51 protein-coding genes (1 of these 51 cut by a window edge) are annotated in these 47,611 nt (G+C 61.3%); 33 read left to right on the plus strand and 18 right to left on the minus strand.

The window, feature by feature from the left end; translation table 11 throughout:
- Positions 1-199: the final stretch of a winged helix-turn-helix domain-containing protein gene (locus GOX53_RS17060; RefSeq protein ID WP_171178420.1), read on the plus strand. 968 nt of this gene lie to the left of the window's left edge; 199 of the gene's 1,167 nt are visible here — the last part of the coding sequence; its start codon lies off the left edge, out of view; the stop codon is at positions 197-199.
- A 292-nt stretch (positions 200-491) separates the two neighbouring features.
- Here the strand turns inward: GOX53_RS17060 and GOX53_RS17065 are convergent, their stop codons facing one another.
- On the minus strand, positions 492-938 hold the full coding sequence (locus GOX53_RS17065) for a MarR family winged helix-turn-helix transcriptional regulator (protein ID WP_171178422.1): 447 nt from the start codon (positions 936-938) through the stop codon (positions 492-494).
- A 151-nt stretch (positions 939-1,089) separates the two neighbouring features.
- Between GOX53_RS17065 and GOX53_RS17070 the strand changes: the two genes are divergently transcribed.
- The 9 genes from GOX53_RS17070 to GOX53_RS17110 all read left to right on the plus strand — a co-directional run bounded on the left by GOX53_RS17070 (position 1,090) and on the right by GOX53_RS17110 (position 12,787).
- Complete coding sequence (locus GOX53_RS17070; protein WP_171178424.1) at positions 1,090-1,575, plus strand: signal transduction protein; 486 nt, start codon at positions 1,090-1,092, stop codon at positions 1,573-1,575.
- 30 nt (positions 1,576-1,605) lie between these two features.
- The gene (locus GOX53_RS17075) at positions 1,606-2,865 is read left to right on the plus strand and encodes a ferric reductase-like transmembrane domain-containing protein (RefSeq protein WP_171178426.1); all 1,260 of its coding nucleotides are present in this window, start codon (positions 1,606-1,608) and stop codon (positions 2,863-2,865) included.
- A 68-nt stretch (positions 2,866-2,933) separates the two neighbouring features.
- Entirely contained in the window at positions 2,934-3,383 is a 450-nt protein-coding gene (locus tag GOX53_RS17080; protein WP_254446597.1) for an enoyl-CoA hydratase, read from the plus strand.
- A gap of 74 nt (positions 3,384-3,457) precedes the next feature.
- Positions 3,458-4,804, plus strand: a complete 1,347-nt coding sequence (locus tag GOX53_RS17085) for an efflux RND transporter periplasmic adaptor subunit (RefSeq protein WP_171178430.1) — start codon at positions 3,458-3,460, stop codon at positions 4,802-4,804.
- On the plus strand, positions 4,801-7,926 hold the full coding sequence (locus tag GOX53_RS17090) for an efflux RND transporter permease subunit (protein WP_171178432.1): 3,126 nt from the start codon (positions 4,801-4,803) through the stop codon (positions 7,924-7,926). The genes GOX53_RS17085 and GOX53_RS17090 overlap by 4 nt, the downstream gene beginning before the upstream one ends.
- Positions 7,863-8,279, plus strand: coding sequence for a potassium channel family protein (locus tag GOX53_RS29560; RefSeq protein WP_217351813.1), 417 nt, complete (start codon positions 7,863-7,865; stop codon positions 8,277-8,279). Before GOX53_RS17090 ends, GOX53_RS29560 begins: the two co-directional genes overlap by 64 nt.
- Positions 8,280-8,482: 203 nt before the next feature.
- Positions 8,483-10,267: an aminopeptidase P family protein gene (locus GOX53_RS17100; protein ID WP_171178434.1), complete on the plus strand. Its 1,785-nt coding sequence runs from the start codon at positions 8,483-8,485 to the stop codon at positions 10,265-10,267.
- Positions 10,268-10,345: 78 nt separating this feature from the next.
- On the plus strand, positions 10,346-10,690 hold the full coding sequence (locus tag GOX53_RS17105; protein ID WP_171178436.1) for a DUF427 domain-containing protein: 345 nt from the start codon (positions 10,346-10,348) through the stop codon (positions 10,688-10,690).
- Positions 10,691-10,924: 234 nt separating this feature from the next.
- Positions 10,925-12,787, plus strand: coding sequence for an adenylate/guanylate cyclase domain-containing protein (locus GOX53_RS17110; RefSeq protein WP_171178438.1), 1,863 nt, complete (start codon positions 10,925-10,927; stop codon positions 12,785-12,787).
- A 254-nt stretch (positions 12,788-13,041) separates the two neighbouring features.
- On the opposite strand, the gene GOX53_RS17115 is transcribed toward GOX53_RS17110, so the two are convergent.
- Together GOX53_RS17115 and GOX53_RS17120 are read right to left on the minus strand one after the other, a co-directional pair.
- Complete coding sequence (locus GOX53_RS17115) at positions 13,042-13,488, minus strand: phasin family protein (RefSeq protein ID WP_171178440.1); 447 nt, start codon at positions 13,486-13,488, stop codon at positions 13,042-13,044.
- Between the two features lie 131 nt (positions 13,489-13,619).
- Positions 13,620-15,422: an alpha/beta hydrolase gene (locus GOX53_RS17120; protein ID WP_171178442.1), complete on the minus strand. Its 1,803-nt coding sequence runs from the start codon at positions 15,420-15,422 to the stop codon at positions 13,620-13,622.
- A gap of 111 nt (positions 15,423-15,533) precedes the next feature.
- On the opposite strand from GOX53_RS17120, the gene phaZ reads away from it, so the two are divergent.
- Both phaZ and GOX53_RS17130 read left to right on the plus strand, forming a co-directional pair.
- Positions 15,534-16,811: a polyhydroxyalkanoate depolymerase gene (gene phaZ, locus GOX53_RS17125; RefSeq protein ID WP_171178445.1), complete on the plus strand. Its 1,278-nt coding sequence runs from the start codon at positions 15,534-15,536 to the stop codon at positions 16,809-16,811.
- Between the two features lie 3 nt (positions 16,812-16,814).
- Positions 16,815-17,396: a DUF6151 family protein gene (locus tag GOX53_RS17130; protein WP_171178447.1), complete on the plus strand. Its 582-nt coding sequence runs from the start codon at positions 16,815-16,817 to the stop codon at positions 17,394-17,396.
- Here GOX53_RS17130 and GOX53_RS17135 read toward each other — a convergent pair.
- The 6 genes from GOX53_RS17135 to GOX53_RS17160 all read right to left on the minus strand — a co-directional run bounded on the left by GOX53_RS17135 (position 17,393) and on the right by GOX53_RS17160 (position 21,868).
- Positions 17,393-18,094 (minus strand): alpha/beta fold hydrolase, encoded by a 702-nt coding sequence (locus GOX53_RS17135; RefSeq protein ID WP_171178449.1) that lies wholly within the window; start codon positions 18,092-18,094, stop codon positions 17,393-17,395. The two genes, GOX53_RS17130 and GOX53_RS17135, sit on opposite strands and share 4 nt — an antisense overlap.
- A 70-nt stretch (positions 18,095-18,164) precedes the next feature.
- On the minus strand, positions 18,165-18,779 hold the full coding sequence (locus GOX53_RS17140) for a hypothetical protein (protein WP_171178516.1): 615 nt from the start codon (positions 18,777-18,779) through the stop codon (positions 18,165-18,167).
- 17 nt (positions 18,780-18,796) lie between these two features.
- On the minus strand, positions 18,797-19,702 hold the full coding sequence (locus GOX53_RS17145; RefSeq protein WP_171178451.1) for a hypothetical protein: 906 nt from the start codon (positions 19,700-19,702) through the stop codon (positions 18,797-18,799).
- A complete protein-coding gene (locus GOX53_RS17150) occupies positions 19,702-20,127 on the minus strand; it encodes a VOC family protein (protein WP_171178518.1) in 426 nt (141 codons plus the stop codon). The genes GOX53_RS17145 and GOX53_RS17150 overlap by 1 nt, the downstream gene beginning before the upstream one ends.
- Positions 20,127-21,119: a carboxylesterase gene (locus tag GOX53_RS17155; protein ID WP_171178453.1), complete on the minus strand. Its 993-nt coding sequence runs from the start codon at positions 21,117-21,119 to the stop codon at positions 20,127-20,129. The genes GOX53_RS17150 and GOX53_RS17155 overlap by 1 nt, the downstream gene beginning before the upstream one ends.
- Positions 21,119-21,868, minus strand: a complete 750-nt coding sequence (locus GOX53_RS17160; RefSeq protein ID WP_171178456.1) for a carboxylesterase — start codon at positions 21,866-21,868, stop codon at positions 21,119-21,121. Before GOX53_RS17160 ends, GOX53_RS17155 begins: the two co-directional genes overlap by 1 nt.
- Before the next feature lie 216 nt (positions 21,869-22,084).
- Between GOX53_RS17160 and thrS the strand changes: the two genes are divergently transcribed.
- From thrS to GOX53_RS17185, 5 genes are all read left to right on the plus strand, one after another.
- Positions 22,085-24,055, plus strand: a complete 1,971-nt coding sequence (thrS, locus tag GOX53_RS17165) for a threonine--tRNA ligase (protein ID WP_171178457.1) — start codon at positions 22,085-22,087, stop codon at positions 24,053-24,055.
- Positions 24,056-24,276: 221 nt separating this feature from the next.
- A complete protein-coding gene (locus tag GOX53_RS17170; protein WP_171178459.1) occupies positions 24,277-24,579 on the plus strand; it encodes a DUF2282 domain-containing protein in 303 nt (100 codons plus the stop codon).
- Positions 24,580-24,654: 75 nt separating this feature from the next.
- Positions 24,655-25,512: a DUF692 family multinuclear iron-containing protein gene (locus tag GOX53_RS17175; protein ID WP_171178462.1), complete on the plus strand. Its 858-nt coding sequence runs from the start codon at positions 24,655-24,657 to the stop codon at positions 25,510-25,512.
- Positions 25,509-26,264 (plus strand): DNA-binding domain-containing protein, encoded by a 756-nt coding sequence (locus tag GOX53_RS17180; protein ID WP_171178464.1) that lies wholly within the window; start codon positions 25,509-25,511, stop codon positions 26,262-26,264. The genes GOX53_RS17175 and GOX53_RS17180 overlap by 4 nt, the downstream gene beginning before the upstream one ends.
- Positions 26,265-26,268: 4 nt before the next feature.
- Complete coding sequence (locus tag GOX53_RS17185) at positions 26,269-26,832, plus strand: DoxX family protein (RefSeq protein WP_171178466.1); 564 nt, start codon at positions 26,269-26,271, stop codon at positions 26,830-26,832.
- Positions 26,833-26,886: 54 nt separating this feature from the next.
- On the opposite strand, the gene GOX53_RS17190 is transcribed toward GOX53_RS17185, so the two are convergent.
- Entirely contained in the window at positions 26,887-27,255 is a 369-nt protein-coding gene (locus tag GOX53_RS17190; protein ID WP_171178468.1) for a hypothetical protein, read from the minus strand.
- A gap of 41 nt (positions 27,256-27,296) precedes the next feature.
- The gene (locus tag GOX53_RS17195; protein WP_171178470.1) at positions 27,297-27,614 is read right to left on the minus strand and encodes an ArsC/Spx/MgsR family protein; all 318 of its coding nucleotides are present in this window, start codon (positions 27,612-27,614) and stop codon (positions 27,297-27,299) included.
- Between the two features lie 218 nt (positions 27,615-27,832).
- Here GOX53_RS17195 and GOX53_RS17200 point away from each other — a divergent pair, with 218 nt between their 5' ends.
- Complete coding sequence (locus GOX53_RS17200) at positions 27,833-28,039, plus strand: cold-shock protein (protein WP_171178471.1); 207 nt, start codon at positions 27,833-27,835, stop codon at positions 28,037-28,039.
- A gap of 120 nt (positions 28,040-28,159) precedes the next feature.
- Here GOX53_RS17200 and thyX read toward each other — a convergent pair whose 3' ends face one another.
- Entirely contained in the window at positions 28,160-29,071 is a 912-nt protein-coding gene (gene thyX, locus GOX53_RS17205) for an FAD-dependent thymidylate synthase (protein ID WP_171178473.1), read from the minus strand.
- A 195-nt stretch (positions 29,072-29,266) separates the two neighbouring features.
- On the opposite strand from thyX, the gene GOX53_RS17210 reads away from it, so the two are divergent.
- Genes GOX53_RS17210 through GOX53_RS17220 form a run of 3 tightly spaced genes read left to right on the plus strand, consistent with a single transcriptional unit; the run spans position 29,267 to position 31,118 of the window.
- Positions 29,267-29,695: a VOC family protein gene (locus GOX53_RS17210; RefSeq protein WP_171178474.1), complete on the plus strand. Its 429-nt coding sequence runs from the start codon at positions 29,267-29,269 to the stop codon at positions 29,693-29,695.
- On the plus strand, positions 29,689-30,393 hold the full coding sequence (locus tag GOX53_RS17215) for a DUF1194 domain-containing protein (RefSeq protein WP_217351822.1): 705 nt from the start codon (positions 29,689-29,691) through the stop codon (positions 30,391-30,393). The genes GOX53_RS17210 and GOX53_RS17215 overlap by 7 nt, the downstream gene beginning before the upstream one ends.
- Positions 30,390-31,118 carry a DUF1194 domain-containing protein gene (locus GOX53_RS17220; RefSeq protein ID WP_171178478.1) on the plus strand — a complete coding sequence of 243 codons (729 nt, stop codon included), beginning with the start codon at positions 30,390-30,392 and terminating at the stop codon, positions 31,116-31,118. Before GOX53_RS17215 ends, GOX53_RS17220 begins: the two co-directional genes overlap by 4 nt.
- Here GOX53_RS17220 and GOX53_RS17225 read toward each other — a convergent pair.
- From GOX53_RS17225 to GOX53_RS17235, 3 genes are all read right to left on the minus strand, one after another.
- On the minus strand, positions 31,112-31,606 hold the full coding sequence (locus tag GOX53_RS17225; protein ID WP_171178480.1) for a MarR family winged helix-turn-helix transcriptional regulator: 495 nt from the start codon (positions 31,604-31,606) through the stop codon (positions 31,112-31,114). The genes GOX53_RS17220 and GOX53_RS17225 overlap by 7 nt on opposite strands.
- Before the next feature lie 77 nt (positions 31,607-31,683).
- Positions 31,684-31,941 (minus strand): succinate dehydrogenase assembly factor 2, encoded by a 258-nt coding sequence (locus tag GOX53_RS17230; RefSeq protein WP_171178482.1) that lies wholly within the window; start codon positions 31,939-31,941, stop codon positions 31,684-31,686.
- On the minus strand, positions 31,938-32,330 hold the full coding sequence (locus GOX53_RS17235; RefSeq protein ID WP_171178519.1) for a helix-turn-helix transcriptional regulator: 393 nt from the start codon (positions 32,328-32,330) through the stop codon (positions 31,938-31,940). Before GOX53_RS17235 ends, GOX53_RS17230 begins: the two co-directional genes overlap by 4 nt.
- 92 nt (positions 32,331-32,422) lie before the next feature.
- On the opposite strand from GOX53_RS17235, the gene GOX53_RS17240 reads away from it, so the two are divergent.
- The 3 genes from GOX53_RS17240 to GOX53_RS17250 all read left to right on the plus strand — a co-directional run bounded on the left by GOX53_RS17240 (position 32,423) and on the right by GOX53_RS17250 (position 35,505).
- Positions 32,423-33,625 (plus strand): pyridoxal phosphate-dependent aminotransferase, encoded by a 1,203-nt coding sequence (locus tag GOX53_RS17240; RefSeq protein WP_171178484.1) that lies wholly within the window; start codon positions 32,423-32,425, stop codon positions 33,623-33,625.
- Between the two features lie 12 nt (positions 33,626-33,637).
- The gene (locus GOX53_RS17245; protein WP_171178486.1) at positions 33,638-34,051 is read left to right on the plus strand and encodes a hypothetical protein; all 414 of its coding nucleotides are present in this window, start codon (positions 33,638-33,640) and stop codon (positions 34,049-34,051) included.
- A gap of 80 nt (positions 34,052-34,131) precedes the next feature.
- Positions 34,132-35,505, plus strand: a complete 1,374-nt coding sequence (locus tag GOX53_RS17250) for a dipeptidase (protein WP_171178488.1) — start codon at positions 34,132-34,134, stop codon at positions 35,503-35,505.
- 1 nt (position 35,506) lies between these two features.
- Here GOX53_RS17250 and GOX53_RS17255 read toward each other — a convergent pair whose 3' ends face one another.
- Complete coding sequence (locus tag GOX53_RS17255) at positions 35,507-36,871, minus strand: MATE family efflux transporter (protein WP_171178490.1); 1,365 nt, start codon at positions 36,869-36,871, stop codon at positions 35,507-35,509.
- Positions 36,872-36,975: 104 nt separating this feature from the next.
- On the opposite strand from GOX53_RS17255, the gene GOX53_RS17260 reads away from it, so the two are divergent.
- From GOX53_RS17260 to GOX53_RS17270, 3 genes are all read left to right on the plus strand, one after another.
- Positions 36,976-37,614 carry a TIGR02453 family protein gene (locus GOX53_RS17260; RefSeq protein WP_171178492.1) on the plus strand — a complete coding sequence of 213 codons (639 nt, stop codon included), beginning with the start codon at positions 36,976-36,978 and terminating at the stop codon, positions 37,612-37,614.
- A gap of 164 nt (positions 37,615-37,778) precedes the next feature.
- Positions 37,779-38,168: a hypothetical protein gene (locus GOX53_RS17265; protein ID WP_171178494.1), complete on the plus strand. Its 390-nt coding sequence runs from the start codon at positions 37,779-37,781 to the stop codon at positions 38,166-38,168.
- Positions 38,169-38,198: 30 nt separating this feature from the next.
- The gene (locus tag GOX53_RS17270) at positions 38,199-38,603 is read left to right on the plus strand and encodes a VOC family protein (protein WP_171178496.1); all 405 of its coding nucleotides are present in this window, start codon (positions 38,199-38,201) and stop codon (positions 38,601-38,603) included.
- A 75-nt stretch (positions 38,604-38,678) separates the two neighbouring features.
- Here the strand turns inward: GOX53_RS17270 and ppk2 are convergent, their stop codons facing one another.
- Positions 38,679-39,608 (minus strand): polyphosphate kinase 2, encoded by a 930-nt coding sequence (gene ppk2, locus GOX53_RS17275; RefSeq protein ID WP_171178498.1) that lies wholly within the window; start codon positions 39,606-39,608, stop codon positions 38,679-38,681.
- A gap of 169 nt (positions 39,609-39,777) precedes the next feature.
- Here ppk2 and GOX53_RS17280 point away from each other — a divergent pair, with 169 nt between their 5' ends.
- Positions 39,778-40,656 (plus strand): alpha/beta fold hydrolase, encoded by an 879-nt coding sequence (locus GOX53_RS17280; protein WP_171178500.1) that lies wholly within the window; start codon positions 39,778-39,780, stop codon positions 40,654-40,656.
- A 92-nt stretch (positions 40,657-40,748) separates the two neighbouring features.
- Here GOX53_RS17280 and GOX53_RS17285 read toward each other — a convergent pair whose 3' ends face one another.
- A complete protein-coding gene (locus GOX53_RS17285; protein WP_171178501.1) occupies positions 40,749-41,357 on the minus strand; it encodes a carboxymuconolactone decarboxylase family protein in 609 nt (202 codons plus the stop codon).
- A 260-nt stretch (positions 41,358-41,617) separates the two neighbouring features.
- On the opposite strand from GOX53_RS17285, the gene GOX53_RS17290 reads away from it, so the two are divergent.
- The 5 genes from GOX53_RS17290 (at position 41,618) to GOX53_RS17310 (ending at position 47,559) form a co-directional block, all read left to right on the plus strand.
- Complete coding sequence (locus GOX53_RS17290; RefSeq protein WP_171178503.1) at positions 41,618-42,505, plus strand: sulfotransferase domain-containing protein; 888 nt, start codon at positions 41,618-41,620, stop codon at positions 42,503-42,505.
- Between the two features lie 103 nt (positions 42,506-42,608).
- The gene (gene parE / locus GOX53_RS17295) at positions 42,609-44,567 is read left to right on the plus strand and encodes a DNA topoisomerase IV subunit B (RefSeq protein ID WP_171178505.1); all 1,959 of its coding nucleotides are present in this window, start codon (positions 42,609-42,611) and stop codon (positions 44,565-44,567) included.
- A 36-nt stretch (positions 44,568-44,603) separates the two neighbouring features.
- Positions 44,604-45,335 (plus strand): hypothetical protein, encoded by a 732-nt coding sequence (locus GOX53_RS17300; protein WP_171178507.1) that lies wholly within the window; start codon positions 44,604-44,606, stop codon positions 45,333-45,335.
- A 600-nt stretch (positions 45,336-45,935) separates the two neighbouring features.
- The gene (locus GOX53_RS17305; protein WP_171178508.1) at positions 45,936-46,748 is read left to right on the plus strand and encodes a hypothetical protein; all 813 of its coding nucleotides are present in this window, start codon (positions 45,936-45,938) and stop codon (positions 46,746-46,748) included.
- Between the two features lie 76 nt (positions 46,749-46,824).
- Positions 46,825-47,559 (plus strand): folate-binding protein YgfZ, encoded by a 735-nt coding sequence (locus GOX53_RS17310; RefSeq protein ID WP_171178509.1) that lies wholly within the window; start codon positions 46,825-46,827, stop codon positions 47,557-47,559.
- Positions 47,560-47,611 lie beyond the last annotated feature (52 nt).

Below are 47,611 nucleotides of genomic sequence, written 5' to 3' on the forward strand. Positions count from 1 at the left end.
GGTGCAATGCCCGACCCTGGTTCTGCACGGGCGCAACAGTGCGGTGCATCCGCTGTCCGAGGCGCGGAAGCTGGCGGCGGGCATTCCCGACGCCTCGCTGGTCATTCTGGAAACCGCAAACCACATCCCGCTGCCGGGCAACGACGTCTATGACACCTATATCGAGACCCTGCAGGAGTTCCTTGGGGGTGGGGAGTAGCTTGATGCCTGGATTGTGGACTGTTGACCGTCGCGCCTACGAGCCGACGAAGCTGGGTTCTGGATACAGCTACGCCGGGTCGTCAGGCATGCTTGCCCCAAACTTCGAGCATTTCTGACCCAATGACCCCTGTCGGGACCATTTGCAAACTGCAGGCGAATGTCCGGTTCTTTGCGTCTATCTATCTGGCCGGTGCCATCAAGGTGCTGCCAACCAAGTAACATGATCCACCATGTGTTCCGCTTGAACCCTCATGTCGCGATTCACATGATCGCCCTGGAGTTTCGATGCCCTACTCAGGTCTGATACCGGCGGCCTTTTGGAGCAGTTTCACAACCCTCTGCCGCTCTGCCGTCGTAAGATCGGCTAGCACGTCATCGTTCACCCGTTTGACGATCCTGGGAAGCTCAGAAGCTTTTTGCCGCCCCGCCTCGGTCAGGTAAATCAGAAACGACCGGCGGCTGTTGGGATCAGGTCGTCGCTCGGCAAAACCGGCCTCTACCAGCGCATCGACATTTCGGCTGGTGAAGTACTCAGGAAAATTCAGCTTCTCCCCCAGGGACCGTTGGTTGATGCCATCTTCATCCGCCAACAGCATCAAGTTGGCGAAAATCTTGACGTCGACGTCCACTTCTTTCAGCGCCAACTTCATCTTTGCATCGATGTCGCGGGCAAGCGTCTGGATGAGGAACCCGAAGCTTCCCTCACGAATGTGCTTTGTACTTTTGATCTGCGTCATCAGGAATGCACTCCTGATCATGGCATTAACCCCAATGCTTGCAACGAACAAGTGTTGCAATAGATTTTGCATTTACAATTCTTGTAGATGCAAGTATTGCGAAAACAAGTCAAGCACACCTTTGAGTCGGACCATTCGAAAGGCACTGTTCATGAAAAAGAAGATCATCTCCCTGTCCCTAGGCGTATTGCTGGTTGCGCCAACGATACTTGCCGCAGATGAGAATGAGGGGCGCAGGCTGGCAGAACTGGCCTTTGCATCCGTCGACAGCGCGGAGCGCGGATTCATCGACATGGGCGAATTCACGACTTTCGGGACGGATGTGTTTGCCTCGATGGACGGCGATGAAAACGGAAAGATCTCGCTCGACGAGTATATGGGATGGGATTACGGCATGGTTTCGGTCGCCGAAGAGCGGGATCGGATGGATGCCTACGAGACCGCGCTACGGGTCGTCTTTGCCTTCCGCGATCGTGACGGAGACGGCGAGATCAACAAAACCGAGCATCGCCAATCGATGAACTTCGATTTCCAGCGAGCGGATCTGAATGGGGATGCGGTCCTGACAGAGCGTGAGTTCCTAAATGGGTTCCCCGTCATGGTGGCGTTGAGGGCCGCCCTGGACCCCGATCTTTGATGTGTCGATCAAACAAGAGGAAATGGAGCGATGCTGAGAAGGCAAGGTATTTTTGCAATCATTGGCCTGATTGCACTATTCACGGTTTTGCATCTGGGCTTTGCCCCCGAAACCCATGACCCACGTACGACGGGCACGACCCTTTTGGGCGGGATCGCGTTTCTGCTGATGACATGTGCCATCATCCTGTCCACCCGGGCCGCCATATTTGAGGACTGGCTTGGAGGCCTGGATCGAATGTACCAGGTGCACCGTGTCATCGGCGTTCTGGCGGCCTTGTTTGCACTGGTTCATTTCTTTGGCGTGCCGAAGGCGTTGCCGGCCGGTGCCGATCCGGCGCTCAATGCCATGGTTCCATCAGCACCGTTGGGCATGCTGGGGCTGATCTTTCTGGTGATTGGGCTGTTCATCGCCCTGAACCGAAAAATCCGCTATTCCTTTTGGCGCCCGACGCACAAGATCATGGGGCTGGTCTACCTGCTGATCTTTGGCCATTTCTTCACAGCTCCCCCCGTTTTTGTCCTACAGTTCAGCCCCTCGGGCCTGTTGCTACTGGCTGCTGCAATCATGGGTATCGTTTGCCTGTTCTACTCGGTGTTTGGAATGAACCGACGTACAGCCATTCCGTTCACCATCGAAGCCGTAAACGCTTTGGAACGGGCGACTGAGGTTGTTTTGAAGCCCTCCGGTCGCACGCTGGACTTCAAACCGGGGCAGTTTGCCTTTGTTGAGATATCCGAGAAAGGCTGGAACGAACCGCACCCGTTCACCATTTCCAGCGCGCCGGGAGATGACCGGCTGAAGTTCACCATGAAGGTGCTGGGCGACTGGACCCGCAAGGTACGTGAAGAGTTGCAGCCCGGCGGAGAGGTCATGGTGCGCGGCCCCTATGGGCGCTTCGACGCCGAAGGCGCTGGTCAGAAGCAGATCTGGCTGGCCGGTGGGATCGGTTTGACCCCGTTTTTGTCCAAGCTTCGGGCGATGCAACCCGGTGACAAGCGGCAGATTCATCTGGTCTACGCCGCGCGCGAGGAACAAGACGCCATCTTTCTGGATGAGTTGAGGAACCGCGCAGCCCAGCTTGGCAATGTCACCCTGGTGCCTCTCTTTTCGGACGAAGGCAACTTTGCGCGTGTCGACATGATGAAGCAGAAGCTGCCCGATCCGCTGAACAGCTACGAGTATTTCATGTGCGGCCCCAAGCCGATGGTTGATGGTCTCATGAAAGACCTGAAGGCCGAGGGCGTACCATGTCGCAAGATCCACACCGAAGCTTTTGAGTTCCGGTAAGCTCCTACAATACAAGTAGAAATCACATGAAAAAGCTGCTCTCCTTTGTCGCAGAAATCGGAACCATCATGTATGTGGGCGGTATTCTGTCCCACATCGTGATCGGCGCAATCAATCCGCATCCGGCACCGGAAACCGCGGAATTCATCTACAACTACAAACTGCAAAGTGCCTACATCCTGATCCTGCCGGGGCTGGGCCTGAAGATCTTGATCGATCTGATCCTGTTCTTTGGGTTCGGTGAGCGCGCATGGTGGATGCGTATCAAGCTGGCGATGACCGCCTTTTTGACCGTCAACGCGTTTGTCTTTCTGGTGCCGATGATGCCGCAGCTTCTTGAGCTGGCCCAAGCCTCGATTCCCGATGGGAAACTGAGCGATGCATTTCATGCCTTGGAAAACAAAGAAAAAATGGTCGGCATGTCAAACATTGCGCCGCTGATAACCGAGATGGTTATGGGAGCATTCAAGCCCGGCATTACAAAGGCCGAACGTGCTGGATCCACGAGCACAACCTGACAAGGCGCGTCTCATGAACTCAAGGCTCCGGCAGTTGTAGAACCACGTCTGGCTGACACGAGGAAAGGTATGACATGAACCTCCGCCCGCTGCTTTTTCTCCCCCCATTGGCGCTTGGGATCGGCGGTTACATGTGGCTGACCGCGCCCGATCCCGCGGAGCAGGCAACACCTGATGAATCCGCCACGGTCGTGCGCACGTTGACCGTTGCGCCGTCAAAGGCAGTGCCCTCTGCGTCGGGATATGGCCGCGTTGTGGCGCAAGATACCTGGCTGGCCATTTCCCAGGTGCAGGGTCGGGCGGTTTTTGTGGATGAAGATCTGACTGTGGGCAGCGTCCTTTCCAGTGGCACCGAAATTGTCCGGATCGACCCGCGGGATTACGAGATCGCTTTGGCCCGTACCACGGCCTCGCGCGATAGCGCACAGGCCGAGTTGGACGAGCTGGAAGCGACGGAGAAAAACACGAAAGCAACGATTGAGTTGGAAACCCGGATCGAGGATGTCCGTCGCGCGGAACTGGAGCGGCAGGAAACCCTGTTGGAGCGGGGAAGCGTCGCGCAAGCGGTCGTGGATACGGCCATCCGAGATCTTCTGTCTCAGGAAAAGATGGTTCTCAACCTCGAAAACGCGCTGCGCCTGCTTCCCGCGCAACGCGCATCGCTTCAGGCCACGATTGATACCCGCATCGTGGAGATCGAAGAAGCGGAGCGCGCATTGGCGAACACGTCCATAAAAACTCCCCTGATCGGACGTGTGATCGCCAAATCGGTGTCACCGGGGCAATTCATCCGCGTCGGTGACACCCTTGCCACTATCGAAAGCACCAGCGCCTCTGAGGTTACGGCCGAGTTCCAGACCCGAGTGCTGGGCAATCTGTTTACCGTCATCGACGGCATCCGCCCTTTGGATGCAACGCCCGATCTCGGCATGGTGGATGCCTTCGATTTGCTTGAGAGGTTCGATCTGCAGACCGAAGTGACCATGTCTGCCGGCGGTCAATCCCATGTCTGGCCCGCTGAGCTTGTCCGCTTTGATGGCAGCGCGGATCCGACCACCGGAACCGTCGGGCTGGTTATTCGGATCGAAAATCCGGGCGCCCCTGATCCGAAACGGCGCGGTCCCCCTTTGACGAACGGCATGTTTGTCGAGGTCCGTCTTTTTGCACCCGAGCCGGTCGAGGCGCTGCGCATCCCGCGCGCAGCCATACATTCTGAGGGAGCGGACAGCTTTGTCTATGTGGTCGATGATCAATCTCGTTTGGCCCGTCGAAACATCGATGTCGGATCGGTCCAGGGCGATCAGGTCGTGGTTCTCGGTGGCCTTTCGGAAAACGACCGCCTGGTGTTGTCCGACCCACGCCCTGCCGTTATCGGAATGTTGCTGGAGCCGCTTGAAATCACTCTGGGCCAAGGCTCATGATTTCGTATTTTGCACGTCACCCGGTCGCGGCAAACCTCGTTCTGTTGGCGGTCTGTTTCATTGGCGTGTCCGCCCTGCTGAATATGGAGCGGGAAAGCTTTCCGGAGTTCACGGCTAGCGAAGTTTCGGTTTCGGTCGAATATCCGGGCGCGTCGGCAAGCGATGTGGATGAACAGGTCTGTCTTGTTCTCGACGACGCGCTTGGTGCGGTGAACGACCTGGAAGACTTTGAATGCCTGTCGGTGGAAAACGCAGCCACCGCGACACTGACCATGGCTGAAAGCGGCGACATCGGCCAGCTCTACAATGATATTTCGTCCGAAGTATCGAGCATCAACGACCTGCCGGACGAGGCAGAATTGCCGTCTGTCACGATCCTGGGGCAAACCGAAACCATTGCGTCGATTGCGGTTTCAGGGATCGATACGCAAGGCGCGTTGATCCAATACGCAGATGAATTCGCCGACGAACTTGGTGCACTGCCGATGATTGCGACCGCCGAAGTCACCGGCATCTCTGATGCGGAATACCGCATCTCATTCGATCAACTCGCACTGCGCCGCTTCGGGATCAGCCCACAGGATGTGGCTGACGCGGTCGAAGCGCGCAGCCTTCGCGCTCCACTTGGCACTGTCGTCACCACCGGGCGTGAAGTGACCCTAAGGTATTTCGATGCGCGCCGCTCCGTGAGCGACCTGGAAAACCTTGTGCTTTTGGAAAACCCCGACGGGGGTGTCGTACGCTTGGTCGACGTTGCGCAGGTTTACCTGACGGAATTATCCCCTGAACAGCAGTCCTATATCGACGGAGATCGCGCCGCGATCATTCAAGTCAGCAAAACCAAAAGCGATGACGCGATCAAGGCCTTTGCTCAAGTGGCCGAGAGGATCGCCGAGGAAGAAAACCGGTTTCCAGATCCGTTTCGCATATCGGTTGTGAACAATCTGACGGAAACCGTTGAAACGCGGATCAACCTGGTTTTGAGCAATGCCGGACAAAGCCTTCTGTTGGTCGTGCTGGTCATGTGCCTGTTCTTCTCCACGTCCGAGGCTATCTGGATTTCCTTTTCTCTTCCGTTTTCGTTTCTGGGTGGCATATTCCTCATGGGGGCCGCGGGGGTCACCATCAACACGATCTCTCTGATCGGTCTTTTGATGGCGATTGGCCTTATCATGGACGACAGCATCGTCATCGCCGACAACATAGCAAAATGGCGACGCAAGCTTGGTCCGAAAGAGGCCGCAATAATGGGCGCGACCGAGGTAATGCCCGGTGTGATCTCGTCTTTTCTGACCACGGCCTGCGTTTTCGGACCGCTGATGTTTCTGTCCGGTGAGACGGGCAAGGTTCTGCAAGTCATTCCGATCGTGCTGCTTCTCACCATGATCACCAGCCTGGTCGAGGCGTTTTTGATCCTGCCGAACCACATGAACCATACGCATGCAGATCCGGAGAAAAACGCCGGGAGAATAGTGCCCAGGCTACTCGATCAGGCCAGAGACAAGATCATCATTCCCATCGCGGCCGCGCTATTGCGATGGCGTTACGCGACGCTGGGCTCGGTCTTTGCAATCCTGATCCTCAGCGTCGGATTTCTGGCATCCGGTTTGGTCAAGGTCGTGGGGTTTCCCGAAACAGAGGGCGACACGGTCGAGGTGCGTTTTGCGTTGGCATCCGGACTGTCCATCGAACACACTCAATCCGCCGTGGCGCAGATCCTGGACGGGCTTGAGCAGGTCGATACCGAATTGACGAAAGACACCGAAGGTGCCCGGCCCCTGATCGAGCGCGTGCTGGTCCAGTACTCCGCCAATCAGGATGTGAAAGACAACAGCGCGTATACCGCGACCGTTACGGCGGATCTCTTGGAAAGCGATCTGCGAAACATCGCTGCCAACGATGTGCTGGCACACTGGAAACAAGCCACGGGCCCCCTGCCCGACCTTGTCCAGATCAATTTCACTCAGATCGCGGCCGGCCCCGGTGGCGATGATCTGGATGTCGAACTCGCCTCGCGAGATCTGGATGAACTGGAAGCCGCAACCAACGCCCTGCTTGAAAGGCTGATCCTGCGTGACGACGTCACCGAGGCTTATCAGGACTTTTCCAAAGGACGCGCTGAGATACGCCTTTCGCTGAACGAGTTCGGCTATGTGATCGGGTTGACGCCGCAGGCAATCAGCAGACAGCTTCGCGCCGCCTTTTCCGGAACCGAGACCGACAGCTTTCGCCAGCAATTGTCGGATGTCAGCATTCGTGTCGAACTGGGTGACACCGTTCCGGCACTGACTGATCTGGAGCAGTTCCCGCTGACGGTCGCCGGCGGTGAACAGGTTGCATTGGGCACTGTTGCCAATATCGAGTTGACGAACGCTTATGCACAAATCACCCGAAAGAACGGAAAAGCCATCTCGCGGATCGTGGGCAAGATTGATCGAAAGGCGACAACCTCAACTGCAATCTCGGCCTTGATCACCGATAATCTGGCACCAGAGCTACGTCAGCAGTTTCCCAATGTCAGCATCGGGATTGGCGGCGCAACCGAAGAGCAGCAGAAAACCCAGGCCTCGATTTCCAACGCCTTGCTGATGGGGCTCGTGGGTGTCTACCTGATCCTCGCGTTTCAGTTCCACAGCTACACTTTGCCTTTCATGGTGATGCTCAGCATCCCTTTTGCCCTGATCGGTACGATACTTGGTCACTACGCACTGGATCTCGACATTTCCATGCCGAGCTTCATCGGCTTCGCCTCGCTGGCGGGGATCGTCGTGAACAATGCCATCCTGTTTCTGACGTTCTTCGAGGCAGAGATTGAGGCAGACGATTATATGACTGCCGCTGTCGAGGCTGTCAGGCACCGATTTCGGCCGGTCATTCTGTCCTTTGCCACAACCTTCGCAGGACTGTTGCCGATGCTGTTTGAAACCAGCCCCCAGGCGCAGGTTCTCGTCCCCTTGGTCGCCGCCGTGGCCTTTGGGCTTTTGGCGTCGACGCTTCTGGTGATCTTTGTGTTCCCGAGTGTGCTGGCGATCTATTTCGATGTCGCCGATATCAAAAAATGGAAGGAAAACAGACAAAAGCACTTGGCGGATACCCCGGCGCAGCATGCGGCGTCAGCCTGAAGAACCGGCGGGTTTGCGTAGTGGGCAATCTTCTTCTCAACTATTTCAACCTGTTTCGAGCTTTGGCAAAGGCATTGGTTGATGGCAGGTCCCTACACCTGCTTGCCATGTCCGCGTCGCTGGTGGTGGTCAGCACTACATTCTATGTGCTTGTGGAGGGGTGGAGCATTCTGGACGCCGCCTATTTCTCGGTTATCACCATGTCGACGGTTGGATATGGCGACATTGCTCCGGAAACCCCTGGTGGGAAGATATTCACAATGATCTTCACGATTGGTGGGATCGGGATATTCGTCACGACAATTTCGACAATCGCCGCGATTTTTGTCAGCAGTTTCAAAGTTCGAAAGTAGAAACCCAGGCAACTCGCAAAGCGGCCGTTCATGCTTGCGCTATTGTCCGGTAGTCTGCGCTCAGTTCCGGCGATTTGCCACAACCGCAGGACATCTCGCCGGATCAGTCTCCGACCAAAGGTCGATGTCTTCTGACGTTCTACATGGACATTTGCCGCCGCAGGCCACAGGTTTCGCCGTAGCAAGACAAGAATGAGGCCGTCATGTTCCAGTCCTTCGAAGTAACCGCACGCCCGGAACAAGGGCCGCCCCGGCTGGCCGCTTTGCGCGAGGAGATGGCGCGCGAGGGGCTGGACGGGTTTTTGATCCCGCGGGCGGATGCGCATCAGGGCGAATATGTGGCGCCGCGGGATGAGCGGCTGGCCTGGCTGACCGGGTTTACCGGCTCTGCGGGGTTCTGTGTGGCGCTGAAGGATGTGGCAGGGGTGTTCATCGACGGGCGCTATCGCACTCAGGTCAAGGCGCAGGTGGCCGATGTCTATACGCCGGTGCCGTGGCCGGATGTGAGCCTGTCCCAATGGCTCAAGGAGCAATTGCCCGAGGGTGGTCGCGTGGGGTTCGATCCGTGGCTGCATGCGGCAGGGCAGATCAAGGCGGCTCGGAAAGAGCTTGAGGGCTCGGGCATCGAGTTGGTGCGCTGTGACAATCTGGTGGACCGGGTCTGGGAGGATCAGCCTGCCCCGCCGATGAACCCGGCCAAGGCGCATCCGCTGGAATTTGCGGGCGAAAGTGCGGGCGACAAGATCGCCCGGCTGGCGCAGGAACTAAGCGAAGCGGGACATGCGGCGGCGGTGATCACACTGCCGGATTCGATCATGTGGCTGTTGAACATTCGGGGCTCGGATATCCCCCGCAACCCGGTGGCGCATGGCTTTGCCATTCTGCACGGCGATGGCCGGGTGGACCTGTTCATGGCGGTTGAGAAGCTTGCGGGGCTGGACCTCGGGGATGGTGTCACGCCGCACGCGCCGGAGGCGTTTCTGGACGCCGTGGCGGCGCTGGAGGGGACGGTGCGGGTGGATCTGGGCTCGGTCCCGCAGATCGTGGCGGACCGGCTGGGTGACCGGCTGGTCGATGGCGGTGATCCCTGCGCCCTGCCCAAGGCGCGCAAGAACGCCGCCGAGATCAGTGGCACCGCCGAGGCGCATCTGCGCGATGCGGCGGCGGTGGTCGAACTGCTGAGCTGGCTCGATGCGCGGCCTGCGGGCAGCCTGACCGAGACGCAGGTGGTCACACAGCTGGAAGCCTGCCGCTGCAAGGATAACGCGCTGCGGGATATCTCGTTCGAGACCATCTCGGGCACCGGCCCCAATGGTGCGATCATGCATTACCGGGTGACCGAAGAGACCGACAGCCGGTTGCAGGACGGGCATCTGCTGGTGCTCGACAGCGGTGGGCAGTATCTGGACGGCACCACCGACATCACCCGCACTATCCCGATCGGCGAGGTGGGGGACGAGGAGAAGGCCTGTTTCACCCGCGTGCTGAAGGGCATGATCGCCATGTCCATGCTGCGCTGGCCGGTGGGGCTGGCCGGGCGTGACATCGAATGCGTGGCGCGGCTGCCCCTGTGGCTGGCGGGACAGGATTTCAACCACGGGGTCGGCCATGGTGTCGGCGCCTATCTGAGCGTGCATGAGGGCCCGCAGCGGCTGGCGCGCACCAGCCATGTGCCGCTGGAACCGGGCATGATCCTGTCGAACGAGCCGGGATATTACCGCGAGGGCGCCTTTGGCATCCGCATCGAAAATCTGGTGGTGGTGGAAGAGGCCCCCGCCCTGTCCGGCGGCGATGCCGAGCGGGCGATGCTGTGCTGGCGCACGCTGACCTATGTTCCGATTGACCGGCGGCTGATTGTGACCGATATGTTGACGCCTGAAGAACGCGCCTGGCTGAACGCCTACCACCGCGACGTTGTGGAAAAGGTGCGGCCAAGGGTGGGCCCCGACGCACGGGTGTGGTTGGATGCCGCAACTGCGCCGGTCTGACACCGGGCTGTTACTTTAACAAGTCAGGGGAGACGTTCGGCCCAGGACGAAGGGCCAGGACGAAGGGAAGGAGAAGGAATGACCGATCACATCAGGATTCGCAAAGCGCCCGGAAAATGGAGCGTCCGCTCGGGCGGCGCCATTCTGGGCGAGACCACCAATGCGCTGGAACTCAGCGAGGGTGATCTGGACCCGGTGATCTACTTTCCCCGCGCGGACATCGCGATGGCCTTTCTGGACCGCACCGACAAGGTGACCCACTGCCCGCACAAGGGAGATGCGAATTACTACTCGATCGTCAACATGTCCACGGTGACCGAAAACGCGGTCTGGACCTACGAGAACCCGATTGAGGCGGTGGCGGAGATCAAGGAGTATCTGGCCTTCGAGAAACTGGACTCGGTCAAGGTCGAGCGGTTGTGAGATAGCGCTGGTTTGGGGATGAAGGGCCTCCGGTTTCGGGGGCCTTTTCTTATGTGGACACCCGTCAAGCAAACCGAGGTATGCTGCGGAGTGCTCAATCCATCCTTGAATGGCGGGATGGGTCCGAAGCAGGCATCGGTCTTCCGTCCGGCTATCCAGTCCCTCGTCCTTTTCGCAGTCTCCTCGACGCAGCGCTCCTCCTTGCGCTAGGCTGGTCCACAGGAGGCCAATGTGATGGAGCCAGACCATCAGGAACGCAGATTGACAACGATCCTTTCGGCGGATGTCGAGGGTTATTCCAACCTCATGCGGCAAGATGAGGGCGGCACCCTAGCGGCACTGAAGGCACTCCGGAGCAGCGAAATCGACCCTCGGATCGAACGGCACCATGGCCGGACCGTCAAACTCATGGGCGATGGAAGCCTTGTCGAGTTTGCCAGCGTGATCGATGCCGTCAGCTTTGCGGTCGACGTCCAGCACGCCATCGCAGCGGCTCAGGGAGAGCTCCCAGAAGACGACCGGATCCAGTTTCGCATCGGCATCAATGTGGGCGATGTCATCGTCGATGGTGATGATATTTATGGCGACGGGGTGAATGTCGCCGCCCGGATCGAAGGGCTAGCGGAGCCGGGGGGGATCTGCATTTCGCGCAGCACTTTTGATCAGGTGAACGAAAAACTCGACCTCACCTTTGCTCCGATGGGGCCACGGATTGTCAAGAACATCCCCGGGCCGGTGGAGGTCTATCGGATCGAGCTCGACGACCGCTCACAGGCGCTGGCCATGGAAGCTCCACCACCCATAGCCGAACCACAGGACGCGCCACCGCGTCGCGGGATTCTGCAGTTTGCCATTGCCGCGGGACTCGTCATTCTGGCTCTTGTGGCCGGGGCGTATTACTTCCGATCAGAACCCATCAAACCGCCCGTGATCGCGGTACTGCCATTCGAAGACCTAAGCCCCAAGGAACTTAAAGGCATACTGAACGACACGATAGGCGATGGTATCATCACGTCGCTGGCGCGCTACAAGGAATTCACCGTTATTTCGCGTCGCTCTAGTTTCAAATTCCGTAACTCCGAAGAAGGTATCTCCGAGATTGCCGATCAACTCGGGGCGGACTTCGTTCTGGAAGGTTCCCAACAATACGACGGGGAGCGGCTGAGAGTGACGGCACAGTTGATTGATGCGGATACGGAAACCCATATCTGGGCCGACGAGATCGACGTGCCGCTGGAGGCACTACTGAAAACAAATAGCGAGATCAGTCGGAAAGTCGCCAATGCCGTGGGTGCCAAAGTGGTCGCCACTGCCGAAGCACGTATGACCGAAGGCGATGTCAGCGCCTTGTTGATTGCCAATGCCGCACAAAGCCGGATCATGCGGAATTTCAGCCGCGAGAGCCTGTTGAAAAACATCGAAGAACAGGAGCAGTCCCTCAAAGACTACCCTGATTCCGCGTGGGGCCATCTTGGACAGGCATTGTCGCTTCGCATCGGGCTGCGCTATGGCTGGATTGAAGGCGATGAAAAGGCACTTCGTAAAAGGATGATTGATCTCGCCCGCCGGGGTGTTGAGCTCGACCCCAACAACTTCCTAGCCTACCACGCTTTGGGACGCGCCCTGATGTTTAGCCGCGATCTCGAGGCGGCCGCCGTCGCTTTTCGTCGTGCAATCGAACTGAATCCATCGTCTTCTTTCGCACGCAGCGCATTGACACTCGCATTAACCCGGCTCGGAAAAACGGACGAGGCTCTTGCAGAAATCGAGGTGACAGCGCGCATTGATCCATTCTACGGACACAGCTTGTATTGGGACAAAGCACTGATCCAGTGGCAGATTGGCGAATGCGAACAGGCGCTGGCAACCTTTAAATCGACGCCCTCGATGCCGGTGGCCGCCAATAAAGTTCTTGCGGCGATTTACCAGTGCCTGAGTGAACGGGAGAAGGCGGCCAAAGCGATGGCTGATTTCGTTGCCGAAAACCCCGAATGGTCCGTATCGCGGGAGCGGGATGTCCTGACTGGCATGTGGAGCGCTCCGGGTGCCCTGGACCGATGGCTTGAAGCCATGGAGGCTTCCGGGATGCCGTTGTAACGCTCCGTTCACCGATCATGCTTGGAAAGCGGGTCTGCATTCCCTTTGCTGTTCCGACTTACAAACAATGTAGGCGGCCGGCAGACATGTTCACGCCGCAATCCAGAAACTGGCCGCGCCATTCAGCATCACAACAAGGATTCGAGTGTCCCCCACAGACAACAATACACCCCCAAAAGAAAAAGGGCAGGTCTGGCGACCTGCCCTTCGCGATTGCACCTGGTTGGGAGGAGAGGGGTGCAAATACGCGGGTCTTACTTGGCTGCCGAAGCTTTCTTGGCAGCGGCGGTCACCTCGTTGGTGGCCTTTTTGACGGCGGCGGTGGCATCTTCGGTGATGTCTTTGCCAGCAGCCATCAGCAGCTCGACGGTGTCCATCTGAACCTTCTTTGCGATCTCGGCGAAAGCGGCCATGTTCTCGGCTGCAACCTCGGCCGATGCCGACGCGAAGTCGGTGGCGGCTTTGGCGTAATCGGCGGGCTCAGCTTTTGCTTTCGACATGTCCGACAGTTTGGCCAGGGTATCCTTGGTCCATTTGTTGGAGATCTCGGCCGATTTCTCGGCAGCTTCCAGAGCAACGCCCGACAGCTTTTCGTTCAGAGCTGCGGTCGATTTGAAGGCACCTTCCATGGCGGTGGTGTCAACGGGGAATGCGCCCATCATGTCTTTCATGATCGCGGTAAAGTCTTGGGTCTTTGCCATTGTCCTAATCCTTTTGTGCTGTCCGGGCCCACCCCGGGTTTCATCAGCTTGAGAGGAATATGCTTTCTGCATCGCAGCATTTCAAGTTTTTTGTTGCTGCAACGCAGAAAAAATCTGGTTTCACTTTGAAATCAGCGGCTTGCCTTGACCGTCACATAGTCGCCCGGGGCCGGGGCCAGGCGCGGGTGATCCGAATCGCCGGTATCGCGGGCGGGAACCTGCTTGCCCGAGCGCTTTTTCAGCCAGGCTTCCCACATCGGCCACCACGAGCCTTCGTGGAAATCGGCCTCGTTCAGCCAGGTGTCGGCATCCCCTTTCAGGTCGGGATTGGTGTAGTGGCCGTATTTCTTCTTGCTGGGCGGGTTGACGATGCCGGCGATATGGCCGGATTCCGAGACCACGAAGGTCTTGGAGCGCGAGCCCATCTGCTGCACGCCGCGATAGCAGTCCTTCCAGGCGGCGATGTGGTCGGTCTCGCAGGTGATCGCCATCAGCGGCACGTCCACGTCGCGTATGTGCAGGGTGTGGCCCATCAGTTCGAACCCGTCGGTGACGAAGTCGTTGCCCTGGCACAATCCGCGCAGATATTGCATCGCCATCCGGCCCGGCAGGTTGGCCCCGTCCCCGTTCCAATAGAGCAGATCGAAGGCGGGCGGGGTTTCGCCCAGCATGTAGCTGCGGATCGCGGGCGAATAGATCAGGTCGTTCGAGCGCAGGAAGGACATGGTGCGCCCGATGATCCACGCCTTGAGAACACCGTCTTTGTTCACCTGATCCTCGATCCCGTTGACGAAATCATCCTGCAGGAAGGGGGTGAATTCCCCCTGCTCGCCAAAATCCGTCAGCGTGGTGAAGAACGTGGCCGATTTGACCGATTTGTCGCCGCGTTGCTTCAGGAGCGACAGGGTCAGGCTGAGCGTCGTGCCCGCGATGCAATAACCCACGGCGTTGACCTGCTTGACCTTGCAGATTTTCTTGGCCTCTTCGATGGCGGTCAGGAACCCGTCCTGAATGTAATCCTCCATCCCGATATCCGCATGCGAGGTGTCCGCATTGACCCAACTGACGACAAACAGGGTATAGCCCTGCTCGGTCACCCATTTGATCAGGCTGTTCTGCGCCTTCAGGTCGAGGATGTAGTATTTGTTGATCCAGGGCGGAAACAGCACGATGGGCGTTTCATGCACCGTTTCGGTCGCGGGCTTGTACTGGATCAGTTCCATCATCCGGTTGCGATAGACCACATCCCCGGGCGTCGTCGCGATATTCCCCCCGACCTCAAAAGCCGTTTCATCGGCCAGCCGCACCACCAGTTCGCCATCATTGGCCTCAAGATCGGCGACCAGGTTTTCCAGCCCCTTGATCAGCGATTGCCCCTCGGTCTCGACCGCCTTTTCCAGCGCGTCCGGGTTGGTGGCCAGAAAGTTGGTGGGCGCCATCATATCGATGATCTGTTGCGAGAAATAGGTCAGGCGGCGGCGGTCCTTGTCATCGATATCTTCGACCGAGGCCACCGCCTGCGAGATGGCCTTGGCGTTGGTCTGGTACTGCTGCCGGATGAAGTTGAAATAGGGGTTGGTGTCCCACATCGGGTTGGCAAAGCGGCGGTCCTTTGGCGCGCTTTCATCCGTCTCGATCTCGCCCTTGGCCATCGCCTGCTGCGCCTCGGCGAAGTTCAGGACGGACTTGCCCCAATATTCGATCTGGTGTTCCAAGATCTTGGCGGGATTCTGCCACGCCTCGGCAAAATAAGCCGTTGCTGCCTTTGCGAAAAGCTCTTGATTCGGGCCGTCGAGCGCGGGGGTGTGCGGCGTTTTCCCGGCCATGACGTCGACGAGACGTTTGGAGAGCGCTTCGACTTTTTCCATATTTTCCTTAAGCCGCTCAATATGTTCGTCGGTCACCTGAGGTGTGTTGCCGTCACTAGTTGTCATTTTAAGGAATCCCCCCTAACCTCGCTGCTATGCAGAATAACGTCGTGGGCAGGGTGGAGCAAAGCGACGAATGGTCCGAACTCTCAGGCTGATACTCAGGAGGCCCATTTCATGCGCTACATGATGACCTACGACCTGATGGAAACCATGCGCAACACCAACCAGTGGTTGGGCGCGACGGCGAATTCCATGGCATCCTACCCGCTGTTTTCGATGGTGCCGAACCCGGCTTTCAGCTGGATGGCGGCCTGGGGCGAGGTCACCGAGCGCACGTTCCAGCGCATGGTGGTCAAGCCCGACTGGGGCATCCGCACCTTCACCTGCGAAGACGGCAAGGACCATCTGGTTGAGATCGCCACGGTGGTCGAGCGGCCCTTTGGCGATCTGGTGCATTTCAAGGTGCACGGGCGCGAGGAGCAGCCGCGCAAGGTGCTGCTGGTTGCGCCGATGTCGGGGCACTACGCGACGCTGCTGCGCTCGACCGTCAAGAGCCTGCTCGTCAATTGCGAGGTCTACATCACCGACTGGCACAATGCGCGCGACATTCCGGTGTCGGCGGGCAAATTCGATGTCGAGGACTATACGCTCTATCTGGTTGATTTCATGCGCGAACTGGGGCCCGACACCCATGTGATCGCGGTCTGCCAGCCTGCCCCGCTGACCCTGGCGGCCACCGCCTATCTGGCCGAGCTGGACCCCAAGGCGCAGCCCAGCACCCTGACCCTGATCGGCGGCCCGGTGGACCCGGATGCGACGCCGACCGAAGTGACCGATTTCGGCCGCCGCGTGACCATGGGCCAGCTGGAAGAGACGATGATCCAGCGCGTCGGCTTCAAGTATAAGGGCGTCGGGCGCATGGTCTATCCGGGCCTGCTGCAGCTGGCCTCGTTCATGTCGATGAATGCCGAACGCCATTCCAAGGCGTTTTCCGAGCAGATCCAGCGGGTGATGCGGGACGAGGCCTCGGACCACGATGCCCATAACAGGTTCTACGACGAATATCTGGCGGTGATGGACATGACCGCCGAGTTCTACCTGTCGACGGTCGAGCGGGTGTTCAAGAAGCGCGAGATTGCCCGCAACGAGTTCATCGTGGCCGGGCACAAGGTGGATATCGGCAAGATCACCGATGTGGCCGTGAAATCGGTCGAAGGCGCTAATGACGATATCTCGGCCCCCGGCCAGTGCATCGCGGCGCTGGATCTGTGCACCGGCCTGCCCGACAGCAAGAAGGCCAGCCATGTCGAGCCCGGCGCCGGTCACTACGGCATTTTCGCGGGCCGCAGCTGGCGCGACAACATCCGCCCGCTGGTCATCGACTTCATGAACACCAACTCGCGGCGCCCGGCGCGCAAGCGCAAGCCCGCGAACAAGAACGCGGCGGCCTGATCCATGGCCCGGGGCGCGCAGGGTCCGGTTGCGTTCGCCTGTGACTGCGGCAGCCTGAGCGGCCACATCACCGCAAAGGGCGTCAAAAGCGGCACGCATGTTGTGTGCTATTGCCCCGATTGCCGAGCCGGAGAGCTGTATTTCGATCAGCCCGATCCGGCGCCGGGGCCGGTGGACATCTTTCAAATGAGCCCCGACGCGGTGGTTATCGAAAAAGGCGCCGAGCATCTGGCCCTGATGCGGCTGAGCCCCAAGGGGTTGTTCCGATGGTACGCCAAATGCTGCAACGCGCCGATTGCCACCACCATGCGCTCGGTCAAGCTGCCGTTTGCGGGCTTCAACGTCCGGCGGATTGCCGAGCCCGAGCGTCTGGGCCCGGTTGTCGCGAAGGGGTTCATCCAGACCGAGAGCGGCCACAAGCACGAGAATTTCGGGCGCGCGGCCTTTGCGCTGCTGGGCCGTTTGATCTCGACCCGCATCTCGGGCCGCTGGCGCAACACGCCGTTTTTCAATGCCGAGACCGGTGAGCCGGTGGCCGAGGCCACGATCCTGACCAAGGACGAACGGGCGGCGCTTTATCGTTAGGCGGGCATTGCCAGCCAGTGCTGCAGCGCACCGGTGACCGCCTCGGGGGTTTCCAGCGTGGGCAGGTGGCCGGCATCTTCGATGATCCGTAGCTCGGCATTCGGGATCAGTTCCGCCATGAACGTGTGCCGTTTGACCGGCGTCAGCCCGTCATGCGCGCCGCACAGGATCATCGTCGGCACCTTGATCTTGCGCAGCGTGCCCTGCTGGTCGGGGCGGCGCTGCAGGGCGCGCGACTGCCGCACGAACAGCTCGGGCCCCAGATCGCGCGCCATGGCGTAGACCTGTTCCAGCACCGCCATCCGGCCCGGCCCCGGGGCCAGAACGTCGGCAGGGATCGCCTGCTGCATCACCTCGTCCAGCCGCCCGGCTTTGGCGCCGACGATCATCGGCTCGCGCGCGGCGGCGATTTGCGGCGTATCGGCCAGCGCATCCGTCCCCATCAGGCACAGGCGCGAGACACGCTCGGGCGCGCGGCGGACGATCTCCATCGCGATGATGCCGCCCATGGAGAGCCCGGCCAGCGCAAACCGGTGCGGCAGTTGGTCGAGCAGGCCCGAGGCGATCTCTTCGACCCGTTCGCCCACCGTGATCGGCGCCACCATCACCGCGCGGTCGCGCGACAGGTGCTGGATCTGGTGCTGATACGCCCGCGCATCGCACATCATCCCCGGCAGCAGAACCAATGGCTCGATCATGACAGCCCCCCTCGCCCGGCCCGGAAAGCCCGGGCTTTTCGCGCGCAGAATGAAGGTTTTGCGCCCGGCGTCAAGGATATCGGATGCCCCGGAACGGCGGAAAATCGGCATAGCGTCTGGCCCGCGCGGAAAGTGGCTCGGACGGCTCGGTTCCCGCCGCCAGAAGCCGCCCGCGCGGGGCGATATAGCTGTCGATCCGGCGCAGCGGCGTGGGCCGCCAGACCAGATTGAAGGCGCAGAGTTTCGGAAAGAACCAGATCTCGGAGTAGTCCAGATGATCGTGCATCCACCACGCCAGATCGCGCCAGTCGCGCCCTTCGGCATAGCGGTCGGCAAACCACGGGATCACCACCGAGGCGCCCGCGATCCGCGCATCCCCCTCGCCCCGGTCCCAGATGTGGCATTCCAGCGGGTGATCGTTGCGGGCACAGTTGAGCTTGTTCTCGTTGCCGAACCGGTTGAGCGAAGGTGAGCGGTAGCCCGAGCGCACCGCGATACGGCCAAAGGTTTCCTCAAGCGGGTCCATCAGGGTTTCGCAAAAAGCCCGCCCCGTCTCGATGGCCAGATCGGGGTTTTCGGGGATGTTCTGTTTCTCGTGAAAATTGCCGATCTCGGAATAGAGGAAATCGCGCATGAAGAAATGGCGCGACAGGCGCACACGGCCAAGGGTTTCAAGGCTCCACATGCTGCCCGGTTTGCGCATCAGCCGAGCCTCTCGCGCACCGCCTGCCCCATCTGCCGGGCCAACGGGTCGTGAAAGAGCGTCAGGAGTGTGTTCTTCTCAGGTTGCCACCCTGTATCGAGCCGCCAGCGGGCGTGGAACATATGTTCGGCCTCGTGTGTCATTCGTGTTGCCCATCCTGCGACAATGCGTTTACGTAGCACATTCTTGTCCGGAGGTGGCAGCTTATGGCCATGCGCCTTGGCCTGCGCCTGGCGTTCTGCGTGAAAGGCAAGCATCTGGTTCAGGTCGGCGTCGATCAGTGCGGCGTCAGGCGGTGTTGCAATCCGCTCTATCGCATCACGCACAGCGTCGGGCAGAGTTGTCAGGCATCGTTCGATGCCCTGCCGGAACGCCGGATCAGAGGGAACATCCATGCCCCACGCGCGCGGTTGCATTCTCCACAGCATAGGGCGGGCGGCGGGCGTCCAATGATCTTCGCGGATCATGCCCAGCAGGACCAGGATCTTCTGCGTCTCGTCCGACAGGCGCGCCGGGCCCAGCCCTTCTGCGGCGTGCACGGTCGGAGGTGCGGGAGGCCACGGGCTGGTTTCCCCGACCCGCATCCACACGGCCCCTGCAGCTTGCGGACGCGTCGGCGGCATCGAGGTTCCATTCTGGCGGAGCCAGGCGACCTCGTTGCATTGCTCGGCGATGGTCAAAACGGCAACGGCGATATCCTCGTTCGGTGGTAACGCGGCTGGGTGGATGGGCGTTTCGCGGAGGGATGCGCCCCATGGCTGCTCATTGGCATATCCAAGCGCGCATATCAGCATGCAACCGAACTGCCAGGCGGTCATTGCGTGGTCATTGAAGCCGCGCTCCTCCTTGGGAACGCGAGCGGCCACGAATTCGTAAACCTTCGGGCCCCAGACCGGTTCTGCCATCAATATCCGTTCCAGCGGAACTCGCCCTTGGGGCCCAGCGCCGAGAACGGGTTGAAGGCCACTTCCCAGATCGTGCCGTCGGGCGCGCGGAAATAGCCGTGATGGCCGCCCCAGAACACGTCTGCTGCGGGTTTCAGAATCTCGGCCCCGGCGGCTTTGGCGGCGTCCAGCAGTGCCGCCACCTCCTCTTTGGTCCGGCAATTGTGGCTGAGCGTCAGGGCACCGCGCCCGAGCGTGGCCACATCCACACCCATCTCATCGGCCAGCGCCGAGAGCGGGTAAAGCCCCAGCGTCTGCCCGATCAGATCGAAGGCGATCACACCGTCGGGGCTGTCGACCCGGCTCCAGCCGAGCTTTTCGTAGAACCCGGCTGCGGCCTCAATATCCTCGACGCCGATGGTGATGAGGCTGACCCGTTGTTCCATCATTCGATCTCCTGTTCCTTCAGCCAGTTCAGAATGCCCGCCACGGTGGCTTCGTTCTGCCCCGGCGACATGATGTCCCCGGCGATGACATGCGCGTGGGGGTCGTCGTTCGGTTCCAAAACGACCCGTTGTATGGTCGCCGGTCCACCCCAGTCGCCTGCAATCCGATGGGTGATGTCATGTCGCACAACCTTATCGTCATCCGAGAACCGGAACAGCGCCGGGATTTGAGCCCGGGCGAAATCCAGTGCGACCACCTCTTTGACCAGCGCCGAGAGGGGCACGATGGCCTCCCATGAATAGCGCGTGGTCCAATAGGTGTTCTTGTCGGGGTGCGGGTCGGATTCGCCGCGCTCGCCGCCCATGACCAGCGGCAACCAGTACCGCGCGCCGGGCAGGGTCGGCACCCAGGCCGCCCCGGAGTTCACACCAAAATTGGGCGAGACGAACACCATGGCGGCGACATCCTTGCTGAGCTCGGGATGCAGCGCCGCGGCGGCGGACAGCGTGCCGCCGGTCGAGGTGGAAATCACCACCACTTTATCGCCCACCGCCCGCGCCGCGGCCAGAGCCTCGGCGGCGTCGCGCATCCAGCCCGAGGCGGTGCCTTGGGCCATCGCCGCGCTGCCGCGCCCGTGGCCCTGCAGGCGGGTATAGACGAGATTGGCGCCCAGCGCCTGCGCCACCTTGTCGGGCACCGGGCGGATCTCTTGCGACGTGGCTGAAAACCCGTGGATATAAAGCACCGCATACGGCGTGCGCTGTTCCTCGGCCCCCGGCTGCCAGATCACCCGTTTCTCGACGCCGGGCGTGATGTCGTCAAAACCGGATTCGATGCTCTCGAAATAGACCTGAACCCCTTCGCCGAATTTGCCCGGATCGAATGACGGCGACAGGTCGACCTCTTCATAGGGTCCGACCACCCACAGCACGCCGCCTACGATCATCAGGGCCAGCAAAAGCCGCCCCAGCAGCCAACCGAACATCCGCATCAGGCCTCTCCCATCACGTCCAGCACCGCCTGTTCGATCAGGCCCAGGCAAGGCCCGTCGGAGAACCGGTGGTCGGCATCCTTGACCAGGAGCAGGCGCATGTCGTCACAGGTGACATGACCCATCAGCCGCAGGGCGGTTTCGGTCGAGACGGCGGTATCGGCGGTGCCTTGCAGGCAGCGCATCGGGAACGGCAGGTTCAACGGCTGCCGCAGGACTAGCCGTTCCCGTCCGTCCTCGATCATCCGCTTGGTGATGATATAGGGCTCCATGTAGTCCGAGGGCAGTTCCACATGGCCCACCTCTTCCAGTGCCGCCTTCTGGTCGTCGCTGAACGAGGCCCAATAGCCATTCTCGGTGAAATCTGGCGCGGCAGCGATGGTCACCATACCGGCGATCCGGTCCGGCATCGCGCGTGCCAGCAACAGCGCCTGCCAGCCCCCCATGGAGGACCCCACCACGATCAGCGGCCCCTCGGTCAGGGCCGAGACGGCGGCCACCGTGTCCTCATGCCAGTCGCCGATGCAGCCCTCTGCAAAAGTGCCCGAACTCTCCCCATGCCCGGAATAGTCGAACCGCAGATAGCCCTGCCCGCGCGCCTGCGCCCAGGCCTCAAGATGCACCGCCTTGGTGCCCTCCATATCCGACTTGAGCCCGCCCAGAAACACGATGGTGGGCCCTGCCCCCTCACTCCGGTGATAGGCCAGCCGCCGCCCTTGCGGCGTCTCCAGAAAATCCGTCGCTGCCATGAAATCCTCATTGCTTTTCCAGCATCATGCACGCCCCGCCCCCAAGTGCAATTCCCCGCTTCCTTGCTTCATCTTTTCCAAAATACTCCGGGGAGCGCGAGGGGCTGGCCCCTCGCTCCGCCCCTTGACACGCGCGCACCCTCCTGCCACATGGGCCGGACATCACAACCCGCAACCGGGCGTTCAGTGGGCGCCAAACCGACGAGGAGTGCCGATATGGCCACCGCGCTACAAACAGACTCACAATCCGTCTCCCTTACCTTTCCCGATGGCAATGCACGATCCTATGACGCGGGCGTGACCCCTGCGCAGGTGGCGGCCGATATCTCGACCTCGCTGGCGAAAAAGGCCATCTCGGCCACGGTCAACGGCCAGCATTGGGACCTGCAATGGCCCATTGAGGCCGACGCCGACATCGCCATCCACACCATGAAGGACGAGGCGCAGGCCAATGAGCTGATCCGCCACGATCTGGCGCATATCATGGCGCGCGCGGTGCAGGAAATCTGGCCCGACACCCAGGTCACCATCGGCCCCGTCATCGAAAACGGCTGGTATTACGATTTCGACCGGGCCGAGCCGTTCACGCCCGAGGACCTCGGGCTGATCGAGAAAAAGATGAAGGAAATCATCAACAAGCGCGAGCCGGTGACGACCGAGGTCTGGGACCGGAGCCGCGCGGTCGATTTCTACACCGAGAACAACGAGCCTTACAAAGTCGAGCTGATCGACGCCATTCCCGGCGATGAGCCGCTGCGCATGTACTGGCATGGCGACTGGCAGGACCTGTGCCGCGGCCCGCACCTGCAGCATACCGGTCAGGTGCCGGGCGACGCGTTCAAGCTGATGTCCATCGCGGGCGCCTATTGGCGCGGTGACAGCAACCGCCCGATGCTGCAGCGCATTTATGGCTGTGCCTTTACCGGCAAGGAAAAGCTCAAGGCGCATCTGCACATGCTGGAGGAGGCCGCCAAGCGCGACCACCGCAAGCTGGGCAAAGAAATGAACCTGTTCCACATGCAGGAAGAGGCCCCCGGTCAGGTGTTCTGGCATCCCAATGGCTGGACCATCTACACCACGCTGCAGGACTACATGCGCCGCAAGCAGCGGGCCGCCGGCTACAAGGAGGTCAACACGCCTCAGGTGGTGGACCGCAAGCTGTGGGAGGCCTCGGGCCACTGGGACAAGTATCAGGAGCATATGTTCATCGTCGAAGTCGATGAGGAGCACGCGCGCGAAAAGGCAATCAACGCGCTCAAGCCAATGAACTGCCCCTGCCATGTGCAGGTGTTCAATCAGGGGCTCAAGAGCTATCGCGAACTGCCGCTGCGGCTGGCCGAGTTCGGCTCGTGCTCGCGCTATGAACCATCGGGCGCGCTGCACGGGATCATGCGGGTGCGTGGGTTCACGCAGGATGACGGTCATATCTTCTGCACCGAAGATCAGATCGAGGCCGAATGCGCGGCGTTCCTGGAATACCTCTCATCTGTCTACACCGATCTCGGCTTCGAGAAATTCGAGATCATGTTCGCCACCCGCCCGGAAAAGCGCGTGGGGAGTGAGGAAAGCTGGGATCACGTGGAAAGCGCGCTGGAAAAGGCGATCAAGGCCACCGGGCATTCCTATACGCTCGATCCCGGCGAAGGCGCCTTCTATGGCCCCAAGCTGGATTTCAAGCTGACCGACGCCATCGGTCGGGAATGGCAGTGCGGCACCTTCCAGGTGGATCCGAACCTGCCGGAACGGCTGGGTGCGACCTATATCGGCGAGGACGGGGCCAAGCACCGTCCCTACATGCTGCACCGCGCCTGCCTGGGCTCGTTCGAGCGGTTCATCGGCATCCTGATCGAGAACCACGCGGGCAAGCTGCCGTTCTGGCTGGCGCCGCGTCAGGTGGTCGTCGCCTCGATCACTTCTGAGGCGGATGACTATGTCCAGGAGGTCGTCGAAACTCTGCGCGCGGCCGGTATCCGGGTCGAGGCCGACATCCGCAACGAAAAGATCAACTACAAGGTCCGCGAGCATTCGGTGGGCAAGGTGCCGGTGATTCTGGCTGTCGGCCACCGCGAGGTTGAAAAGCGCACCGTCAGCGTCCGCCGCCTGGGTGAAAAGCAGACCAGCGTCCAGCCGCTGGCGGATGTAACAAAAGAGCTGGCCCGCGCCGCGACCCCGCCCGATCTGCTGTAACATTCGGCGGAAATTCACCTGCAATCCGGCCCCAAACCGTGGGTCGGATTGTAACATTTCAAGATTTTCACTTGAAAAACAGATTGTTAACCAGAGCTGAGCCATGACAAAGCCTGACGGGCTTGTGAGACACGGGCTCGTGAATTCAACTGCGGCGCCCAAGTCGCTACCTTTGAGTTCGTAAGCAACAGACATACGCAGTCATCAAGAGGATTTCCGAGATGTCGAATACCGCAAAAACCCTGGTCATCGCCAGTGCCGTCGCAGCAGCCATGACCGGCGCCGCCACCACCGCAAGCGCACAGGCCAAAGAAAAGTGCTATGGCGTGTCGCTGGCCGGTCAGAACGACTGCGCCGCCGGCCCCGGCACCACCTGCGCGGGCACCTCGACCGTCGATTATCAGGGCAACGCCTGGACCCTGGTGGATGCAGGCACTTGCGAATCCATCGAACTTCCGGCTCAGGCAGACGGCACGGACCGCAAGGGCTCGCTCGAGGCGCTGGAACGCGACCTGCCGGCATAATCCGGACGTAAATGACCGGGGGCGGGCCTGTTGAATGGCCTGCCCCCAATTTCATTTTCCGCAGGAGACAGGGTGATGTTGGATAGTGCGAACAGGTCGAACCGCCTGCCCGCCGCGCCGGGCGTCGGTTACAAGCCCCAGCACTTTGCCCAGATCCTCGAAGCAGCCGCCCCGGTGGAATGGCTGGAAATCCATGCCGAAAACTACATGGGCGACGGTGGCCGCCCGCTGGCGCAGCTGCGCCATCTTTCCGAACAGTTTCCGATCTCGGTCCACGGCGTCGGCCTGTCCATTGGCGGCGAAGGCGCGCTGGACCCCGATCATCTGGCCCGGCTGAAACATCTGGTGGGCTGGCTCGACCCGGCCAGCTTTTCCGAGCATCTGGCCTGGTCCACCCATGACAGCCATTTCCTGAACGACCTGCTGCCCCTGCCCTATACCGACGCCACGCTGAACCGCGTGTGCGAACATATCGATCAGGTGCAGGAGGTGGTCGGACGGCAGATGCTGCTGGAAAACCCCTCGAGCTATCTGGCCTTTGACGAAAGCACCTGGGCCGAGCCCGATTTCCTGCGCGAAATCGCGCGGCGCACCGGCTGCGGGCTACTGCTGGATGTGAATAACGTCTTTGTCTCGGCCACCAATCTCGATTACTCGCCGCAAGGCTATATCGACGCCTATCCGCTTGAGAAGGTGGGGGAAATCCATCTGGGCGGACATGACGAGGATGAGGACGATCATGGCCGCCCGCTGCTGATCGACAGCCATGGGCGCGAGGTTGTGGACCCGGTCTGGAGCCTGCTGGATTACGTGCTGGACCGCTCGGGCCCCAAGCCGGTCCTGATCGAATGGGACACGGATGTGCCGGACTGGCCGGTCCTGCGCGACGAGGCGGTGCGCGCCCAGACCGCGCTGGAGCGTATCCCGGCATGAGCGTGTCGCAGGACATGTTCCGCGGCGCCCTTTTGGACGCCGCACAGCCAGTGCCACAGGGCCTGAGCGATGCGTATGACCGCCCCGCCGGCCGCCGCTTCAGCGTCTATCGCAACAACGTCGCCGTCTCGCTGACCGAAGCGATGCATCAGGCGTTTCCGGTCATCACCAAGCTGCTGGGGCCACAGAACATGGACGGGCTGTCTGGCATCTTCCTGCGCCAGCACCCGCCGTCATCGCCACTGATGATGTTTTACGGCAAGGCGTTTCCCGAGTTTCTGGCGGGCATGGAGCAATTGGCCCATCTGGGGTATCTTCCGGATGTGGCGCGGCTGGAACTTACGCTACGCCGGTCCTACCACGCGGCCGACAGCGCTGCGATTGCGCCTGAGGCGCTGGCCATCGATCCCGAGGAGCTGATGCGCGCGCGGTTGAAATTTGCCCCGGCGATGGAGATCTTGCGTTCCCCCTGGCCGGTCCATGCGATCTGGCGCTTCAACACCGAGGAGGGTGCGCCGAAACCGCAGGCCGGGGCTCAGGATGTTCTGATCACCCGGGCCGAGTTCGATCCCGCCCCCCATCTGCTGCCCGCAGGCGGGGCCGACTGGATCGACGCCCTGCGCGCCGGACAGACCGTCGGCGAGGCCCACGAAACCGCGCTCGCCACAGTCCCGGATTTCGATCTGGGCGCCACGCTGGCCCTGCTCTTGCAGGGCAACGCCATCACTTCACTCACCACCAACAAAGGATGAGGCCATGCACGCACTAGTCTCGATTCACAACAAAATCTTCGATCTTGTCGAAAAGGCCGGGGACTGGTTGCTGCCGCTATTCGCGCGTTTCACCTTTGCAGCGGTTCTGCTGATCTACTACTGGAATTCCGGAAAAACCAAGCTCGGTGAGGGAATTTTGGGCATTTTCAACCCTTCGATCGGCGCCTATTCGCAGATCTTCCCGAAACAGCTTGAAGCCGTGGGTTATGACACCTCGCAGTTCGGTCTGTTTCACTGGGCGGTCGTGATGGCGGGCACCTATGCCGAGTTCATTCTGCCGCTGCTGATCGTGATCGGGCTGGCCACCCGTCTGGCGGCGCTGGGGATGATCGGCTTTGTGGTGGTGCAGTCGCTGACCGACGTCTACGGGCATGGCGCAACCGATCTGGCGACGCTGGGCGCGTGGTTCGACAATCAGGCCAGCGGCGTGATCATGGATCAGCGGCTGTTCTGGGTGTTCCTGCTGACTTTCATCGTGGTCAAGGGGGCTGGTGTTCTGTCGGTGGACGCGCTGTTGCGGCGCCGGGCGGAACCGGCGATGGCCTGACCTCAACCCCGTGAATGTGTTGGACACCGGCCTGCAAGGGCCGGTGTTTTTGATTCAGAAATGCGCCTTGGGTTCATCCGGCTTGCCCGCCGCGATGGCCAGCACCCCGGCGACACCGGCAAACGCGACCGGGAACATGGTGAAGACGTTGAAGCCGAAGGCGTAATACATCCCCGCCGCCGACGCGAGCAGCAGGATGCCGCCCCAGAGCGCCCTCGCCCGGGCCATGGCGCCCCCGGCGATGGCCAGCATCGGCGCCACAATCGACATCACCTGTATCAGATCCGCATTCTCGACCTGTTCGGCGATGCCCTCGATCTCACCGAAATGCTCGATGGCCTCGATATAGCCAAAGCCGAAAAACCCGACGATCATTCCGATCAGACCGGCGATCACACCCAGTACCAGTGCCGCGTTGCGCATACTCTTTCTCCGTTACCGTGAGAGTGCAGATAAGGGCGCGATCAGCCGACGCCAAGGGCTGTGCGCGTTTCGGCGTTCCACCCAAGGTAGAGCTCTCCGTCCCGTTCGATCAGCGGGCGCTTCATCAGGGCCGGGTGGTCGGCCAGCAGGTCGGCCGGGGCGCGGGCACGCTCGGTCTCGTCCAATCCGCGCCATGTCGTTGAGCGGGTGTTGAGCAAGGTCTCGCCGAACCGCGTCAAGGCCTGCGCCAGAACATCTTGTGGCAAACCGTCCGAGCGCACGTCGACAAACTGCGCGTCCGGCAATAATTTCAGCGCCTTACGGCAGGTGTCGCAGGATTTCAGGCCAAAAAGCCGCATGGATTATCCCTCTCCCATTTTGCTCATTTTGTGGACAATGCGCGATATCCCACCGCCTTGTCCTTGATTTTTTGCTTTAGCGTGTAATTGTGAGGCAGGCGAAACCTGCGCTTGAAACCGGTCCGGGACCAATACCTGTCCGCCTTTGGGAGTTGGCATCGTCATTTACTACCCCACAAATCCTGTGGGCCACGTGCAAGTAGAAGGAGACACGGGACATGCCAACCGGCACCGTGAAATGGTTCAATACGACCAAGGGTTATGGTTTTATTGCGCCCGACGAAGGTGGCAAAGATGTGTTTGTTCATATCTCGGCCGTAGAGCGTTCCGGACTGACCGGGCTCGCCGACAACCAGAAGGTTTCCTATGAACTTCAGGATGGACGCGACGGCCGCCAGATGGCCGGAGAATTGAAACCTTTGTAATTCGTTTTCCGTATTCACGACGGGACTATCCAAAAAAGGTCGGCGGCCTGGGCTTGGCCGTTGACCGTTACGTTGGCGTGATCCCCCTGTCCGACCGCTATGCGGCCCGGAAGGTCGCGCTCAGCCTTCCCGAATGACCGCCTCGAACTCACGCCATTCCCGCGCCGACAGGCCCGAGTTTTCCTGTGTCACATCCTCGCCCTTGAGCATCCGGCGCAGGGTTTCGACCATCTGCGCCGACAGGTTCACAGCGCCCAGCCGGTAATCCTCGAACGCCCTGTAGGCGAAGGGCACCCAGTCGGCGACGATGGCGCACATCGCTTCGGCATAGACGCGAATCTCGTATTGCGCGTGGGCATCGGCGCGCAGCCGCAGGAAGTGGAACAGGTTGTGCAGGTCCACCTTCCAGTACCATTGGGTGTAGACATTGGCGGGCAGGTTCATCCGCGCCAGTTCCCGCGCCAGCCCCTGCTGGCCGTCCTGGCTGATCATCGCCTCGTAATTGTCGTAGCAGCGGGCGCTGTCGGCCTTGAGCATCTCCAGCACGCGCGCGGCCTCGGCCCCCTCAAGTGCGGACCCGCGGCCCTGATTGTTAATCTCGGACTGCGCGGCGACATGTTCGGGCGCCGGGATATAGAATTCGCGGTCGAGGATCGAATAGCGGGCGGAGTATTCGTTCACGTTGGCGGTGCGGTGGCGGATCCACTGGCGGGCGACGAAAACCGGCAGTTTCACATGCAGCTTGATTTCGCACATCTCGAACGGGGTCGAGTGCCAGTGGCGCATGAGATAACGGATCAACCCCTCGTCATTCTGCACCGATTTGGTGCCCTTGCCGTAAGACACCCGCGCCGCCTGACAGATCGCGGCATCGTCGCCCATATAGTCGATCACCCGGACAAAGCCGTGATCCAGCACCGGATGGGCGGTGTAAAGGTGATCCTCCATCCCCGGCGCGACCACGCGGCGTGTCTGCTGCGATTGCGCGCGCTGCGCCTCGATCTCGGCCAGTTGCTCAGGCGAAAGCGGCATGGGGGCTCCTTTCCGGAAATGAGTCGGGTCCCACTATATCTCTGCCAAACAGGAACCGGAACCGCGACATAAGGTATTGATGCAGATTATCTGGGGTCGCGTGCCCCGCCCCGGTTTCCGGGCCCGCGCCCCTCGACACCGGCGCGGGGCGCGCTAATCTTCGTGCCAGCGAAATACCACGAAGGATGGCACGAGATGGCGTTGAAATACCTGCACACCATGGTCCGCGTGAAGGATCTGGAGAAATCCATGGCTTTCTATGAGTTGCTGGGGCTGAAAGAGACCCGGCGTTATGAAAGCGAACAGGGCCGGTTCACGCTGGTGTTCCTGGCGCCCCCGGGTCAGGAAGAGGCGCCCATCGAGCTGACCTATAACTGGGATGGCGATGACGAGCTGCCCAGCGACAGCCGCCATTTCGGGCATTTGGCCTATGGGGTCGATGACATCTACGCCACCTGCCAGCACCTGCAGGACAATGGCGTGACCATCAACCGGCCGCCGCGCGACGGGCGGATGGCCTTTGTGCGCTCGCCGGACAATGTCTCGGTCGAGCTGTTGCAGAATGGCGAGGCGCTGGCCCCGGCCGAGCCCTGGTCCAGCATGGAAAGCACAGGCCACTGGTGATCCGGGGGCTAATAGCCCTGACGCTGGCCCTTGCGGCCGGCCCGGGTGGGGCGGCCCAGTGCCGTCTGGCCCTGGCACTGGCCATGGATGTATCAAGTTCGGTCGATGCCGCCGAGCACGATCTGCAGCGCGGGGGAATGGCCGCCGCGCTGATCGCGCCCGAGGTCGAACGGGCGTTTTTTGCCTCGCCCATGCCGGTGGCGCTGGCGGTGTACGAGTGGAGCGGACGGTTCAACCAGGAAGTTTTGGTGGACTGGCAACTGATCCGCAGCCCGGCGGATCTCTATGCGGCCTCGGCGCTTGTTGCCCGCGCGCCCCGGTCGCAGACCGAGTCGCCTACCGCGCTGGGGCATGCGCTGGCCTATGGCTCGCAACTGTTGCGCCGCGCGCCTCCGTGCCTTGCCCGAACCATAGATGTGGCGGGCGACGGGGAGAATAATGACGGCTACGCGCCGCATCTGGCCTATGCGCATTTTCCGTTCGAGGGCGTGGTGGTGAACGGGCTGGTCATCAACGGTGCCGATTTCGAGGCCGAGACCGGGCTGATCCCGTTTTACCGCTCCGAAGTGTTGCGCGGCCCCGGCGCGTTTCTGGAGATCGCGCAGGGGTTCGAGGATTACGAGCGCGCGATGCGGCGCAAGCTGGAGCGGGAGCTGTCCAATATGGTGATCGGTGCGGTGGACAGGGACCGGAAATGATCCGGGCCCTTGCCATGTTGTGCTGCCTTGTTGCCTCACCGCTTTCGGCGCAGTGCCGGCAGGCGCTGGCGCTGGGGCTGGACGTGTCGGGCTCGGTCGACAGTACCGAATACCGCTTGCAGATCGGCGGGCTGGCCAATGCCCTGCGTCATCCCGATGTGGAACGGGCGCTGCTGGGCACCCCCGGGGTGCCGGTGCGGCTGGCGGTTTTTGAATGGAGCGAGCCGGGCTATCAGCGCCTGCTGCTGGACTGGACCGAGATACGCGACGCCGCGACGCTTGCCGGGATCGCGGCGGATCTCGCGGCCACCGCACGGCAACCGGCGCCGAACGGCACCGCCGTGGGGGCGGCGATGCTCTATGGCGCCGATCTGCTGGCGCGGCAATCGGGGTGCTGGAAGCGCACGCTGGATCTGTCGGGGGACGGGAAACACAATATGGGTCCGCATCCGCGCGACATCCGCGAGGCGCTGGAGCCTTCGGGTGTAACCATCAACGGTCTGGTCATCGGCGCTGACGATCCGCATGGCGGCGACAAGCGCCAGATGCAGATCGGAGAGCTGTCGGCCTATTACAAGGCCTGGGTCATTCTGGGGCCAGATGCCTTTGTCGAGGTCGCCCTGGGGTTCGAGGATTACGAGGCCGCGATGGTGCGGAAACTGCGGCGCGAGTTGGAGGGGCTGGTTCTGTCCGCCCTGCCCGTCCCGGTCCCCGGCACTCAGTAGATATAGCGGATCTGATCGGTCCAGTAGCGCTCGACCCGGCGCAAGGCGCTGGTGATCTCTTCGATGCCCTCGGCCCCCAGCACACCCTTGGCCTGCAACCCCTCGGCGTGGCGCGAGAACAGGTCGGCGACGATATCGCGGATTTCACGCCCCCGCTGGGTCAGGCGCACCCGGACCGAGCGGCGGTCGATCTCGCAGCGCTGGTGGTGCATATACCCCATCTCGACCAGTTTCTTGAGGTTGTAGCTGACATTGCTGCCCTGATAGTAGCCACGGCTTTTCAGCTCGCCCGCCGTCACCTCGTTATCGCCGATATTGAACAGCAGCAGGGCCTGCACCGCGTTGATCTCCAACTCGCCCACCCGCTCGAACTCATCCTTGATGACGTCCAGCAGCAACCGGTGCAGCCGCTCGACCAGGGCCAGCGACTCCAGATAACTGGTCATGAACCCCTTGTTGCCGGTGGCAATCTGCGTCTCGATACTCATCCAACTCTCCGACTCGCTCGTGCTTTAAGCACACGATGCGGGGAAATGCCGAAGAATCGGTTAAGTCCAAATCTGTCTTATTTTTGAAACGTTTGCGCGATATCGGAAATCAGGGCGCCATAGGCGTCGGGCACGTCGGCCTGCCCGGTGACCCATTGATAGAGGTCCTGATCGTTCTCGTGCAGCAGCGAGTCGTAGAGGTCGAGACCCACCGCATCCATGTCGTCAAGGTTCCGGTTGGCATAGGCGGACAGGATCAGATCCATCTCTTTGATACCGCGCCGCATCGAGCGCATCTTCATCCGCCTGATCCGGTGTTCGCGCGGTTCGCTCAATGGTCGGCTCCGACCAGTTGGCGCAGGCGCTTTTCCAACCGGGCCGCGCGCTCGGCGGTGGTGCGCATCTCGCCCCGGATCGCGCGCAGCTCGGCCGCCATGGCAGCCAGATCGGCGTCGCCCTCATCGATATCCGCCGGAGCGTCCATGCCCTCGCCCTCGCCGGTCAGCAACCACATGATCGAGACGTTCAGCATGCCCGCCATCATCGAAAGGCGGTTGGCGCGCGGTTCGGACAGGTCCTGTTCCCATGCCGCTACGGTGGACTTTTTGACCCCCAGCCTGCGCGCCATCTCGGACTGGGACATTCCCGCCGCCTCACGCGCGCCCGCCACCCGGTCGCCGAAGGTCGCCGCATCGGGACCGTACCAGTCATTGTCATCGCTCATCGGGGTGCCCTCATCCGTCATTTCATACAGCTTGATCGTCATTCGGGCGCACCCTATGACAGACAGGCTGAACATACAAACCGAGGCCGCCCATGAGTTTCCTGTCTGCGACACTGTCGCGCGTCAAACCCTCGCCCACCATTGCGATGACGGCCAAAGCCGCTGAGCTGAAAGCCGCCGGTCGCGATGTGATCGGCCTGAGCGCGGGCGAGCCGGATTTCGACACGCCGCAGAATATCAAGGATGCGGCGGTGGCCGCGATCGCAGCGGGCAAGACCAAATACACCGCGCCGGATGGCATCCCCGAGCTGAAACAGGCGGTCTGCGCCAAGATGCGGCGCGATCACGGCCTGGAATACACGCCCGCGCAGGTCTCGGTGGGCACCGGCGGCAAGCAGACGCTCTATAACGCGCTGATGGCGACGCTGAACGAGGGCGACGAGGTGGTCATTCCCGCGCCCTACTGGGTCAGCTACCCGGACATGGTGCTGCTGGCGGGCGGTACGCCGGTGATCGCGGAAACCTCGATCCAGACCAATTTCAAGCTGACTGCGGATCAGCTTGAGGCGGCGATCACGCCAAAAACCAAATGGTTCATCTTCAACTCGCCGTCGAACCCCACCGGGGCTGGCTACAGCCGGGAGGAGTTGAAAGAACTGACCGACGTCCTGTTGCGCCACAACCATGTCTGGGTGATGACCGACGACATGTATGAACACCTGGCCTATGACGGGTTCGAGTTCTGCACCCCTGCACAGGTGGAACCGCGGCTTTATGAGCGCACACTCACCTGCAACGGTGTCTCCAAGGCCTACGCCATGACCGGTTGGCGCATCGGCTATGCCGCCGGTCCGGTCGAGGTGATCGCGGCGATGCGCAAGATCCAGTCGCAATCGACCTCGAACCCCTGCTCGATCAGCCAGTGGGCAGCGGTCGAGGCGCTGAACGGCACGCAGGAGTTCCTTGCGCCCAACAACGAGATTTTCGTGCGGCGGCGCGATCTTGTCGTGAAGATGCTGAATGAGATCGAAGGGATCAGCTGCCCCACATCCGAGGGGGCGTTCTATGTCTACCCGTCGATCGCCGGTCTGATCGGCAAGACCACGCCCGCAGGCACGATCATCGACAGTGACGAGGCCTTCGCCACCGCCCTTCTTGAAGAGGCCGATGTCGCGGTGGTGTTCGGGGCCGCCTTCGGGCTGTCGCCGAACTTCCGGGTCAGCTATGCCACCTCGGATGAGGCGTTGAAAGAGGCCTGCACGCGCATTCAGCGGTTTTGCGCGTCGCTGGTGTGACGAGGGGATAAAATGACCGCAGAGTTGCCACGCTACTATTTCCGCGTTCGCGACAACGGGGCCTTTGTGTTCCGTGTCGAAACGGAAAACCGCCAACGTCGGATCGAGATGGACCAGATTGCGGTGGTCAATATCCGCAACGGGGACATCAAACCGCATGGCGGGCGCACGCTGTCGCCCGAGGACAAGGACGAGATCGCGCGCTGGATGGCCGAGCGGACCGAACTGCTGGCCCAGCGCGATATCGACGACATTCACCGCGCGGTGGATTACCTCAACACCACCGCCCACTGGGCGCAATCCAAGGCCACCGATGCCCAGCTTGAGGAAGTGACGGACGCCCTGTTGCTGGCGATGCATGATTTGCGCTCGGTGCTGGTGCGCAAGAAGTCCGACCGGCTGATGGGCAAGGTCGGCAAGACCTGAGCCCGGCGCTTGTCTGGCTGACCGTTTCGGCGCACTCTGCCCCCCATATCCGGCAGGGTATGCGAGCGACGGAGGGCGGTATGAGCGGCTGGCAGGATTATCTGGACCAACACCAATCCCGGTTCGAGGCGGAGTTGCTGGAGTTTGTCCGCATCCCCTCGGTCTCGGCCATGCCCGAACACATGCCGGATGTTAAGCGGGCGGCGGGCTGGGTGGCGGACCGGTTGCGCGGCGCGGGGCTGGAGCATGTCGCGGTGCTGCCCACGACGGGGCATCCGGCGGTTTATGGCGACTGGCTGCATGCCGGGCCGGACAAGCCCACGGTGCTGATCTATGGCCATTTCGACGTACAGCCCGCCGATCCGTTCGAGCTGTGGGACAGCCCGCCGTTTCAGCCCGAAATCCGGCAGGGCTGCGTGTATGGCCGGGGGGCCTCGGACGACAAGGGTGGCATGTTCATCCCGATCCTGTCGGTCGAGGCGCTGTTGCAGGCGGGCGGGCGGCTACCGGTCAACGTCAAGTTCATCTTCGAAGGGCAGGAAGAGATCGGCTCGCCCGACATGCCGCCGTTCATCGCCGCCCAGCGCGAACGTCTCGCCTGTGACATGATCTTTTCCGCCGACGGGCTGCAATGGAGCGCGGATGAGGCGCAGCTGGTCATGGGCCTCAAGGGGCTGGTGGGGGTCGAGGTGATCGTGGAAGGCCCCTCTGCCGATCAGCATTCGGGCCTGCATGGCGGCGGGATCAACAACCCGCTGATGGCGCTCAGCCAGGTGCTGGCCTCGATGAAGGACCCGCAGTCGGGGCGCATCACCATCGACGGGTTCTACGACGACGTCGTGGACCTGACCATCGAGGACAAGGAACAGATCGCGCGCGTGCCGTTTGACGAGGCCGCCTATTGCGCCAGGCTGGGCGTGCCGGAGGCGTTCGGAGAGGAAGGCTATACCATCCGCGAGCGGATCTGGGGGCGGCCGACGCTGGAGCTGAACGGGCTGACCGGCGGCTATCAGGGCGATGGCAGCAAGACGGTCCTGCCCGCCCGCGCCAGCGCCAAGATCACCTGCCGTCTGGTTGCGAACCAGAAACCCGAACGGATTACCGAGTTGATCCGCGCCCATGTCGAGCGCCACCTGCCCCCCGGAGTCACCGCCCGCATCGAGCATCTGGCGGGCGATGCCGACCCGTTCCTGGTTCCGCGCGGCCACAATGCGACGCAGGCAGCCGGAGAGGTGCTGCGCGAGGTCTATGGCGAGGCGCCCTATGTCACCCGCGTCGGCGGCTCGATCCCGATCATGACGCTGTTTCTGCGCGAGTTGGGCGTGCACGGAGTGATGTTCGGCTTCAGCGTCGGCGACGAGAACCTGCACGCGCCGAACGAGTTCTTTCGGCTGGCCAATTTCCGGCGCGGACAGACGGCCTATTGCCGGTTGCTGGAGAAGCTGGGGGGCTGAGCTACTCGGCGGCGACGCCGATCTCCTTGACCGAGCGCATCCAGAACCGCGCCATCAGCATGACAGCGGCGCAGGCCAGACCCAGAACCAGCCCCATCCAGACGCCGATACCGTCCATGTGCTGAACGAAGCCAAAGTAATACGAGGCCGGGATACCCACGACCCAGTAGCTGAGCGCGGCCATGATCATGGGAACCTTGGCATCCTGCAGGCCGCGCAGCAGCCCCAATGCGATCACCTGCGCGCCATCGACCAGCTGGAACAGCGCCGCCATCGCCAGCAGGCCAACTCCGATGGCCAGAATATCCGGTCGCTGCGGATCGTCCGGCTCCATGAACAATGAGATCAGCGGCTCGGCGCAGGTCAGGAACAGGATGATGGTCAGGGCGGACATGATCAGCGACATCAGTGTCACGGCAACGGCCCCCCGTTCCAGATGGTTGCGATCCTGCCGGCCAAAGGCGTTGCCTGCCCGCACGGTGGCCGCGTTCGACAGGCCCAGATGCACCATGAACGTGGCCGAGGCCAGGTTGAGCGCGATCCCGTGCGCCGCCAGCGGCACCTGCCCCAGCCACCCCATCATGAAGGCGGATGTGGCAAACAGGCTGACCTCGGCCAGGGTGGTCAGCCCAATCGGAACGCCCAGTTTCCAGACGCGTGCAAACATCTCCCAGTCAGGGCGCCAGAACCGCTGGAACAGGTTGTGTTCGGGCAGCACTTTGACCGCGTAAACAATGACGGCGATCAGCGACACAAGCTGTGTCACGACCGAAGCGATGGCGGCACCGACCACGCCCAGTTCCGGCGCGCCCCAGTTTCCGAAGATCAGCGCATAATTGGTCACAGCATTGACGACAGCTGCTACCACCGTGATCCAAAGCACGATCTGCGTGCGCTCCAGTGCGGCCAGATAGGATTTGAGCACCATCACCAGCAGCGCCGGAAACAGGCTCCAGCCTGCAACCCGCAGGTAAACCGCTGCCGTCTGGGCCACCTGGGGCTCCTGCTTCAATGCGATCAGGATCGGATAGGACCACCAGAGCAAGGGCATCATCACCGCGGCATAGAGCAGTGACAGCCACAGGCCCATCCGGGTGGCGCGCCGGATGCTGGTCTCATCCTCTTCGGCGGCTGCCGCCGCGACCATCGGCATCACCGCCCAGCCGAACCCGGCGCCGAACAGGAACAGGACAAAGTAATAGCTGTTGGCCAGCGTCACAGCCGCCAGCGCCTCGACCCCGTACCAGCCCAGCATGACGGTATCGGTCAGCCCGATGGCGTACTGCGCCAGATGCCCGCCGATCAGTGGCAGGCCCAGCACGGAGATCGCCCGGAAATGGCCGCGATATGTCATGACTTGGGACATGTCGTCACGCTTATCAGCCCGCGGGGATTCCACAAGAGCCCCGATAAGATATTTCAAACCGAGACTTCACTGATAGACTGCGCCGACCAATCAGGAGGCCGCCCATGTCCGACCCGTTCGCACAGCTCATCCCCGAAGCCCGCGCCTATCTGGCCGAGCTTGCCGCCAATAACAGCCGCGACTGGTTCAATGATCACAAGGCGCGGTACGAGGCCGAGTTGAAGGGACCCGCGACGCTGCTGCTGGACCAGTTCGCGGCCGAAATCGGGGGCGCCGGGACCAAGCTGTTCCGCCCGCACCGGGACGTGCGGTTCTCCAAGGACAAGACGCCCTACAACACCCATCTGCACATGCTCTGGACCCTGCCCGGCGGGGGCCGCCAGGCGCCCGGGTTCTTCTTCGGCATCGCGCCGGATTATGTCAGCATCGGCGGCGGTGTGATGGGGTTCGACAAGGCGGTCCTGACCGATTGGCGCAATGCGGTGGACGGCCCGCTGGGCGCTGAATTGAAGCAGGTGCTGGACGGGCTGCGCGCCGACGGAATGCGGATCGGGGAGCCGGAACTGAAGCGCGTCCCGGCGCCGTTCGACAAGGGCCATCCGCGCGGCGAACTGTTACGGCGCAAGGCCCTGACGGTCTGGCGCGACCTGCCCGAGAGCGACTTCCACTCGCCGCTCGCGGCGCTGAGCGGGACTTATCAGAAACTGCTCCCGCTTTACGACAAGCTGCGGGAGTTTCTTTAGCGCCCAGCCGCTGAGCGGCCAGAGCGGATTTTCCACAAAAGGTCCCGACAAAGAGCCGCGCCCTCGGTTCAGGGCCGGCAGGTCAGTGGATGACCGCAGCGGCGCTTACTCTCGCGCGTTTATGCGCATGATATGAATACGTGTCCGGACCCGGGAGGATGACCGTGGAAACGATACTGCTTCTTATCGATGCGGGGATAAATCTTGGCCTTGGTCTTGTTCTCATGCCGTTTCCATCGTGGCTCATCCGTGCCCTCGGGCTGCCCGAGGCTGTGCCTACGTTTTACGCCAGGATATTGGGCGCCGTTCTGTTCGGCATCGGCCTCGCCCTGCTTTTCGAAGCCTATCCCGGGCTGACGGGCGCGGGCGGCTTGTCCCTGCACGGCGCGGTTGCCATCAACCTTTGCGGCGCCACGATGCTTGTGCTGACGCTCTTGTTTGCCAGGCTCGAAATGCCGTTTCGCGGGCGCCTGGTGCTATGGACATTGGTCTGCGTGCTTGTGGGCCTCAGCCTGGTCGAGATATGGATGTTGTCGAATGCAGCACCCCTTTGAGCCATACCCAACTGTCACAAAGGAGCAATCATGGAGTTTCACAAAGGCCGGTTGGTTGATCACATCCATCTTCGGGTCAGTGACCTGCAAAACAGCCAAAGGTTTTACGAAGGCGTTCTGAAATCGCTGGGCCGGGACCTCACATTGGTGACCGAAGAGTTCTTCATTGCCGATGAGCTGTTCGTCTCACAATCCGAGGAAACGCCCAGCCGCATTCACCTTGCCTTTCAGGCAGAGGATCAGGACCAGGTCCGCGCCTTTCACCGGGCCGCCCTTGCACATGGCGGCACCGACAACGGAGGGCCGGGCGAACGCCCCTACCATCCGGGTTATTTCGCGGCCTACGCGCTCGATCCGGATGGCAACAATATCGAGGCCGTCTATCACGGCCCCGCCGAGCGTTCGGCGGCGAGCGTTATTCTCACCGTCACCTGAAATCGGGCCCTGCTACGGCGCTGCCCCGGCGCGGGAAAGACGCGCCGAAGCGCCGGTCCGGCGCAGGACCTTCTACTACTTCACCCTTGCCTCGGGATGCAGTGCGGTGCCGAGTATATGCTCCGAACGATGGATCACGTGATGCGCCTGCCCGACGATCAGCGGATCGGGCTCGCCCACCAAATCCATGTCCTTGTCGGGATAATCGACCGTCGACAGGAAATGCCGCATGCAGTTCAGGCGCGCGCGTTTCTTGTCGTTCGACTTGACGATGGTCCAGGGCGCATCGGCGGTGTCGGTGTAAAAGAACATCGCCTCTTTCGCCTCGGTATAGTCGTCCCATTTGTCCAGGCTCGCCTTGTCGATCGGCGACAGCTTCCACTGTTTCAGCGGGTCGGTCTCGCGCGATTTGAAGCGGCGGAGCTGTTCTTCCCGGGTGACCGAGAACCAGTATTTGTAAAGCCTGACGCCCGAGCGCACCAGCATCCGTTCAAGCTCGGGCGTCTGGCGCATGAATTCCAGGTATTCGTTGGGCGTGCAAAAGCCCATCACCCGCTCGACACCGGCGCGGTTGTACCAGGAGCGGTCGTAGAACACCATTTCGCCCAGGGTCGGCAGTTCCTGCACATAGCGCTGGTAATACCATTGCCCCTTCTCCTCCCAAGTGGGCTTGTTCAGCGCCACCACCCGGGCCTGGCGTGGGTTCAGGTGCTCCATGAAGCGCTTGATGGTGCCGCCCTTGCCGGCGGCGTCGCGCCCCTCGAAGAGCATCACAAAGCGCTCACCGGTTTCCTGCGCCCAGTGCTGCACCTTGAGCAGTTCGGCCTGCAGTTTCGCCTTTTCCTTCTCATACTCCTTTCGGGCCATCTTGACCTTGTAGGGGTATTTTCCGCTTTCAAAGGCATCGCGGACTTTGTCCGCCGTCGTCTCGGCAGCGTGCGGTGGCGTGGTGTCGGCGCCATTAGGTTTCACTTTTTTCGCGTCGGTCCGGGTGACTGTCTCCATGCGTTCCTTCTCCTGTTCTGGATGTCGCGCATGGGCTAGCAGAACGGGCCTTTGCACGCGTTGATCCGTGTCAACAAAATGCCACATAACGGTGGACCTGACGTGACGTTCCGGCGTGTCTGGACCGGCGCCCACCACCGGGGCAGAGTGGGCAGCGGGAGGACGCGCCATGATCACCGGAACCGCCACACTGAACGGCCATGACTTCTTTCTGCGCCGCTGGGGGGATCCGGCGTTGCCGCCGTTGCTGATGCTGCATGGTTTCCCGGAATATGGCGGTGCCTGGTCCGATCTGGCGCCGCATCTCGCGCACCGCTTCCACTGCGTCGCCCCCGATCAGCGCGGATACGGGCAAAGCTGGGCGCCCGAGGGGGTCAGAAACTATACGGCGTCCGAACTGGTGCGGGACATGGCGACGCTGATCGGCCAACTGGACGCGCCGCTGACGGTGCTGGGCCATGACTGGGGCGCGGCGGTGGCCTATGGGCTGGCCATGTTCCAGCCGCATCTGGTGTCCCGCTTGATCATTGCCAACGGCGTGCACCCGGTTCCGTTCCAGCGCGCCCTGGCCGCCGGAGGGGCGCAGACACGGGCCTCGCAATATATCGGCTATCTGCGCGATCCCGAGGCGGCTGCGCGCTTGTCCGCGAATAATTTTGAAAAGCTCGAAAAGTTCTTCCGTCATGACCTGGGGCAGGATTGGATGTCGCCGCAGCGACTGGAGGACTACCGGACCGAATGGGCCCTTCCGGGGCGCCTGGACACCATGCTGAACTGGTACCGCGCCTCACCGCTGATACTCGCCAGCCCCGGCAAGCCGCGCACCGACATGCCCAAACTGCCCCACGACAGGCTACGTGTGCCCTGCCCGCATCTGCTGATCTGGGGGCCCGAAGACAAGGCGCTGCTGCCCGAGGCCACCGAAGGGCTGGAAGAGTTTGCCCCCAACCTTACCCGCATCACCATCCCCGACACCGACCACTGGTTGCATCACCAGAAACCGCAGGAAGTGGCCGAAGCCATCCTGGATTGGACCGCGAATACCTGACCCGACCTATCCTACCCCACACCAGCCCAACCTCTTCTTCTGTTCACAAATATCCCGGGGAGCGCGAGGGGCTGGCCCCTCGCTCCCATCCCTCACCGATGTCCCCAATCATCCGGATTCTCCGAGTTGTTCGGAGACAACCCCAGCACATCCCCCTCGGTCGAACACCCAAGCCCCAATACCGTCCTGTTGGCATAGGAAAAATAGGCACAGACCTGATTGATCTCGAGGATTTCGCCGTCATCCCACCCCGCCTGCCGCAGCGCCCGCACATCCGCCTCGACCATCGCCGCCGGATCCTCGGTCAGCTTGCGGGCGTAGCCCATGGCTGCGATCCGCGCGGGCTCCAGCGGGGCCGCATCCGGCTGCCGCGTCTCGATGGCGGCCCGGATCGCATCGCCCCGCGCCTCGTCCCCGAGCAACCGCTGCACCCCCTGAAAGTGATGTTCGACACAATAGGCGCAGCCGTTCAGCGAACTGACCCAGACCCCAAGCACCTCGAGGAACCACTTCGGAATGCGGTTCCCGGTGTGATGCAGCACGTTCTTGTAGAGCGCCATATGGCCTTCCATCGAATGCGGGCGCAGGGAATGCGCCATCATGATGTTGTCGACATTGTTGCCCGGCCCGGTCACCCGCTCATAGAGCTTCCTAAGCTTGCCTGTCGCGTCCTCAAACGGCACCGTCCTGATCCAGCTCATGCAGCCCCCTCCCTTTGTGTTTGTCCTGCATCAGCCGCAGCTTAGAGAGGTTCGGGACCGGCTTCGAGGCACAATCGACGGCCCTGCTTCTATTCCGGGCACATCCTTGAATGGCGGGACGCGCACAACGCGGAACACTCCTCGGTCGGCCGCGCGAGGTTACAAAAGCTGCTGCGGATGGCGGCCAACCAGCCTTTTCTGTTGCGTTTCTCCCGTACCGGACCTTTCCTGACCAGGACCTGCGCACAGGAGACGTCAGATTGACCGTCCGCAAACTCTACCTTGGCCCACTGACGGATAACAGGCGTTGGGATTCGGTGGATATCCGGCCCGACGACGTCATTGTCGTCACGCCTCCGAAATGCGGAACCACCTGGATGCAGACCATCGTGGCGCTTCTGTTTTCCGGCGATCCCGAGGTCGAAACGGAGTTGTCCGTGAAAATGCCGTGGGTCGATATCCGCCTCCGTGAGATGCCCGAGGTGGCCGAGCGGCTGGCGGCAATGACCACCCGGCGCAGTATGAAAAGCCACACGCCAATGGACGGGCTGCCGCTGCATGACCGGGCGCATTATATCTGCGTGTTTCGTCACCCGCTCGATGCGCATTTCTCGTATCGCAAACACGTGCGCAACATCCCGATGTCATTTTTCGATAGCTGGTATCCCGAGGACGATGCCGACGGCATCACCTTCCGCCGCTTTCTGGACGGCGGCGCCGAAGGGTTTGATGGCGATGCCATGCCGCTTGCGCATATCCTTCGGCACTATGAGGCCGCAACCGCCCTCGCGGACCGCCCCAATGTCTCGCTTTTTCACTATGCGGATATGACGCGCGATCTGGCGGGCACGTTTGACAGGCTGGCCGCTTTGTTGGGCATATCGCATCCTCCGCATGTTCTGGATCGGCTGGTACAGACGGCCACCTTCGACAACATGAAGGCCAGGGCCGAGCGCTTTGCCCCGTCCGGCGGCAAGGGGTTCATGAAATCCGACTCCGGGTTCTTCCATAGCGGCACCAGCGGCAAATGGGTGGGCAAGCTGACGGACAAGGAGCTGTCGGCATATGACGAAATCATGAACGCGCATCTGAGTCCGAAGGATCGGGCTTGGCTGGAGTTTGGATCTCAGGGACACTCGCCCGCCTGAGGCGCTGCTCGGCTGCGGATTATCCACAACACCTCGCGTCCCCCTTCCCCCGAACCACATCACCTGCCATAATGGCGAAAACCCAAGAACAAGAGCAGCAGCCATGCCCGAAGATCTTTTGACGCCGAGCGCGACCACCACCTATGACGCCTCCTCGATCGAGGTGCTTGAGGGGCTGGAGCCCGTGCGCAAACGCCCCGGCATGTATATCGGCGGCACCGATGAGCGCGCGCTGCACCACTTGGTCGCCGAGATCCTCGACAACTCGATGGACGAAGCGGTGGCGGGCCATGCCAACCGGATCGAGGTGGAACTGCACGAGGATTACGCCCTGACCGTGCGCGACAACGGGCGCGGCATCCCGATCGACCCGCATCCGAAATTCCCGGACAAATCCGCTTTGGAGGTCATTCTCTGCACCCTGCACGCGGGCGGCAAGTTCTCGGGCAAGGCGTACCAGACCTCGGGCGGCCTGCACGGGGTGGGCGCCTCGGTGGTCAACGCGCTGTCGGATTCGATGGTGGTGCAGGTGGCCCGCGACAAGCAACTGTTCGAGCAGCGCTTCTCGCGCGGCGTGCCGCTGGGCCCGGTGGAAAAGGTCGGCGCGGCGCCCAACCGGCGCGGCACCACCGTCACCTTCCACGCAGACGCCGACATCTTCGGCCATCACCGGTTCAAACCCGCACGTCTGTTCAAATCCATCCGCTCCAAGGCCTACCTGTTCTCGGGCGTCGAGATCCGCTGGAAATCGGCCATCGACGATGGCGAGACCCCGACCGAGGCCAGCTTCCACTTCCCCGGTGGCCTCAGCGATTACCTCAAAGAGACGATGAACGGCTCCTCCACCTATGCCGAACAGCCCTTTGCCGGCACCGTCGATTTCAAAGAGAAATTCGGCGCGCCCGGCAAGGTGGAATGGGCGATCAACTGGACGCCCTCGCGCGACGGGTTCATCCAGTCCTACTGTAATACCGTGCCCACGCCCGAGGGCGGCACCCATGTGGCCGGGTTCTGGGCCGCGATCCTCAAGGGGATCAAGGCTTATGGAGAACTCACCAACAACAAGAAGGCGGGCCAGATCACCCGCGACGACCTGATCACCGGCGGCTGCGCGCTGGTGTCGTGCTTTATCCGCGAGCCGGAATTCGTCGGCCAGACCAAGGATCGGCTGGCCACGGTCGAGGCACAGCGGCTGGTGGAAAACTCGGTGCGCGACCATTTCGACAACTGGCTGGCGGCGGATACCAAATCGGCCGGGGCGATTCTGGATTTCCTCGTCCTGCGCGCCGAGGAACGGCTGCGGCGGCGTCAGGAAAAGGAAACCGCCCGCAAAAGTGCCACCAAGAAACTGCGCCTGCCCGGCAAGCTGGTGGACTGTTCGGCCACCAACCGCGACGGCACCGAGCTGTTCATTGTCGAAGGCGACAGCGCCGGCGGCTCGGCCAAGATGGCGCGCAACCGCAAGACGCAGGCGCTGCTGCCGCTGCGCGGCAAGATCCTGAACGTACTGGGCGCGGCGTCCTCGAAACTGGGCTCGAATGCCGAGATCAACGACCTGACGCAGGCGCTGGGGGTCGGCCTTGGCACCAAGTTCAACATCGACGATCTGCGCTATGACAAGATCATCATCATGACCGACGCGGATGTTGACGGCGCCCATATCGCCTCGCTGCTGATGACCTTCTTCTTCACCCAGATGCGCCCGATGATCGACGCGGGCCACCTGTACTTGGCCTGCCCGCCGCTCTATCGCCTGACCCAAGGCGCCAAGCGGGTCTATTGCCTGGACGAGATGGAGCGGGACGAGTGGCTTGAGAAAGGTCTGGGCGGTAAAGGCAAGATCGACGTCTCACGCTTCAAGGGTCTGGGCGAGATGGACGCCAAGGACCTGAAAGAGACCACGATGGACCCAGGCAGCCGCAAGCTGATCCGGGTGACGATCGACGAGGACGAACCCGGCGAGACCGGCGATCTGGTCGAGCGCCTGATGGGCAAAAAGCCCGAACTGCGGTTCCAGTACATTCAGGAGAACGCGCGGTTTGTGGAGGAGTTGGATGTTTGAACGGCAAACCCGCTGAAAAACGCGAGGCAAATAAAAATGGCGTCCCGACAACTTGCATCCTTAGGTTTGAAATTTACCAAAATATATCTGGTTCTTCTCTTTGGCGGCCTGCCTGTCGCAATGTATTTTGGCGTATTGAATGTAAAGCCTCTAGAAATAAACGAGCTTGGTGACTTTCTCGCGGGTGCATTTGGACCTCTAGCGATATTTTGGCTCGTCCTAGGATTCTTTCAGCAAAGTAAAGAATTGCAAAATAGTGTAGATGCTCTGAATCTGCAGGCAAAAGAACTCGCGCACTCCGTTGAACAGCAAAAAGAGATGGTCAGAGTCACCCGCGAAACACTTGAGCACGAACGGGAAGTGCTCAGTCTTCAAGCGCAAGCCCAAAAAAATCGCCTTCAACCCAAATTGGATATCAAGTTCGGCGCAAATTCCAAAACGGGAACCCAATACAGGTACTTCGCCAGGGTAAATAACATAGGGCATACAGTCGCCAACTTTTCAATAGACTTCTTTTTCAATGCAAGGAGTTTTCTCCATGTAAACAAAGAACTGCTTCGCTTTGAGGATACTGCAGAACACAGATCAAATAACAATCTGGAGGCGATAACTGAGCCTCTAACTGCAATTGCCACTTTCGACGACAGCGAAGGTGATACGTTTGAAAGCGAGTACCAAGTTACATATCTTGGGTCTGAGAATGACTGGCCTCGGTATACCTTACAGAGAACAAGGCACGAAAAAAGGACCCAATCTAACAAGCCGTAGGATGGGTTTCCAACCCACCACTGCTCCACCACAATCCGCGCACAGGCGTGAGATGGGTGTCCCCACCTGTTATTTGTAAATCCGCTGGCGCAGCGATGGGTTAAAAACCCATCCTACCCCAACCACGAACCTCGCGCCCGGCCCGAGGGTGGGCGCGTGCATGATGCCTTGCACCCTGCATTGGGTTGGATGGGGCGAGGCATTCCCACAAACCGTAGCAAGCGTAGGATGGGTGCTCGCACCCATCATTCGGAATTCTCTGTGACGCAACGATGGGTGTAAACACCCATCCTACCCCAACCACAGACCTCGCGCCCGGCCCGAGGTTGGGTCGGGCGCGTGCGGAATGCAAGGCGTTCCGCAAGGGAGTGAATAGGGCGAAACCTCACAACAAACCGTAGGGCGGGCTTCAGCCCGCCACCCCTCCAACAAACAGGACCGCGAAAACCGCGCCAAACGTCGCTCACCACACGCCATAAACACTTTGTACAAAACAAACAAACCCTGCCCCGGAGCCGGTACAAGACGAACAAAACACCGCAACCCTACAACTTCGTGAGGACGGTTGCCTGAGCCCCCTGCCCCCGTAAACTCCCCCACATGACGTTCATTGCCGATAACCAGTTGCCGCTGCTGATCCTGTTCTTTCTGATCGGATCGGTCGGCACCGCGTTCCTGTTCCGTAAACCCGCCGGGCACCGGGCATGGAAGCTGGCGGATCTGGTCTGGGTCGTGCTGGGCGGCATCGGCGCCTTAGTTGCTGTTTTAGCTGGACTTTATACCGCCGACAGCTCGCGCCTCGACCGGCAGATCGATGTGGCCTATGCCGCCAGCCTCGCCTTTGACCGCGACGCAGCGCGGTTCCGGCTGCGGTTCTGCGATCCGGCCTATGACCCCGATACCGCTGTTTTGTGCGAAAAGGTCGAGTTCCTGTCCGCCTCGACCGCCAGCAACTCCGAGCTGCCGCTGTTCATCGCCGTCACCAACGAGGTGGCGCCGCTGCAGGGGCTGAATTTCCTGTTCGGCGGGTCGGACAAGGACGACATGGACGAGATGCGCGAGAAGGTGGCGCAGGCGGATGCGTTCGAGATCGACCAGTTCCTGGTCTTCACCTCGCTGGACGAACCCACCCAGGCCGCCATCGACAACCTGCGCCGCAAGGTGCCCGCGATTGCAGGGGATTACCTGATCATCGCGCAGAGCTATGACGATCTCGTCGAGCAGGTCGGCAAGCTCAAGGATGAGTGGGAGTATCTGCAGGACAACGCCGAGATCCTGCTGTTGCAGATCATCGCCCTGTGTCTGGTCAGCTTCGCGGCGCCGTTCCGGCTGGGCAAATCGATTGTCGAACTGCGGGCGAGCCGGGGCGCCGCCCCCACGCCGCGCCGGGGTCAGGGGAAGCGGGCCAAGTAGAACGGTTATCTCGGCTCTGGTCTTGGGGCCATGATCTCCTATATCACGGGGTCCGAACAGATCATGAGGACCGCCCATGCCCACCCGCCGCATCCTGCGCCTGACCGGCAAAGACACCGAGGATTTCCTGCAGGGGCTGGTCACCAATGACATCGCCCGGCTGGAACAGGGGCTGGTCTATGCGGCGCTGCTGACGCCGCAAGGCAAGTATATCGCCGATTTCTTCTTGGCCCGGGATGGTGACGGGGTGCTGCTGGATGTGGCCGAGGATCTGGCCGACATGCTGGTCAAACGGCTGGGCATGTACAAGCTGCGCGCTGACGTGACGATTGCCGAGAGCGGGTTGCAGGTGCAGCGCGGCACCGGTCCCGCCCCCGAGGGTGCGCTGCCCGACCCGCGGCACGCGGATATGGGCTGGCGGGCCTACACCGAAGCGCCCGAGAGCGACGATGGCAGCGACTGGGATGCGATCCGGGTGGCTCATTGCATCCCTGAAAGCGGGATCGAGTTGACGCCCGACAGCTATGTTCTGGAATCCGGGTTCGAGACGCTAAACGGGGTGGATTTCAAGAAGGGCTGTTACGTCGGTCAGGAGGTCACGGCGCGCATGAAACACAAGACCGAGCTGCGCAAGGGGCTGCGGGTGGTCGAGATCGACGGCAGTGCACCTGTCGGGGCCGAGATCAAGGCGGATGGCAAAGTCGCAGGCACGCTCTTTACCCAATCCGGCGGGCGGGCCATCGCCTATTTGCGGCTGGACCGGGCAAAGGGGGCGATGCAGGCGGATGAGGCTTCGGTGCACCTGCCCTAAAGCCTCCCGCCATTAACCTGAGACATAGCCGGCAGCCTTGAAGTAGTTCCAG

Origin of the sequence: Ruegeria sp. HKCCD8929 (assembly GCF_013031405.1) — a bacterium.
Taxonomy (GTDB): Bacteria; Pseudomonadota; Alphaproteobacteria; order Rhodobacterales; family Rhodobacteraceae; genus Ruegeria.

Coding starts and splice junctions, on each gene's coding strand:
- GOX53_RS17285 (WP_171178501.1), bottom strand. CDS start 41,357: ATGAGCTGGATCAGGACGGTGCCGTTTGAGGACGCGACAGGCAAGCTT.
- GOX53_RS17180 (WP_171178464.1), top strand. CDS start 25,509: ATGAGCGTGTCGCAGGACATGTTCCGCGGCGCCCTTTTGGACGCCGCA.
- GOX53_RS17310 (WP_171178509.1), top strand. CDS start 46,825: ATGCCCACCCGCCGCATCCTGCGCCTGACCGGCAAAGACACCGAGGAT.
- parE (WP_171178505.1), top strand. CDS start 42,609: ATGCCCGAAGATCTTTTGACGCCGAGCGCGACCACCACCTATGACGCC.
- GOX53_RS17185 (WP_171178466.1), top strand. CDS start 26,269: ATGCACGCACTAGTCTCGATTCACAACAAAATCTTCGATCTTGTCGAA.
- GOX53_RS17190 (WP_171178468.1), bottom strand. CDS start 27,255: ATGCGCAACGCGGCACTGGTACTGGGTGTGATCGCCGGTCTGATCGGA.
- GOX53_RS17225 (WP_171178480.1), bottom strand. CDS start 31,606: ATGAGTATCGAGACGCAGATTGCCACCGGCAACAAGGGGTTCATGACC.
- GOX53_RS17090 (WP_171178432.1), top strand. CDS start 4,801: ATGATTTCGTATTTTGCACGTCACCCGGTCGCGGCAAACCTCGTTCTG.
- thyX (WP_171178473.1), bottom strand. CDS start 29,071: ATGCCGCTTTCGCCTGAGCAACTGGCCGAGATCGAGGCGCAGCGCGCG.
- GOX53_RS17270 (WP_171178496.1), top strand. CDS start 38,199: ATGGAGTTTCACAAAGGCCGGTTGGTTGATCACATCCATCTTCGGGTC.
- GOX53_RS17150 (WP_171178518.1), bottom strand. CDS start 20,127: ATGGAACAACGGGTCAGCCTCATCACCATCGGCGTCGAGGATATTGAG.
- GOX53_RS17070 (WP_171178424.1), top strand. CDS start 1,090: ATGAAAAAGAAGATCATCTCCCTGTCCCTAGGCGTATTGCTGGTTGCG.
- GOX53_RS17065 (WP_171178422.1), bottom strand. CDS start 938: ATGACGCAGATCAAAAGTACAAAGCACATTCGTGAGGGAAGCTTCGGG.
- GOX53_RS17105 (WP_171178436.1), top strand. CDS start 10,346: ATGACCGATCACATCAGGATTCGCAAAGCGCCCGGAAAATGGAGCGTC.
- GOX53_RS17300 (WP_171178507.1), top strand. CDS start 44,604: ATGGCGTCCCGACAACTTGCATCCTTAGGTTTGAAATTTACCAAAATA.
- GOX53_RS17195 (WP_171178470.1), bottom strand. CDS start 27,614: ATGCGGCTTTTTGGCCTGAAATCCTGCGACACCTGCCGTAAGGCGCTG.
- GOX53_RS17280 (WP_171178500.1), top strand. CDS start 39,778: ATGATCACCGGAACCGCCACACTGAACGGCCATGACTTCTTTCTGCGC.
- GOX53_RS17160 (WP_171178456.1), bottom strand. CDS start 21,868: ATGGCAGCGACGGATTTTCTGGAGACGCCGCAAGGGCGGCGGCTGGCC.
- GOX53_RS17220 (WP_171178478.1), top strand. CDS start 30,390: ATGATCCGGGCCCTTGCCATGTTGTGCTGCCTTGTTGCCTCACCGCTT.
- GOX53_RS17110 (WP_171178438.1), top strand. CDS start 10,925: ATGGAGCCAGACCATCAGGAACGCAGATTGACAACGATCCTTTCGGCG.
- GOX53_RS17075 (WP_171178426.1), top strand. CDS start 1,606: ATGCTGAGAAGGCAAGGTATTTTTGCAATCATTGGCCTGATTGCACTA.
- GOX53_RS17175 (WP_171178462.1), top strand. CDS start 24,655: ATGTTGGATAGTGCGAACAGGTCGAACCGCCTGCCCGCCGCGCCGGGC.
- GOX53_RS17255 (WP_171178490.1), bottom strand. CDS start 36,871: ATGTCCCAAGTCATGACATATCGCGGCCATTTCCGGGCGATCTCCGTG.
- GOX53_RS17305 (WP_171178508.1), top strand. CDS start 45,936: ATGACGTTCATTGCCGATAACCAGTTGCCGCTGCTGATCCTGTTCTTT.
- GOX53_RS17135 (WP_171178449.1), bottom strand. CDS start 18,094: ATGATCGAGCCATTGGTTCTGCTGCCGGGGATGATGTGCGATGCGCGG.
- phaZ (WP_171178445.1), top strand. CDS start 15,534: ATGCGCTACATGATGACCTACGACCTGATGGAAACCATGCGCAACACC.
- GOX53_RS17100 (WP_171178434.1), top strand. CDS start 8,483: ATGTTCCAGTCCTTCGAAGTAACCGCACGCCCGGAACAAGGGCCGCCC.
- GOX53_RS17120 (WP_171178442.1), bottom strand. CDS start 15,422: ATGACAACTAGTGACGGCAACACACCTCAGGTGACCGACGAACATATT.
- GOX53_RS17140 (WP_171178516.1), bottom strand. CDS start 18,779: ATGTGGAGCCTTGAAACCCTTGGCCGTGTGCGCCTGTCGCGCCATTTC.
- ppk2 (WP_171178498.1), bottom strand. CDS start 39,608: ATGGAGACAGTCACCCGGACCGACGCGAAAAAAGTGAAACCTAATGGC.
- GOX53_RS17115 (WP_171178440.1), bottom strand. CDS start 13,488: ATGGCAAAGACCCAAGACTTTACCGCGATCATGAAAGACATGATGGGC.
- GOX53_RS17210 (WP_171178474.1), top strand. CDS start 29,267: ATGGCGTTGAAATACCTGCACACCATGGTCCGCGTGAAGGATCTGGAG.
- GOX53_RS29560 (WP_217351813.1), top strand. CDS start 7,863: ATGGAAGGAAAACAGACAAAAGCACTTGGCGGATACCCCGGCGCAGCA.
- GOX53_RS17145 (WP_171178451.1), bottom strand. CDS start 19,702: ATGGCAGAACCGGTCTGGGGCCCGAAGGTTTACGAATTCGTGGCCGCT.
- GOX53_RS17170 (WP_171178459.1), top strand. CDS start 24,277: ATGTCGAATACCGCAAAAACCCTGGTCATCGCCAGTGCCGTCGCAGCA.
- GOX53_RS17260 (WP_171178492.1), top strand. CDS start 36,976: ATGTCCGACCCGTTCGCACAGCTCATCCCCGAAGCCCGCGCCTATCTG.
- GOX53_RS17245 (WP_171178486.1), top strand. CDS start 33,638: ATGACCGCAGAGTTGCCACGCTACTATTTCCGCGTTCGCGACAACGGG.
- GOX53_RS17200 (WP_171178471.1), top strand. CDS start 27,833: ATGCCAACCGGCACCGTGAAATGGTTCAATACGACCAAGGGTTATGGT.
- GOX53_RS17155 (WP_171178453.1), bottom strand. CDS start 21,119: ATGCGGATGTTCGGTTGGCTGCTGGGGCGGCTTTTGCTGGCCCTGATG.
- GOX53_RS17130 (WP_171178447.1), top strand. CDS start 16,815: ATGGCCCGGGGCGCGCAGGGTCCGGTTGCGTTCGCCTGTGACTGCGGC.
- GOX53_RS17240 (WP_171178484.1), top strand. CDS start 32,423: ATGAGTTTCCTGTCTGCGACACTGTCGCGCGTCAAACCCTCGCCCACC.
- GOX53_RS17235 (WP_171178519.1), bottom strand. CDS start 32,330: ATGAGCGATGACAATGACTGGTACGGTCCCGATGCGGCGACCTTCGGC.
- GOX53_RS17080 (WP_254446597.1), top strand. CDS start 2,934: ATGTATGTGGGCGGTATTCTGTCCCACATCGTGATCGGCGCAATCAAT.
- GOX53_RS17250 (WP_171178488.1), top strand. CDS start 34,132: ATGAGCGGCTGGCAGGATTATCTGGACCAACACCAATCCCGGTTCGAG.
- thrS (WP_171178457.1), top strand. CDS start 22,085: ATGGCCACCGCGCTACAAACAGACTCACAATCCGTCTCCCTTACCTTT.
- GOX53_RS17085 (WP_171178430.1), top strand. CDS start 3,458: ATGAACCTCCGCCCGCTGCTTTTTCTCCCCCCATTGGCGCTTGGGATC.